This window comes from Xanthomonas fragariae, from assembly GCF_900183975.1.
Lineage (GTDB): Bacteria > Pseudomonadota > Gammaproteobacteria > Xanthomonadales > Xanthomonadaceae > Xanthomonas > Xanthomonas fragariae.
Genome location: NZ_LT853882.1, coordinates 3,615,961 through 3,672,810 on the forward strand (window position 1 = coordinate 3,615,961; position 56,850 = coordinate 3,672,810).

48 protein-coding genes, 14 pseudogenes and 1 other annotated feature (1 of these 63 only partly in view) are annotated in these 56,850 nt (G+C 62.3%); of the genes and pseudogenes, 16 read left to right on the plus strand and 46 right to left on the minus strand.

Going from position 1 to position 56,850, the window contains the following annotated elements; all coding sequences use genetic code 11:
• The first annotated feature begins 5 nt into the window (after positions 1–5).
• The 3 genes from PD885_RS16785 to PD885_RS16795 all read left to right on the plus strand — a co-directional run bounded on the left by PD885_RS16785 (position 6) and on the right by PD885_RS16795 (position 1,121).
• Positions 6–458 (plus strand): hypothetical protein, encoded by a 453-nt coding sequence (locus PD885_RS16785; RefSeq protein ID WP_231892746.1) that lies wholly within the window; start codon positions 6–8, stop codon positions 456–458.
• A complete protein-coding gene (locus PD885_RS16790) occupies positions 455–658 on the plus strand; it encodes a hypothetical protein (RefSeq protein WP_002804825.1) in 204 nt (67 codons plus the stop codon). Before PD885_RS16785 ends, PD885_RS16790 begins: the two co-directional genes overlap by 4 nt.
• Before the next feature lie 106 nt (positions 659–764).
• Entirely contained in the window at positions 765–1,121 is a 357-nt protein-coding gene (locus PD885_RS16795) for a hypothetical protein (RefSeq protein ID WP_088057005.1), read from the plus strand.
• A 424-nt stretch (positions 1,122–1,545) separates the two neighbouring features.
• On the opposite strand, the gene PD885_RS16800 is transcribed toward PD885_RS16795, so the two are convergent.
• A complete protein-coding gene (locus PD885_RS16800; protein ID WP_002801519.1) occupies positions 1,546–2,352 on the minus strand; it encodes an IS5 family transposase in 807 nt (268 codons plus the stop codon).
• A gap of 196 nt (positions 2,353–2,548) precedes the next feature.
• On the opposite strand from PD885_RS16800, the gene PD885_RS16805 reads away from it, so the two are divergent.
• Together PD885_RS16805 and PD885_RS16810 are read left to right on the plus strand one after the other, a co-directional pair.
• Positions 2,549–3,493, plus strand: a complete 945-nt coding sequence (locus PD885_RS16805; RefSeq protein ID WP_145954041.1) for a 3'-5' exonuclease — start codon at positions 2,549–2,551, stop codon at positions 3,491–3,493.
• Between the two features lie 242 nt (positions 3,494–3,735).
• A pseudogene (locus PD885_RS16810) lies at positions 3,736–4,898 on the plus strand (IS5 family transposase); the annotation flags it as partial.
• Positions 4,899–4,979: 81 nt separating this feature from the next.
• Here PD885_RS16810 and PD885_RS16815 read toward each other — a convergent pair.
• Positions 4,980–5,567, minus strand: coding sequence for a DUF924 family protein (locus PD885_RS16815; RefSeq protein ID WP_323193886.1), 588 nt, complete (start codon positions 5,565–5,567; stop codon positions 4,980–4,982).
• Between the two features lie 43 nt (positions 5,568–5,610).
• Here PD885_RS16815 and PD885_RS16820 point away from each other — a divergent pair.
• Together PD885_RS16820 and PD885_RS16825 are read left to right on the plus strand one after the other, a co-directional pair.
• A pseudogene (locus PD885_RS16820) lies at positions 5,611–5,893 on the plus strand (amidohydrolase); the annotation flags it as partial.
• A 61-nt stretch (positions 5,894–5,954) separates the two neighbouring features.
• Positions 5,955–6,298, plus strand: a pseudogene (locus PD885_RS16825) (transposase); the annotation flags it as partial.
• A 208-nt stretch (positions 6,299–6,506) separates the two neighbouring features.
• Here the strand turns inward: PD885_RS16825 and PD885_RS16830 are convergent.
• Positions 6,507–7,322: a GH12 family glycosyl hydrolase domain-containing protein gene (locus PD885_RS16830; RefSeq protein ID WP_002804815.1), complete on the minus strand. Its 816-nt coding sequence runs from the start codon at positions 7,320–7,322 to the stop codon at positions 6,507–6,509.
• 265 nt (positions 7,323–7,587) lie between these two features.
• Between PD885_RS16830 and PD885_RS16835 the strand changes: the two are divergent.
• Positions 7,588–7,826, plus strand: a pseudogene (locus tag PD885_RS16835) (DegV family protein); the annotation flags it as partial.
• 65 nt (positions 7,827–7,891) lie between these two features.
• Entirely contained in the window at positions 7,892–8,230 is a 339-nt protein-coding gene (locus tag PD885_RS16840) for a hypothetical protein (protein WP_002804813.1), read from the plus strand.
• A 107-nt stretch (positions 8,231–8,337) separates the two neighbouring features.
• Here the strand turns inward: PD885_RS16840 and fghA are convergent, their stop codons facing one another.
• From fghA to PD885_RS22200, 7 genes and pseudogenes are all read right to left on the minus strand, one after another.
• Entirely contained in the window at positions 8,338–9,168 is an 831-nt protein-coding gene (fghA, locus tag PD885_RS16845) for an S-formylglutathione hydrolase (protein WP_002804812.1), read from the minus strand.
• 57 nt (positions 9,169–9,225) lie between these two features.
• Entirely contained in the window at positions 9,226–9,339 is a 114-nt protein-coding gene (locus PD885_RS22195; RefSeq protein WP_002804811.1) for a hypothetical protein, read from the minus strand.
• Positions 9,340–9,363: 24 nt separating this feature from the next.
• A pseudogene (locus PD885_RS22820) lies at positions 9,364–9,477 on the minus strand (S-(hydroxymethyl)glutathione synthase); the annotation flags it as partial.
• Between the two features lie 72 nt (positions 9,478–9,549).
• The gene (locus PD885_RS16855) at positions 9,550–10,659 is read right to left on the minus strand and encodes an S-(hydroxymethyl)glutathione dehydrogenase/class III alcohol dehydrogenase (protein ID WP_002804810.1); all 1,110 of its coding nucleotides are present in this window, start codon (positions 10,657–10,659) and stop codon (positions 9,550–9,552) included.
• Between the two features lie 66 nt (positions 10,660–10,725).
• Positions 10,726–11,001 carry a metal/formaldehyde-sensitive transcriptional repressor gene (locus PD885_RS16860; protein ID WP_002804809.1) on the minus strand — a complete coding sequence of 92 codons (276 nt, stop codon included), beginning with the start codon at positions 10,999–11,001 and terminating at the stop codon, positions 10,726–10,728.
• Between the two features lie 299 nt (positions 11,002–11,300).
• The gene (locus PD885_RS16865) at positions 11,301–13,799 is read right to left on the minus strand and encodes a PAS domain S-box protein (protein ID WP_231895754.1); all 2,499 of its coding nucleotides are present in this window, start codon (positions 13,797–13,799) and stop codon (positions 11,301–11,303) included.
• 36 nt (positions 13,800–13,835) lie between these two features.
• On the minus strand, positions 13,836–14,879 hold the full coding sequence (locus PD885_RS22200) for a PAS domain S-box protein (RefSeq protein WP_231895755.1): 1,044 nt from the start codon (positions 14,877–14,879) through the stop codon (positions 13,836–13,838).
• A 213-nt stretch (positions 14,880–15,092) separates the two neighbouring features.
• Here PD885_RS22200 and PD885_RS22825 point away from each other — a divergent pair.
• Together PD885_RS22825 and PD885_RS16870 are read left to right on the plus strand one after the other, a co-directional pair.
• Positions 15,093–15,155, plus strand: a pseudogene (locus PD885_RS22825) (hypothetical protein); the annotation flags it as partial.
• Positions 15,156–15,183: 28 nt separating this feature from the next.
• A pseudogene (locus tag PD885_RS16870) lies at positions 15,184–15,577 on the plus strand (IS30 family transposase); the annotation flags it as partial.
• A 106-nt stretch (positions 15,578–15,683) separates the two neighbouring features.
• Here the strand turns inward: PD885_RS16870 and nagA are convergent.
• Genes nagA through PD885_RS16895 form a run of 5 tightly spaced genes read right to left on the minus strand, consistent with a single transcriptional unit; the run spans position 15,684 to position 21,027 of the window.
• Positions 15,684–16,838, minus strand: coding sequence for an N-acetylglucosamine-6-phosphate deacetylase (gene nagA / locus PD885_RS16875; protein WP_002804799.1), 1,155 nt, complete (start codon positions 16,836–16,838; stop codon positions 15,684–15,686).
• Positions 16,839–16,840: 2 nt separating this feature from the next.
• Complete coding sequence (locus PD885_RS16880) at positions 16,841–17,869, minus strand: SIS domain-containing protein (protein WP_002804798.1); 1,029 nt, start codon at positions 17,867–17,869, stop codon at positions 16,841–16,843.
• 5 nt (positions 17,870–17,874) lie between these two features.
• Positions 17,875–18,942 (minus strand): LacI family DNA-binding transcriptional regulator, encoded by a 1,068-nt coding sequence (locus PD885_RS16885; RefSeq protein WP_002804797.1) that lies wholly within the window; start codon positions 18,940–18,942, stop codon positions 17,875–17,877.
• Between the two features lie 40 nt (positions 18,943–18,982).
• Positions 18,983–20,260: a sugar MFS transporter gene (locus tag PD885_RS16890; protein WP_002804796.1), complete on the minus strand. Its 1,278-nt coding sequence runs from the start codon at positions 20,258–20,260 to the stop codon at positions 18,983–18,985.
• Positions 20,261–20,304: 44 nt separating this feature from the next.
• Positions 20,305–21,027, minus strand: a complete 723-nt coding sequence (locus tag PD885_RS16895) for a GntR family transcriptional regulator (protein ID WP_162138781.1) — start codon at positions 21,025–21,027, stop codon at positions 20,305–20,307.
• Positions 21,028–21,754: 727 nt separating this feature from the next.
• Between PD885_RS16895 and PD885_RS16900 the strand changes: the two are divergent.
• Positions 21,755–22,287 (plus strand): annotated as a pseudogene (locus tag PD885_RS16900) (transposase); the annotation flags it as partial.
• Positions 22,033–22,149, plus strand: a sequence feature (AL1L pseudoknot). Its footprint overlaps the pseudogene before it by 117 nt.
• Positions 22,288–22,304: 17 nt before the next feature.
• Here the strand turns inward: PD885_RS16900 and PD885_RS16905 are convergent.
• Positions 22,305–22,595, minus strand: coding sequence for a hypothetical protein (locus PD885_RS16905; protein ID WP_231895641.1), 291 nt, complete (start codon positions 22,593–22,595; stop codon positions 22,305–22,307).
• On the opposite strand from PD885_RS16905, the pseudogene PD885_RS16910 reads away from it, so the two are divergent.
• Positions 22,594–23,561 (plus strand): annotated as a pseudogene (locus PD885_RS16910) (IS3 family transposase). The gene PD885_RS16905 and the pseudogene PD885_RS16910 sit on opposite strands and share 2 nt — an antisense overlap.
• A 562-nt stretch (positions 23,562–24,123) precedes the next feature.
• Here the strand turns inward: PD885_RS16910 and gspN are convergent.
• From gspN to PD885_RS16935, 5 genes and pseudogenes are all read right to left on the minus strand, one after another.
• Positions 24,124–24,840, minus strand: a complete 717-nt coding sequence (gene gspN, locus PD885_RS16915) for a type II secretion system protein N (protein ID WP_002804791.1) — start codon at positions 24,838–24,840, stop codon at positions 24,124–24,126.
• A gap of 554 nt (positions 24,841–25,394) precedes the next feature.
• Positions 25,395–26,201, minus strand: coding sequence for an IS5 family transposase (locus PD885_RS16925; protein WP_002802516.1), 807 nt, complete (start codon positions 26,199–26,201; stop codon positions 25,395–25,397).
• A gap of 150 nt (positions 26,202–26,351) precedes the next feature.
• Positions 26,352–26,534 carry a hypothetical protein gene (locus PD885_RS21600; RefSeq protein ID WP_088062049.1) on the minus strand — a complete coding sequence of 61 codons (183 nt, stop codon included), beginning with the start codon at positions 26,532–26,534 and terminating at the stop codon, positions 26,352–26,354.
• 61 nt (positions 26,535–26,595) lie between these two features.
• A pseudogene (locus tag PD885_RS16930) lies at positions 26,596–27,006 on the minus strand (VanZ family protein); the annotation flags it as partial.
• Entirely contained in the window at positions 26,994–28,247 is a 1,254-nt protein-coding gene (locus PD885_RS16935) for a class I SAM-dependent methyltransferase (protein ID WP_172402156.1), read from the minus strand. The gene PD885_RS16935 and the pseudogene PD885_RS16930, both read right to left, overlap by 13 nt.
• On the opposite strand from PD885_RS16935, the gene PD885_RS16940 reads away from it, so the two are divergent.
• Positions 28,246–28,983 (plus strand): pteridine reductase, encoded by a 738-nt coding sequence (locus PD885_RS16940; protein WP_002804785.1) that lies wholly within the window; start codon positions 28,246–28,248, stop codon positions 28,981–28,983. The genes PD885_RS16935 and PD885_RS16940 overlap by 2 nt on opposite strands.
• A 187-nt stretch (positions 28,984–29,170) precedes the next feature.
• Here PD885_RS16940 and folK read toward each other — a convergent pair whose 3' ends face one another.
• From folK to PD885_RS16965, 5 genes are all read right to left on the minus strand, one after another.
• Complete coding sequence (gene folK / locus PD885_RS16945; protein ID WP_002804772.1) at positions 29,171–29,689, minus strand: 2-amino-4-hydroxy-6-hydroxymethyldihydropteridine diphosphokinase; 519 nt, start codon at positions 29,687–29,689, stop codon at positions 29,171–29,173.
• 91 nt (positions 29,690–29,780) lie between these two features.
• Positions 29,781–31,283 carry an ATP-binding response regulator gene (locus tag PD885_RS16950; protein WP_002804770.1) on the minus strand — a complete coding sequence of 501 codons (1,503 nt, stop codon included), beginning with the start codon at positions 31,281–31,283 and terminating at the stop codon, positions 29,781–29,783.
• Between the two features lie 3 nt (positions 31,284–31,286).
• Positions 31,287–31,727 carry a response regulator gene (locus tag PD885_RS16955; RefSeq protein ID WP_002804768.1) on the minus strand — a complete coding sequence of 147 codons (441 nt, stop codon included), beginning with the start codon at positions 31,725–31,727 and terminating at the stop codon, positions 31,287–31,289.
• The gene (locus PD885_RS16960) at positions 31,724–33,535 is read right to left on the minus strand and encodes a sensor histidine kinase (RefSeq protein ID WP_002804766.1); all 1,812 of its coding nucleotides are present in this window, start codon (positions 33,533–33,535) and stop codon (positions 31,724–31,726) included. Before PD885_RS16960 ends, PD885_RS16955 begins: the two co-directional genes overlap by 4 nt.
• 287 nt (positions 33,536–33,822) lie before the next feature.
• Positions 33,823–34,194 (minus strand): BON domain-containing protein, encoded by a 372-nt coding sequence (locus tag PD885_RS16965; RefSeq protein ID WP_002804764.1) that lies wholly within the window; start codon positions 34,192–34,194, stop codon positions 33,823–33,825.
• Positions 34,195–34,345: 151 nt separating this feature from the next.
• Between PD885_RS16965 and PD885_RS16970 the strand changes: the two genes are divergently transcribed.
• On the plus strand, positions 34,346–35,404 hold the full coding sequence (locus tag PD885_RS16970) for an oxidoreductase (protein ID WP_002804758.1): 1,059 nt from the start codon (positions 34,346–34,348) through the stop codon (positions 35,402–35,404).
• Between the two features lie 207 nt (positions 35,405–35,611).
• Here the strand turns inward: PD885_RS16970 and gnd are convergent, their stop codons facing one another.
• The 16 genes and pseudogenes from gnd to PD885_RS17050 form a co-directional block, all read right to left on the minus strand.
• Positions 35,612–36,553, minus strand: coding sequence for a phosphogluconate dehydrogenase (NAD(+)-dependent, decarboxylating) (gnd, locus tag PD885_RS16975; RefSeq protein ID WP_002804756.1), 942 nt, complete (start codon positions 36,551–36,553; stop codon positions 35,612–35,614).
• Between the two features lie 20 nt (positions 36,554–36,573).
• Positions 36,574–37,978, minus strand: a pseudogene (locus PD885_RS16980) (hypothetical protein).
• A 97-nt stretch (positions 37,979–38,075) separates the two neighbouring features.
• A complete protein-coding gene (locus PD885_RS16985) occupies positions 38,076–38,456 on the minus strand; it encodes a glycine zipper 2TM domain-containing protein (protein ID WP_002804751.1) in 381 nt (126 codons plus the stop codon).
• 125 nt (positions 38,457–38,581) lie between these two features.
• Positions 38,582–39,307 carry a DUF2242 domain-containing protein gene (locus PD885_RS16990; RefSeq protein WP_088057006.1) on the minus strand — a complete coding sequence of 242 codons (726 nt, stop codon included), beginning with the start codon at positions 39,305–39,307 and terminating at the stop codon, positions 38,582–38,584.
• Between the two features lie 80 nt (positions 39,308–39,387).
• A pseudogene (locus PD885_RS16995) lies at positions 39,388–40,291 on the minus strand (TRM11 family methyltransferase); the annotation flags it as partial.
• Positions 40,288–40,794: pseudogene (locus tag PD885_RS17000) on the minus strand (hypothetical protein); the annotation flags it as partial. The pseudogenes PD885_RS17000 and PD885_RS16995, both read right to left, overlap by 4 nt.
• A gap of 75 nt (positions 40,795–40,869) precedes the next feature.
• Positions 40,870–42,273 carry a nicotinate phosphoribosyltransferase gene (locus PD885_RS17005; protein WP_088057007.1) on the minus strand — a complete coding sequence of 468 codons (1,404 nt, stop codon included), beginning with the start codon at positions 42,271–42,273 and terminating at the stop codon, positions 40,870–40,872.
• 90 nt (positions 42,274–42,363) lie between these two features.
• A pseudogene (locus tag PD885_RS17010) lies at positions 42,364–42,837 on the minus strand (NUDIX domain-containing protein); the annotation flags it as partial.
• A gap of 206 nt (positions 42,838–43,043) precedes the next feature.
• Complete coding sequence (locus PD885_RS17015; protein ID WP_172402157.1) at positions 43,044–45,203, minus strand: carboxy terminal-processing peptidase; 2,160 nt, start codon at positions 45,201–45,203, stop codon at positions 43,044–43,046.
• Positions 45,204–45,559: 356 nt separating this feature from the next.
• Complete coding sequence (locus PD885_RS17020) at positions 45,560–45,904, minus strand: hypothetical protein (protein ID WP_231895642.1); 345 nt, start codon at positions 45,902–45,904, stop codon at positions 45,560–45,562.
• 24 nt (positions 45,905–45,928) lie between these two features.
• Complete coding sequence (locus PD885_RS17025) at positions 45,929–46,129, minus strand: hypothetical protein (protein ID WP_088057008.1); 201 nt, start codon at positions 46,127–46,129, stop codon at positions 45,929–45,931.
• Between the two features lie 25 nt (positions 46,130–46,154).
• Positions 46,155–46,679 (minus strand): hypothetical protein, encoded by a 525-nt coding sequence (locus tag PD885_RS22205; protein WP_002804743.1) that lies wholly within the window; start codon positions 46,677–46,679, stop codon positions 46,155–46,157.
• Between the two features lie 54 nt (positions 46,680–46,733).
• Positions 46,734–47,195, minus strand: a complete 462-nt coding sequence (locus tag PD885_RS21025; RefSeq protein WP_134656630.1) for a hypothetical protein — start codon at positions 47,193–47,195, stop codon at positions 46,734–46,736.
• A gap of 837 nt (positions 47,196–48,032) precedes the next feature.
• Positions 48,033–49,070: a lipoyl synthase gene (gene lipA / locus PD885_RS17040; RefSeq protein ID WP_002804741.1), complete on the minus strand. Its 1,038-nt coding sequence runs from the start codon at positions 49,068–49,070 to the stop codon at positions 48,033–48,035.
• A gap of 12 nt (positions 49,071–49,082) precedes the next feature.
• Positions 49,083–49,781, minus strand: coding sequence for a lipoyl(octanoyl) transferase LipB (gene lipB / locus PD885_RS17045; protein WP_002804740.1), 699 nt, complete (start codon positions 49,779–49,781; stop codon positions 49,083–49,085).
• Positions 49,769–50,047: a YbeD family protein gene (locus PD885_RS17050; RefSeq protein ID WP_002804739.1), complete on the minus strand. Its 279-nt coding sequence runs from the start codon at positions 50,045–50,047 to the stop codon at positions 49,769–49,771. Before PD885_RS17050 ends, lipB begins: the two co-directional genes overlap by 13 nt.
• A 253-nt stretch (positions 50,048–50,300) precedes the next feature.
• Here PD885_RS17050 and PD885_RS17055 point away from each other — a divergent pair, with 253 nt between their 5' ends.
• A complete protein-coding gene (locus tag PD885_RS17055) occupies positions 50,301–51,362 on the plus strand; it encodes a lipid A deacylase LpxR family protein (RefSeq protein ID WP_002804738.1) in 1,062 nt (353 codons plus the stop codon).
• A gap of 133 nt (positions 51,363–51,495) precedes the next feature.
• On the opposite strand, the gene PD885_RS17060 is transcribed toward PD885_RS17055, so the two are convergent.
• The 4 genes from PD885_RS17060 to PD885_RS17075 form a co-directional block, all read right to left on the minus strand.
• Positions 51,496–52,698 (minus strand): D-alanyl-D-alanine carboxypeptidase family protein, encoded by a 1,203-nt coding sequence (locus PD885_RS17060; RefSeq protein ID WP_088057009.1) that lies wholly within the window; start codon positions 52,696–52,698, stop codon positions 51,496–51,498.
• A gap of 261 nt (positions 52,699–52,959) precedes the next feature.
• Positions 52,960–54,372, minus strand: a complete 1,413-nt coding sequence (locus tag PD885_RS17065) for a septal ring lytic transglycosylase RlpA family protein (RefSeq protein WP_088057010.1) — start codon at positions 54,370–54,372, stop codon at positions 52,960–52,962.
• Positions 54,369–55,508 carry a lytic murein transglycosylase B gene (gene mltB / locus PD885_RS17070; RefSeq protein WP_040762403.1) on the minus strand — a complete coding sequence of 380 codons (1,140 nt, stop codon included), beginning with the start codon at positions 55,506–55,508 and terminating at the stop codon, positions 54,369–54,371. The genes PD885_RS17065 and mltB overlap by 4 nt, the downstream gene beginning before the upstream one ends.
• A gap of 398 nt (positions 55,509–55,906) precedes the next feature.
• Positions 55,907–56,850, minus strand: the 3' portion of a protein-coding gene (locus PD885_RS17075; RefSeq protein ID WP_002804733.1) for a glycoside hydrolase family 28 protein. It continues 454 nt past the right edge of the window; the window shows 944 of its 1,398 coding nt (coding positions 455–1,398); its start codon lies off the right edge, out of view; the stop codon is at positions 55,907–55,909.

The following is a 56,850-nucleotide window of genomic DNA, read 5'->3' on the forward strand; positions in this document are numbered from 1 at the left end:
AATTGATGAGAAAAATCATGGAACGATGCCCAACCCAGCCATCCTGGTTCGCCTACTACAAGGAAAACATGGAGGCCCTAGGCCTCGCCGCGCCGGGCCTCTACGGCTCCGGCACTGCGATTGTGGGGAGTATCAGCGCCATGCTCACCTTGGCAGAGAAGATGGGGCCCAAAGTGACGGTGCTTGAACTCGTCAAGGCCGGCACCAAGGTGGAACTCGCCACGACGATCGGCGCGCTGGGCGCTTCCTGGTATCTGGGCGCCGCGGTAGGCAGCGCCGCGGTGGCCGCGGGCCGGACCCTGTCCTGCGGCACCAGCCTGGTCGACGTCCTGGCCTACTCCAGCCGCAATGGTCTGAGCAGCGACCGCGTCCGCAGCATCCTGATTGCCCACCCTGAGATCTACGATTACAAGCGCCCGGGTCGTCGTTACTACGCTTCCCTGGCAGCCGCAGCATGAGCGGCAAGGCGAAGGACGGAGCGCTGTTGTTGATTGTGGGCCTGATGGTCTCGGCGATCGCCTGGGCAGCCTCCCACTACATGGGTGAGGCTGCGATCTGGGTCTGGTCGGGCCTAATGATCTTCGGCCTCATCCTGCACAGTTTCGAGAAGCGCCGGAAGGCTGCTAAGGGTCCGCCCAGTGATCAGGTAGGTCACTGAGCGATCGCGCGGCGAAGTTACTGCAATCGAGGCTGCCAGCCCCCGACACTGCGGCGCTGGGATCGCAAAGGTTGAACATGCTGAAACACTCATTCAGGACACCGCGATGCCCACAGTCGTCCCCGTCTACTTCGGATCCCCCGCAGCCGCGCAGCTTGCCGATGACCTGCGCGAGCATGGCGTGGTCGCCGTGGACACCATGCGCACTGCGGCGCGCCAGCGCGCCGCCGAAGTTGAGCGGGAGTTGGGGCTGCCATCGGTTTTAGAGGACGAAGGCGAGTTCCTGCTGCACCTCTCGTGCGTAGTCGAGCCGGCGATGGAGATCGGCTCCATTGACTATTACGTCTACCCGCGCGCCTTTGAGCGGGACGCCATGGATGCCCGGAGAATGGTCGAGGCTGCTATGCGGCAGTGGCACTCTGCAGGTGAGCCCAGCCGCTTCGCGGCCAAGCTCAATATTTGAAACAACCGGCGTGGGCCTCACAGAGCGCTGGGCACCCCTCTGATAGCGGAAATCCAATATATCAGCCACGCCGGACCTGGAGTCTGCGGTCGTCCACTCCCGCGGCGAACGGTGCAGACCTACATCCCGATCCTGGCAAAGTCGCGCAACAGATCGCGTTTGTCTAGAACTCGACCGATGGCACTGCTCATTTCTCCGAGACGGTCGCAAGAGCGGGGGAGCAATGATTTCGCCCGCTATGTGTAAGGGCTATGATGCGCGGGTGCGACTTCCAAAAAAGGATATATGTACGAAAAGCCAACCAACTGGACACTCATCGGCGACGGAACCGGACACCGCCGCCAAATGAACTGAATGCGAGCGCCAGAAGCGCTGGACAGCGCAGCCAGTATTCACTTCCCGGACTTGGCCGCCTTAGAGCGTGTTATGAACTTTGAAAGAGGGTGGCTGCATTTCCAAGCATCAGGATCGTGAAGACGACGAAGTGCAAACCGGCCAAGGTTTCCGGCAATCGCTCGTAGTCGCGTGCCAGCCGTCTGAAACGATTGGCCCATCCGAAGCTGCGCTCGACAACCCAACGGCGCGGCAGCAAGACAAAGCCTTTTTTCGCTTCTTGCAGCTTGATCACGTGCAACTCAATGCCTTCTTCCGTGGCCGCCTGCGCCGGTTCTTGACCGGTGTAGCCCTGATCAACAAAGGCGATCTTGACCGTTTCACCGGTCACGTGTTGTACCTCTTGTGCCAACGATCGGACTTGCGCGCGCTCCTGCTCATTAGCCGGCGTCACCTGGACAGCGAGCAGATGTCCAAGCGTATCGACGGCCATGTGTACCTTGCTGCCTTTCTTGCGTTTATAGCCATCGTATCCAGCACGCGGCCCGCTTTCGCAGGTGGACTGCAGCGTGCGAGCATCGAAAATGACCGCGCTCGGCTGGCCTTTTTTCCCTTGCGCCACACGCAAGAGTGAGCGCAGATCACTGACCATGGCCTCAAAGCAGCCCGCTTGCAGCCAGCGCTGTGTTTGCTGATACACCGCTTCCCAGGGCGGAAAATCGTTGGGAAGCAATCGCCATGGTGCGCCGGCGCGCGCGATCCACCGCAGTGCGTTGAACATCGCGCGTAGCTCATACTTGCGCTGCGGTGCCTGCACGTCCATCAGCGTCAAATAGGGAGCCGCAAAGGCCCATTCTTCGTCGGAAATATCGGTGGAATAAGGCTTACGAGGCTTCATCCGTATACGTTAGCGTGACAAGGGCAAAGTTCATAACACGCTCTAAACACCGCCATGGTTCAACTGGCGATCTGTCCCCTGTAGAGTTTGAAGGCGCTACGCGCAACGAGGTCGTGAGTGTCTACGGAACCCTGGACGTATCAAATCCGCCCACGATTAAATTGGCTTTCAGAAAATTAATGTTCAGGAGGATTCGATGTTTGAGGTACTGCGAAAGCTGTTTCGACGCTCGGCGACAACGCCCATTGCTGTAGCCACCACTCCGGCCACCCCAACGTTATCCTCAACTCCCGCTGCTTTACCAGCGACGAACTCAGTTCCCCCTATCTTCGTGGACACTGAAACCACAGGTTTGAATCAGGATGGCAGGGATGAAATTTTGGAAATTGCAATTGTCAATGCCGACGGCACCATCTTGCTTAACACACTGGTGCGTCCGGCGCGAAATACCGCTTGGCCAGAAGCTCAGGCCATTCATGGGATCAGCCCGCAGGATGTGATCAGTGCTCCCAGTTGGAGCGAATTATTGCCAAAGATCGCTTCGATCTGCGCCGGTAAAACGGTCGTATTCTACAACGCCCCCTTTGATACGAGCTTCTTCCCTACTGGCTTTTTCCCACATGTAGACTGTGCCATGCGTAGTTATAGCGAAGTTCATCCTGGCCATAGCGGCTGGGTGAAGCTCTCGGATGCCGCTGCGGAATCGGGACATGCATCAACAACAGGGGCGTTCCACCGCGCGCTTGAGGACGCTCTCGCCTGCCGCCACATCTGGCTATTCGGTATTCCGGTTCTGAAAAAAACCTATCCACCACTGACCAATCCGCGAATCAGTGCCGAACTGGCCTTGGAAGCGGGTGGCCGCATACCCCTGGTGTTTAAAACGCTATTCATAGATCAACTTCGGTTTGTAGCCATCAATGACGTCTGCGTACTCTGGACTAAAGATGACCGCGAGGAGATCAATGTCTATCGCCGAGGCACCCTGGGAGGCAGGGGAAAGATTGCAGCCCTGTCCAAAGCGGACAATCCGGAAATAGCCAAGTCTCTAGCGACAGGCTGGAAAATCGAGATGGGGCTAAGAGAGCGCAGTAACGATGTACTGACGTTCGAGGTCTCCATTTATCGACCAGTCTATTGAAACCACAGCAAAAAGTAGGCTCTGTGGGCGGTACTAGGGATTCCGCCGAATGGGGAGATCCGCAACCGGGATGAGGTAATCATCCTTGCACCTCGGGCGCTTAGCCAGTTTTTGGCCCTGGACGTAATGAGTCGCCCCTGAAAAACCCCAACCACCCAACGACCGCAAGGCCTTGATGTCTGCACCGGCGTGCCAGAACTACCAGTGTTCGCTACGCTGAAGGCTGGTTTCTTGTTCCGCCCATGCGTACACGCCGTCCTGCTGCCGAAGACATGCCTGCCGACGAGTTGTTTCGTTCGCGGCTGGAGAACCAGATCGATCTGCGTCATCCGCTGGCGCGGCTGAGCCAACAGATGCCGTGGACGGCGTTGGAGCAAGCACTTTCATCGCGCTTGCCGGCCACCCAGGCCGGTGGCGGTCGGCCGGCATTGCCGGTGCGGCTGATTGCCGGTTTGCTCTACCTCAAACACGCCTACGACCTGTCCGATGAAACGGTGTGCGAGCGTTGGCTGGAGAATCCGTACTGGCAGTTCTTCACTGGCGAGGTCGTGTTCCAGACGCGTTTGCCGTGCGATGCCAGCGCGCTGACGCGCTGGCGGTAGCGCCTGGGTGAGGCCGGGATGGAAGAGCTGTTGGCGCACACCATCAACGCCGCGCATGCGATGCAGGCGGTGGACGCACGCGAGTTGTCGCGGGTGATCGTGGACACCACGGTGCAGGAAAAGGCGATCGCCTATCCGACCGACAGCCGTTTGCTGGAGGTGGCACGCAAGAAGCTGGTGTTACTGGCCAAGCGGCACAGCATCGGATTGCGGCAGAGCTACGCGCGGCAAGGCCCGGCCCTGAGCCGCAAGGCAGGTCGGTATGCGCATGCGTGCCAGTTCAAGCGGATGCGGCGCGTCCTGCGACGTCAACGCACAGTGCTGGGACGGCTCGTGCGCGACATCCAACGCAAACTCGATCAGGTAAACACCGGCGTGCGCGAGCGCATCGCTGTCTGGCTGGAACGTGCGCAACGGCTGTACACGCAGCGTCCGAAGGACAAACAAAAACTCTACGCATTGCATGCCCCGGAAGTGGAATGCATCGGCAAGGGCAAGGCGCGTCAAGCGTACGAATTCGGCGTCAAGGTCGGCATTGCGGTCACCGCCTGCAAGGGATTGGTCGTGGGTGCGCGCAGCTTCCCGGGCAACCCGTACGACGGCGATACCTTGGCCGAGCAGCTGGAGCAGACACGCGGGTTGCTGCAGGATGTGAGCGTAGAACCGACGGTGGCGATTTGCGTCGCTGCAGGCTGAAAGGTGCACAAGGCGATGCGCTGCACGTGCTCGGCTGCGCGGCCGGCTACAACCTGCGCTGGCTGCTGCGCTGGATCGCGTTTTTGCGTGCCTGGATGCGGGCGATGGGATGGTCATCCTTGAGCGCCGTGCCGCTGTCACCGACGGCACTTGGCGCTTGGCGCTTGAAGGGGATTTTTCAGGGACGACTAACCAGCAAATCCACCTTCATCGAGAAACTGCTGTTCCTCGCCAGTGGTCTCGCGGCCCAGCACTGCATTGCGATGCGGAAAGCGTCCGAAGCGCTGGATGATGCGCCGATGCTCTACGGCCCAGTGCGTGGTGTCTGCCTCGTCCAGCGCGGTGATCAGCTGCACCGCGCGCGTCTGCTCGTCCAATGTTTCGGCGTGCTCGAACGGCAAGTAGAAAAACAATCGCAATTGTGCGGACACCTGCTGATCGAAGCCGCTGGCGACTGCCTGCTTGGCATAGCGCAACGCCAAGCCGTCGGTGGCATACGCGTGCGCGCTGCCACGGAAGGCATTGCGCGGAAATTGATCGAGCAGGATCAACAGGGCAAGCGCATCTTCGGCACGTTCCATCCAGTGCGCGTATTCGCCGCGTGCGGCGGCGAAATGCTGTTCGCCGAAATGCTGACGAAAGTTAGCGTCGAATGCATCGTTGTGCGTGAACCAGCGGGCGGACCCGGCCAGCTCCCAGAAAGCCAATACCACATCGGCCTGTTTGTTGCGCTCTGATTTGGCAATCATCGACGTTTCCCCTGACAAATACGGCATAGCATGCACCGCCGAATGTGATGAGGCTGCTGGCATGGGCCGCCTAGCACCCGGTCCGGTGTTGGTCCAGCACGCTACGGCTCAACGGTACCGGCCAGCGGCTTGACGATGCCGACGTGTTGCTGCACGACGGCAAGGTAGCCGCGGTCGGTCGCGCACTCGAAACGCCAGCGGATGTGCGCCGCATCGGCGGCACTGGCAAGTGGGTGAGTCCCGGCATCATCGACGCGCACTCGTATCCGGGCGTGTATCCCAGCCCCGGCGTCAGTGCGCACAGCGATGGCAACGAAATGACCGCGCCGGTAAAACCGAAGGTGTGGGCCGAGAAGGCGGCTTCAACTCTGGATCGCAACACCAACGTTTGTGAAGTGATCAAGGCGACCTGACATGAGCGACTTCACCACGAATGTGGAGTTGCTCAGGTCAACCAGCCGGCTGGACCTGTCAGAACGAGACCGTCTGCATGCCTTGTATGAAAGCGGCATGTCGATGCATGCCATCGCCAGTGCATTGGAGCGCGCGCGCAGCACGATCAGCCGCGAACTGCGCCGCAATCAGCACGCTCGGCAATATCTGCCAGATTATGCGCAGCGCATCAGTGAGCGACGGCGCGCGCAGGCCAGCCAGCGTCCACACATCGACGCTGAGGCATCGCCCAGATGGAGGTCTTGCTGAATGAGGACTTCAGTCCGGAACAGATTGCCGGTCGCGCCGGATTGGCCAGTCACGAATGAATCTATCGACACATTGATGCCGACAACGGTAAGCAGTTCGCCAATCATCTGCTCATTAACCTCTTGGAGTGGCTGACAAGCTTTCGCGAGTGAGTAACAGGCCGTCGCGAGCGATGCAGGAATCGGCGTGTTCGTTTTGCTGCACGCTGATTTCGAACACCGCCCGCACCAGCCTTTCAGCTAAGCGGCAGGTGGAGCGCCATGCTTACTGCGCATCCAGCGTGGCGCTCACCTTTACCCAGCCATTGCCGCGTACCACTTCGAAGCCGGCTTCGGCCGCGTGCAGATACATGCTGTTGTTGTAGCGGCCATCCTTGGACCGATTGGCCTGCAACCAGTTGAGGAAAGGCTTGGCATCCACGTTGAGGCTGCCGCTGGTCTTGAGCGTGGCCTGGCCGGCAGTGCCGGTCGGGATGAAGGTGTAGACGTAGTAGCCGGCACCGGAATTGAGGCCTTCCCATAAATCGAAGGTTCGCCCGCTGGCGTTGATCACTTTGCTCGCAGTCAGCGTGCCGATCGGCCAGGAATTGTGGTCGCCCCAGATCATCACTTCCAGCTGCGGGTTACCCTTGGCCGCATCCCGGCGGAAGAAGATGTCGTGGGCAAAATCGCCGGCCAGGTTGGTGCCGCCTGCGCTGTAGCTGAACTTGAGCGGGATCTTGCTCAGCGAAGAAATCTGCCGCGGAAACAGCGTGTCGCTGGTCGAGTTCCAGTCGTAATGCCAGCCACGCACGATCGCCGGATAGCCGTAAAGGTTGTAGTCGGCGAAATTGAAGGTGACGGTCAACTCCGGCGTGCTACCAGTGCCGAAGGTGCCCTGGATGATGTTGTCGGGATCATTGAAATTGTTCACCCACGCGTAGTGGTTGCCGAAGATCTTATAAGGCCCGGCCAGCGCCGCCGGTGCGGCTGCCACCAGACTGACTGCCAGCGCTGCTTTCCACCAGCGCGATGCGCGCCGCCGTGTGGTGGGCGCCTGCACGCCGGTCTGAATGAGGTTGCTGGATTGGCTGTTGTGCATATTGACTCTCCGTGTGGTTCAGCGCGGCGGCACCGGTGCGGTGTCGTCGAGATCCGCTTTGCAGCGGTCGCGTCGGACCCTAGCAGGGGCGTTGCGACAGGAGCTATAGCGATTCCGACAGGCCTGCCAGCGGTGCGCAATAGCGGGCGCCACCTTGCAAGGCAAGCGTGCGCCCGTCCTCAATTGGTGACCGTTATCGGCGTTTGGCGGCATGTACCATTCAGAAATGCAAGGGCGCGAGGTAAGGGGATGGGGCATAGCCACAAGCGTAGGGATGATCGGCGCCGCGCCAGACAGCGTAGCGGATATCGAACCAGCGCTGCGCGCCTACCGCAACGTCACCGAGCGGTGGCCAGGCTCATGGGCTTCGAGCCGCCGGCCGAAACGCTGTCCGGCTTTAACGTGCGCAAGATTGGCGAGGGCGTGATGACGCCCACCATATGCGTGGACCACGGCGGCGAGCTTGCCGAGTTGCATGCCCTGCCCGGCTACACTGCTTTGCAGACGGAGCTCTCACCGCCGCTGTACTAACGTGCCGGCGTCATCCACATCCACCAGAGTCTTCGCCCATGCCTGTCAACTATTCGATCAGCCTGCCCGACCCCAAGCTCGCCCGCGGCGGCGAGCCGAGCGTGAGCTTCAGCGCCCACGGTGCCGACGCCTTTGCCGAACAGTTGCAGGCCGCCCTGCGTGATCCGTCCTGGTTCGATCGCTGGCGCCAGTTGCAGGCCAACCCGGACGCAGTCGACCCGAGGCTGGGAGTGACCGATCCGTCGGCCACGGTGACCGGTAAGCAGGGCGACCTACGTATCGATCTGGTTGCCATCACCAGCATTCCTGGCGAGCTGCTCAAGCAGCGCATGCAGGTGCTGGCCGGACATCATTGGGAATTGCGCGACGTGCATTGAATCCTGCCGCCGCCGCGCGCGCCGCGCGGCGGCACGTCTGCTACTGCACCCTGCACCCTGCACCCTGCACTCAGTCCTACGCATTTCAACGACGCACTCAACCAAGATCAACCACGCAATGCGGCAGCGTGATGCGCAATGTGCTCGCCGATAAAACTGGCGATGAAGTAATAACTGTGGTCATAACCTGGCTGCAGTCGCGCAGTGATCGGGTAACCAGCGGCCTTCGCCGCATCTTCGAACAACCAGGTTTTCAGCTGGTTTTCAAGAAATTCGTCAGCGTCGCCCTGATCGATCAACAGTGGCAAGCGCTCCTGCGCCTGTGTGATCAGCGCATTGGCATCGTAGGCTTTCCACGTTGCACGATCCGGCCCCAGATACTGGCCAAACGCTTTCTCACCCCATGGCACTTGGCTGGGCGCGAGAATCGGCGAGAACGCCGAGACGCTGCGATAGCGTCCCGGATTCTTCAAGGCGATGATCAAGGCGCCATGCCCACCCATCGAATGGCCGCTGATCGCCCGCGTACCGGTGGTGGCGAAATGGGCTTCGATCAACGCCGGTAATTCTTTCACCACATAGTCGTACATGCGGTAATGCGCCGCCCACGGCTGTTCGGTGGCGTCCACGTAGAAGCCAGCGCCCTTGCCGATGTCGTTGCCGTCCGCATCGGCCACATCGTCGCCACGCGGGCTGGTGTCGGGCGCAACAAGAATCACGCCATGCTCGGCCGCATAGCGCTGCGCACCGGCCTTGCTGATGAAGTTCTGTTCGGTGCAGGTCAGGCCGCTGAGCCAGTACAGCACCGGCAACCGGCCATCGGCCGCTTGCGGCGGCAGATACACACCCACCTGCATGCTGCAGTTCAAGGTCTGCGACTGATGCCGGTAGACATCTTGCCAGCCGCCGAAACAAGCGCGGTGTTCGATACGTTCCATGAGATTCCTTCGATATAACCTGCGGCAGACAGTGCATGCCGGCCGTAGGGTTGGCGATCAGTGCAGCAGGCCCTTCTTGCGCTCTGCATTGGTAGCCAGTGCGTCCATCAATCCCGGCGACAGGCAGTCGTGCAGGATCGGGCCTAACGCGTTGATGCGCGCGCATGCCATCCATCTGCTCCGGCGGCGTGTCGGTACCGTCATTTTGTCGCTGGCGCAGTGACATTCAAGGGCTCCCCCTTGAAAACTTTTTGCACCTCCACGCGCAACACCGCTGTCTACCGAAGGATGTATCGACACGCTTGTCATCATGCCCCTCCCGGAGGATCGATCGGGTACCGCGTGCGCGGGAGCGGCCGCGCGCCGAGCCCGGCCGTACGGTCAGAAATGAATCACGGTGCGGATCGACTTGCCTTCGTGCATTAGGTGGAAGGCTTCGTTGATCTCTTCCAGTGGCATCGTGTGGGTGATGAACGGATCGAGATCGATCTCGCCCTGCATCGATTGCTCCACCATGCTTGGCAATTGTGTACGTCCTTTGACGCCACCAAAGGCCGACCCGCGCCACACCCGGCCGGTCACCAGCTGGAACGGCCGGGTGCTGATCTCCTGGCCTGCACCGGCCACGCCAATGATGACGCTCTCGCCCCAGCCCTTGTGGCAACACTCCAACGCCGAACGCATCACGTTGACGTTGCCGATGCACTCGAAGCTGAAATCCACGCCGCCGTCGGTCAACTCGACGATGACTTCCTGGATCGGCTTGTCGTCATCCTTCGGGTTGATGCAATCGGTGGCGCCCATGCTGCGGGCCAGATCGAACTTGCCCGGGTTGGTGTCGATGGCCAGGATGCGCCCGGCCCTGGCCTGCACCGCGCCCTGGATCACCGCCAAGCCAATGCCGCCCAGGCCGAACACCGCCACGCTATCGCCCGGCTTGACCTTGGCGGTGTTGTGCACGGCGCCAATGCCGGTGGTGACGCCGCAACCGAGCAGGCAGACCTTTTCCAGCGGCGCTGCCGGGTTCACAACGGCCAGCGAAATCTCCGGCACAACGGTGTATTCGCTGAAGGTGCTGCAGCCCATGTAGTGGTAGATCGGCTCGCCGTCGTAAGAAAAGCGCGTGGTGCCGTCGGGCATCAACCCCTTGCCCTGGGTAGCACGCACGGCTTGGCACAGATTGGTCTTGCCGGACAGACAGAATTTGCACTTGCGACATTCGGCGGTGTACAGCGGAATCACGTGGTCGCCGACCTTGACGCTGGTCACGCCATCGCCGATTTCTTCGACGATGCCGCCACCCTCATGGCCCAGCACGGACGGGAAAATGCCTTCCGGATCGTCGCCGGACAGCGTAAAAGCATCGGTGTGGCACACGCCAGTGTGGGTGATGCGGACCAGCACTTCGCCAGCCTTGGGCGGTGCGACGTCGATCTCGACAATTTCCAGCGGCTTGCCGGGTCCGAACGCGACTGCTGCACGGGATTTCATTTGATGGCGCTCCTGACGATGCGGTTCAAGGACGGGCACGGCATGCGCCGACGACCCGGTGGGAGTTCATTTGAGGTAGGAACGTACCAAGCCAAGCAACGCCTGCACCCGTTCGGCGCGTTGGGCATCGGAGGCGGCGGCATGCCCGAGGTCTTCTCGGATATGCGCCTCAAGCACCTGCGACATCAGCCCATTGACAGCCCCCCGGATCGCGGCGATCTGCTGCAAGACAGGTGCACAGTCTGCGCCCGCCTCCAGTGCACGCTCAAGCGCATCGCACTGCCCGCGCAGGCGACGCACGCGCGCTAGCGCTCGCTTTTTCTCCTGCGGCGAATGCGGCATGACGGCTCCGGCCAGATACTGGGGGGCAGTATATGGATTCAAACGGAAAAAGCGATGGGCGAGGTTGCCGGATGCAGCACCGGTTGGTTGTGCAGGGCAATGAGATGCGTATGCGTGCAGCGCGTGAGGACAAACCTGGCGAGCGGGTAACCTGCCTCACTGGGAACGCCGACATCCCGATGTTGGAGATCGCCGAATCGCAGGCCCGGCCCCCGCCGACGACCTTGCTACAGGTGACGCCGCGCTACAGTGGCGTTGCGAATCGGGGCAGCGGCTTCAGGGAAACCAAGCAACCACGTCTACCCATCATCCTCATCCATACGCATGCTTTCCGACACCGGCAGTTCGATCGTGCAGCGCACGCCGTCCGGCCCCAGCACATAGGTGGTGTCGGCCTGCAACTGATACGGCAGCGCGCGTTCGATCAACTCGCGGCCATAACCCGAGCCTTGCGGGGTGACCCCAGGCGTCGGCATCGACACGCCGGTCTCGTTCCATTCGATGCGCAAGCGCGTTCTGTTGCTGGTGCGCAGCAGGCACCAACGTACCTGTAGTCGGCCGTTGGGTTGTGCCAGCGCACCGTATTTGTTGGCGTTGGTCGCCAGCTCATGCAAAGCCAGCGCAAAGGTCTGCACGGTGCTGGAGCGCAGCCGCACGCCACTGGGTCCATCCAGCACCACCCGATCGCCGCGACCCTGCGCATCGATCGCACCCATGGCCGAAAGCTCGACGTCAATCAACTCATCGAACAGGATGCGATCTCCCTCGTTCAAACGCGATAGCAGCCCCTGCACACGTGCCAATGCGTCCAGGCGGTCGTTGTAGATCAACGCCAACTCAGCGATATTTTTGCTGCTGCGTTGCGTGCGATTGAAGACAACGCGTACCACGCCCATCAAGTTGCGCGTGCGATGTTGCAGCTCGGCCAGCAGCACCTGCTGGCGATCTTCCCATTGCCGGCGCCGGGTAACGTTCTGTCCGATCTTGAGATAGCCCAGCGGCTCGTCGCTGCCATCGCGCAGCGGCCGTGTTGCGTCTTCGATAAACACGCGGCGGCCGCTCTTGCATTGATGCCAGCGGATATTCGATGCAACCCCGGTGTAGCGCGCTTGTTCAAGCTCGCGTTGCGGTACTCCCGTCAGGCGGTCTTCGGCAACGAATGTCATCGCCACGTCCTGACCCACTGCTTCTTCAGCGGTCCAGCCGAACACCGCTTCGGCACCCGGCGGCCAGGTCTGGATGTGCCCGGTCGTGTCGGTGGTAAAGATCGCGTAGTCGAGCGCGTTCTCCAGAATCAGGTGATGGCGCTCTTCGTTGTCGAGCAGCGCGCTCTGTGCACGTGCCCGTTCCACCGAGACCCAGGTGCGCTCGGCGGTTTCTTCGACCAGCCGGATCTCCCCGGCAGTCCAATCGCGCGCAGTGCGCTGATTGACGACAAAGGTGGCAGCCAACTGTCCTTGCCTGATCAGCGGCACCACGATCAGCGCGCCGATCTCGTTGCCAAGATAGGTCGCACGCTGGTCGTCTGGCAGCGCCAGATCAGCGGCAGTGTCGCGTACCACCCAGGTGCGTGCGTCGATCAACCAGGGCATCGGCCAGTCGGACAGCGCAACGCGGCGCGCGTGACTGGTTTCGCCGGGTTGATGCCAGTCGCGCTCGACTACGTATTGTTTTGCGTCGTCATCCACTTCCACGTAATAGGCGCGACCGGCATTCAAATGCTCGCCCAGCACACGCGCGGCTTTGCCCTGGATCGCTAACGGGTCGGCCAGCGGCCGTAACGCGTCGGAGAGTTTCAACAGGAACGCATTGCGAGTTTGCACTTCGTGCAGTGCCGCTTCGGCCAATTTGCGATCGGTGACATCAAGTACGAATTCGAAACCGGTGCCATCGGGCAACAGCTTGGAAGCAAATAGCGCCCAGCGTTGTCTTCCGTCCTTGCACAGATACTCACGTTCGTACGGTGTGGTGCCGCCCTTGGTCTTGAGTTCGTGGAAAGCGTGCGCAGACAATGCGCTCGATCCGGGCGGGGTCAGTTTCTGCCAGGTCAAGGCGCCTGCTTCGACATCCGCGCGGCTGTAACCGGTCATCTTCAAGAACGCATCGTTGGCATCGGTCATGCGACCGTCCATATTGAAGTAGGTTGCGCCAACGGTTTCGATGGTCAGCGCCGTGCGGAAACGCTCTTCGCTGGCACGCAGCTGTTCTTCGGCATGTTTTCTGTCGGTGATATCGCGAAAGTACACCGACATGCCGCCATCGCTGGTGGGATAAATGCTGATGTCGGCCCAATGCCCGCGTACCGGCGATGCCGCATCCACGCGCACCATCTGCCGCGTCTGCGCTGCCTGCAGATGCGCCTGATGCACCGCAGAGCCCAGCGTGTCGGGAAATTCATCCCACAGCACCTTGCCAAGCAAGTCTTTGCGCGGACGCGCCCACAGCGCTTCGGCCTGACGATTGATATAGGTAAAGCGCCACTGCGCATCCACACCGTAGAACGCATCGGAAATACTTTCCAGAATCTCGCGGTTACGCTCGGCCAGCCGCCACAGCTCCGATTGCACGCGCCGTTGTTCGGTCACCTCCTGCACGACAGTCAGCCCGCCGATCACCTTGTCGCCATCGCGTAACGCAACAGCGGTGACCCGCTGCCAGCGCTCTGTCTCGCCGTCGAGATGAAGAAAATCCATCGACAAGCTCACGTCCTCGCCCCGCAACGTGCGCGCGCCGGGGAAGTCCTGTTGCGCTACCGGCCGACCCTGCTGATCGAAGCCTTTCCACCGCCCGCCATGCACTTGGTCGTGCGACGGAATGCGCTCGCCGAGCTGATCTTACAGCTGCGGATTTTTATAGGTGAAGCGGCCCTCCAGATCGAACAAGCCCACCCCAAGGGGAACCTGATCGAGCACGTACGCCAGCCGCGCCTCGCTGTTACGCAGGCGCTCTTCGGCCTGTCTGCGTGCGGTGATGTCGACCGCCGTGCCCGACCATTCGGTAATGCGGCCATCTGCATCCAGCGCCGGCACCGCCTTGGTCGCAAGCCAGGCGATGGTGCCGTCTGCGCGGCGCACGCGATGCTCCAACACAATCGCGCTTTTGCTGTGGATGCCTGCGTCGATGTTGCGCTGCACCAGGCTTCGATCCTCTTCAGGAATGTAATCCATGATCCAGGAACGATTTGGGCTGACCGTATCGGCCAGAAACTCCTTCCCGGTCAGCGCTTGCATTTCGCCCCAGTCCGGGCTCATCCGATAATGTACTTCGGAACTCGCCAACGACAGCGCCACAAGCCGCGATTCGCTGGTGCGCAACGCACGCTCGGCGCGTTGGCGCTCGACATAGTCGGCAGCTGTCCATGCCAGCAGTTCCAGCAGCCTCAGCGCGTGCTCCGCCGGCTGATACGGCACGGTGAATTGGGTCCCCAGCAACCCCAACAAGACGCCGGCACGATTGAACAGCGGAGTGAATTGAGCAGCGCAAATACCACTACACAGCGCCGCCTCGCCATCCGGTGTGCCCTTGAGCGGGATAAAGTTGTCGACATCTTCGATCACCAACTGGCGCCGTTCGCGGCGCACGGTATCGCAAATCGCTTGAAATTGGTCCTCCAAGAACTGCTGCACGAACGGACTGCGTTCGTCGTGCCCGCGATACACCCGCAACTCCATGCCGCAGCTGTGCTCATCGACCAGCTGCAGGCAGCCGCACTCGGTGCGCGCAAATGCGCAAGCAAGCGCGGTGATTTCCTCCAGCGCGACACGCGAATCGACCTGCGCCGCCAGCTTTACCTGCAGCGCATGCAGCCGGCGCATGCCGTCCAATTCCTCGCTCAATGTGGCGGCGTTCTCCAGGCGTTCGCCAGGCGAATTCTTCATTTTGACCGGGTCTTTGCTGCGCAGACCATTGTCGATATCTCGCAATGAGTGAGCGACAACAGTGCGTGATAGGTAGCGAAGAGGTTGTCAGCAGCGTGCTCGACACACGCGTTAACAGCGGTGGCGGCTTCAACACTGGATCGCACCACCAACGGTTGTGACGTGGTCCAGGCAACCTGACCTGAGCGACTTCACCGCCAAGTGGAGTTGCTCATGTCATCCAGCCGCCTGGACCTTTCAGAAAGATACCGTCTGCATGCGTTGTACGAAACCGGCATGTCGATGCGTGCCATCGCCAGTGCATTGGAGCGCGCGCCCAGCACACGATCAGCCGCGAACTGCAACGCAATGCAACGCAACCAGCACGCTCGGCAGTCATGGAAAGGCCGTGGTGGTCAGCATGACCGAACCTCGCAGTCGCCTGCATCTGCTGGCCTACTCGCCTGACGGCACCGCCTGAGAACGTGCGCAACGCCATCGTCCAGCGGCTGGGCGGCCTACGCGCTGGGCGGCCTACGCCAGGCAGTGCACACCCTCACCGCCGACAACGGTAAGGAGTTCGCCAATCAAAGGAGTTCGCCGATCATCGGCTCATTGCTGCTTGCTTGCAGAGCGATTTCTATTTTGCAGATCCGTTTTGCGTAAGGCAGCGTGGCAGCAACGCTATCGCGCGCGCTAAACGTAGCGAGCAATGGCCATGAGATACAGACCGCGCGCAGCAACCGCAGCGGCCGGATAGAGCATGCGCCGGTACGCAGCAACCACTCCGGCGTGGCGGAAGCGTAGCCGGTCTGACAGATGCCCTTACTCGCGCTGGCCAGCCACCCAGGTAGCCAGCACTCGGATATCGGCATCCACCAGCACCAGATCGGCTTGATAGCTGGGTGCAATGCGACCGAGGCGCTCTCCCAGGCCGATGCATTGCGCAGGATACGTGGACGCCATGCGCGCGGCTTCGGCCAGATCAACACCCAGACACTGCACGCTATTGCGTACGGCGGTGGCCATGTCCAATGCGGAACCGGCAAGTGCGCCGTCGGCATTGCGCACTACTCCGTCAACGGCAGTGATCGTCTCTCCGTAAAGATCGAAGCTGGGGCTGTCTGCGCCGACCATCGGCATGGCGTCGGTCACCAGCAACAGCTTGCCGCGCGGCTTGGCTGCCAACGCCACACGCAGGCTGGCCGGATGCGCGTGCACGCCATCGACAATGATCCCGCACCACACATTGGGATCTTCCAGCGCAGCGCCCACAGCATTGGGCTCACGCCCGGCCAGTTGCGACATTGCGTTGTAAAGATGGGTAAAGCCGCTGACGCCGGCAGCAATACCATCGTGCGCCTGCTCATACGTGGCGGCAGTGTGGCCGGCAAACACAATCGCGCCGCCAGCAACGAAGGCGCGAATATCGTCTAGCGGCACGCGCTCCGGCGCAAGGGTGATCAAGGTGACGCCATTGTCCAGCGAGGTATCGACCGCAATCTCGTGCGCGTCCGGCAAACGGAACTTGCGCGCGTCGTGCGTGCCCTTGCGGGCGGGGCTCAGATACGGGCCTTCCAGATGGATGCCGAGCACGCCGGGCACGCCTTGTGCGATGGCCTGGCGCGTGGCGTCGATGGCTTCGGCCATCACCTCGGCGGTGTCGCTGATCAGTGTGGGCAACAGGCCGGTGGTGCCGAAGCGGCGATGCGCGGCAGCGATCGTGGCCAATGCCTGTGGGTGGCGTGCGTTATTGAACAACACGCCGCCACCGCCATTGACCTGGATGTCGATAAAGCCCGGCAACAAGGTGGCGCCGCCCAGATCCAGGCGTGCGTGCGCCTGCGCAACGCGTGCATCCTCGGCTGGCACGATCGCCTGGATCTGCCTTCCAGCCAGCAGCACGACCAAACCATCCTGCACTCCATCGTCGGTGAGCACGCGTGCATTGCACAACGCTTGAATCGGGGAAGCATCCATGTTCAAACCGTTTCCGTGACCTTGTTCAAATGCGGGGGCAAATCGGGATTATTTCCACGCTGCAGCGCCAATGCATTGATCGCGCGATAGAAGCTTTGCACGGTCAGCAGCGGTGCGATAGCCGGATGTGCGGCATCGGCAAGCGGCAAATCGCCATCGGGGGCGGCCAGCCATACCTGCGCGCCACGGGCGCGGAATTCGGCAGCGAGTGAGCGTGTGCCGGCGCCGGTTTCGTCGGGCTGCGCAAACACCAGCACCGGGAAGCCCGGCCCCACCAGCGCCATCGGGCCGTGTTTGACCTCGGCCGAGCTGTAGGCTTCGGCATGCAGGCCGCAGGTTTCCTTGAATTTCAATGCTGCTTCCTGCGCAGCGCCCAGGCCCAGACCGCGACCGAGCACGAACAGATTGTGCGCCGGCACCAGTCCTGCGGTGAGAGCGGACCAATCGGCCTGCCAGGCGTTGCGCAACTGCTGCGGCAACGCATCGACCGCAGCGAGCAAGGCCGGGTCGTTCTTCCACACGGCGCCCAAGTGCAATACAGCAGCCAGCGAGGCGAGATAGCTCTTGGTGGCGGCGACGCTTTTTTCCGGGCCTGCGCCTAGCGGGATCACCACCTCGGCCAGTTGCGCCAGCGGCGAATCTTCCACGTTGACCAGTGCGACCACGCGCGCGCCGGCAGCTTTCGCGGCTTCGGCATTGCGCAACAGGTCCGGGCTCTTGCCCGATTGCGAAATCACAATGTACAGCGCACCACGCAGCTGCAGCGGCGATGCGTAGACCGAGCCCACCGACGGCGATGCCGACGCGGTGACGATGCCGAGCTGGGTTTCGAACAGATACTTGGCATACGTCGCTGCATGATCGGAACTGCCGCGCGCGCAGGTCACCACGAACGGGGGCGGCGTATCGCGCAGCGACTGCGCAAGCGCAGCGATGGTGTCTGCGTTGCGCGCGAACTGGGCAGCGACCACGTCTGCGGTCTGCGCCGCCTCGCGGAACATCAAGGTCTCGGTTTCGGTGGGAAGGCTCATCGGGCTCAGGTGGATTCGGGGGAAAGGGATTGGACGGTTGGCGGTTGCGCTGGTGCAGTGGAACCGCGCACCACCAACTGCGGCACGAAACCGCGGTTCTGCAATTGCGCGGGCTGATCGTCGTAGGCATCGCTGCGCAGCTGGCTGATCAGCAAACGCGCGGCATGCCGTGCGATGTCTTCGGTGGCCTGCTTGGCGGTGGTCAATGCCGGCCACGACTGCCGCGAAAACGGGCTGTCTTCGAAACCGGCAATCGACAACTGATACGGCACGTTCATGCCGGTGGATTTGGCCGCGGCCAATACGCCTGCGGCGATTTCATCGTTACTGCCGAAGATGGCGGTGGGCGGTTCGCGCAACGACAACAAGCGGCGCGCGCCACGGAACCCATCGTCGAAGGTGTAATCGCCTGGAATCACCAGATGCTTGTTCAGGGCGATGCCGTAATCCTTCAGCGCAGCTTCGTAGCCGGCGTAGCGCTCGCCGCTGGAGCGATGCTGCGGGCCGCCCCACAAAAAGCCGATGCGTTGGTGGCCAAGCTGGATCAGATGCTCGGTAATCTCGTACGCCGCGTCGCGGTCGTCGATATACACGCACGGGCCATCGCCGGGATCGTCGGTGGCCGCGATGATGCGCACGCTTTTGATGCCGCGCGCGGCCAGGCCCGCCAATAACTGCGGACGCTCGGACATCGGCGCGGTCAGCACCACGCCGGCCAGACGCGAGCGCTGCATCCACTCGGCGAGCTCTTCGGCCAGCAATGGCGAGGTGGAATCGCAGGGATGAATCTGCAGGCCAAAGCCGGTTTCGCGGCATGCGGCCAGCACGCCGTTCTGTATGCCGATGATGTGATACGGATTGGGGTTGTCGTACACCAGACCGATCACGAACGGCGTGCCGCTGCGCAGATTGCGCGCGGACGGATCGGGCTCGTAGTCGAGATCGGCGATCACACGCAGCACGCGCGCGCGCGTGGCCTGCATCACCGATGGCTCGTTGTTGATCACGCGCGACACGGTCTTCAGCGAGACCTTTGCACGCTCGGCGACGTCTTTGATGGTGGGCCTGCGCATGGGTGCACCTTGTTCGTCGGAACGCGTCATGCGGCGTCGCTCACTTGGCTTGGGCCGGCAGGCCCAGGCGGTGACCGCGCAGCGAATAGAACAGGATGTACAGATAGCACGGCACCATCAGCGCAGCGAACACGATCTGGAAGTCGTAATGCTGTTTGAGAATGGCGAACGCCTGCGGAATGATCGCGCCGCCAGCAATGCCCATGACCAACAATGCAGAGCCGATTTCGGTAAAGCGGCCGAGCCCGCGAATGGCCAGCGGAAAGATCGCCGGCCACATCATTGCGTTGGCAAATCCGAGCGCGGCCACCAAGCCCACCGACACATAGCCGTGGGTGAACAACGCCCCCAGCGAGAACAGCACACCGAGCACGGCCGACACGCTTAGATAACGTGCCTGCGAGATGACACGCGGAATCAACACCAAGCCGGCGATGTAGCCGAGCAGCATCGCACCCAGCGTGTAGGAGGTGAAGATCTTGGTGCTGTCCAACGGCAGATCGAAGCCGTGGCCATAGGTGCCAATCGCATCGCCAGCCATCACTTCCACGCCCACATAGACGAACAGGCACAACACGCCCAACCACAGATGTGGAAACTGGAAGATGCTGGATTTCTGCACGCCGGTAGCGCTACCGGGCGTGGCGTTGGCCTCGGAGGCTTTCAGTTCCGGCAGTGGCGAGAACAGCACGCCAATCGCCAGCAACAGCAGCACGCCGGACATCACCAGATACGGCGCGTGGATTTGGGCGGCAAACGCATTGAGCAACTGCAGCTTGGTCGCGGCATCGGCACTGGCCACCTGCGCGGACAGATCGCCGATACCGTGCAGCACCAGCGAGCCGATCAGAATCGGCGCCAGGATGCCGGCGATCTTGTTGCAGATGCCCATCAGCGCGATGCGTCGCGCTGCACTTTCGATCGGGCCAAGGATGCTGATGTAGGGATTGATCGCAGTCTGCAGCAGCGCCAGGCCGCTACCGATCACGAACAAGCCACCCAACGCGCCCGGGTACCAACGCTGGGTGGCAAACTGGCCGAACCCCGCTGCGCCCGCTGCCATCATCACCAGGCTCAGCGCCAGGCCTTTTTTCATGCCAGTGCGCTTGAGGATCCACGACGAGGGCAGTGCCAGAAAAAAATACGACAGGTAGAACACCATCAACACCAGGAACGCATTGACCTCGCTGAGGTCGAACGCCAGCCGCACGAAAGTGATCAACGGCCCGTTGATCCAGGTGAAAAAGCCGATGATGAAGAACAGCACGCCGACGATGGCGATCGAGACAACGAGATTTGCGGGCCTGGGAGTAGTCATGGATGGCTGGCTCTTGAGTTGTCGGTGGGGGACGCCGCGTTGGATCAGCGGCGCAGTTCGGCGACGAAATCGTAGAAATCGTTATGGCAATAGGTGTCGGTCAATTCGATCGCGCTGCCATCGCGCGCGTAGCCAACGCGCACCACATGCAGGATCGCCTCGCCGGTCTTCATGCGCAGGTGTTCGGCCAGCCGGGCCGGCAGATTGATCGCGCGGAAATACTGCAGCGCGCGCACCACCGGCGTGCCCTGCGCGTCCAGATAGCTGTAGAGCGAATCGCCGATCTGCTGCGGGTCGGCGACGATACGTTGCGGCAGCACGGCGTGTTCGTATGCCATGACGCGGTCATCGGCGCTGCGCAAGCGCGTGAGCGAGGCCACCGCCGCATCCGGCGAGAGACCGAGCCGCAGGATTTCTTCGCCATGCGCCGGGCGCAGGCGGCGCTCCAGCCAGCACGTGCCCGGCTCGTAGCCCTTGATGCGCAAAGTCTCGCTGAAACTGGTCAGGCCGCTGAGCTGGTGCTGGATCTGTGTGGTGACGAAGGTGCCAGCGCCCTGCCGGCGCGACACCAGGCCTTGTTCGACCAGCATATCCACGGCCTGACGCAGGGTCACCCGCGAGATCTGCAGCCGCTCGCACAGCTGGCGCTCGGCCGGCAGCGCTTCGCCGGCCTTCCACTGACCGCTGCGGATGGCGTCGGTCAGCTTGCCGGCCAGTTGCAGATACAGCGGGGTTGGCGCGGACGCGTCCAGGTGCAGCTCGTCCAATCGCGTGTCGGCATCTGCCTTGGCCTTGTCCATCCGTTGCTCTCGCCCGCCTGAATTCGATAGGTCCAATATAGTACCAATCGACAACTGGACACCAGCCCTGTGCTGCAGTGGCTTGCGATGAACGGCTTTAGGGCTGGATATGCGATGCCGCGCGGCACCGAGTGGTACTAGCCGAGGTGAGCAGGCGCGCCGGGGCGCGGCCCGCCGTTGAGGACGTTTGCCAGGTCGCACTGCCTGGGGCGTTAGCGTTCAGCGCAAGCTGGCGCTTGTTGACGGATCAGACCAATTCAGCGGCTGATGGAGACCAGGCGCTGTTGTCTGATTGCGGCGCCCCACGGACCCTGCGGGGCGAGTGGCTGGTCCGTACGGCGACAGCCAGTGGTCGCGTGCTGGCCTTGCCGAGGATTGGCAGCGATTCATGTAAAAAACAGCCAAAAGTGAGCTAACTCGCTGTCAAAAAAGGTTTTCTACACGAATCCCTGCCGACCCTCGACAAGGAAAGTGGCATCAAGGACGATCCGAACGAGTGGTGCCGAGAAAGTAACGAACCTGCCTACATCTTGAGCCTGCTCAAGCGCGTGATCCGCGTCAGCATGGAGACGGTCAAGGTCGTCGGGGGCCTGCCTTCGATTCAGTGATGTCAGTATTCATCGGAGCAAGGCTGCATAGATAGCTGAATCGCCCCGGGATTTGCGGAGGCTCAATCATCTGAGAGGATTGAGCCATGAACAAGTCGAAGAAGTTCTCACCAGAGGTGCGAGAGCGAGCGGTACGGATGGTGCAGGAGCACCGGGGCGAGTACCCCTCGTTGTGGGCGTCGATCGAGTCGATCGCCCCCAAAATCGGCTGCGTGCCACAAACGCTGTTGGAGTGGGTCAAGCAGTCGGAAGTGGACGCGGGAGCGCGGCCCGGCGTGAGCACGGCTGAGGCACAGCGAATCAAGGATCTGGAACGGGAGGTCAAGGAACTGCGCCGGGCCAACGAGATCCTCAAGGTGGCCAGCGCGTTTTTCGCCCAGGCGGAGCTCGACCGCCGGGTGAAGTGATGTATGCGATGGTGGAAGCGCACCGGAGCAGGTTCGGTGTCGAGCCGATCTGCGAGATGCTGCAGATTGCCCCGCCGGCCTATCGCCGACATGCCGCACGCCGTCGTGATCGGTCATTGCTCAGTGCCAGGGCGCATCGCGATGCCGAGCTGGCGCCGAAGATCGAGATGGTCTGGCGTCAGAACCAGCAGGTCTACGGCGAGGAGGAAATCCCTCTGATCGATGAGTTCTATCGTTGCTCGCGTGGTTTTGCCTGCCGGTATTGACGTTCATCTCCTTGCCGCAGGCCAGTTGGGTCAACGTTGACGCAAATTCGGTCGGCGCACACGATGGCGTCGGAAGCGTAAAACGCCTGCACGACAGGCACCGCGTTTTCATAGCGCTGGAGTTCGTCCTTTGTGGCGGCGAGTTCACGACGGTAGTAGCCCAAAACGGCCCAGCCGACGAGAAGAACCTGATACGCCCAGGGTTTCCTAGACATCTCAAGGCCATGGAACATGGTCAATTCGGAGGTGTCCATGAGCAGCAAGCGGTATACGGATGAATTCAAGATCGAGGCGGTCCGGCAAGTGACCGATCGTGGTTTCAAGGTGGCAGAAGTCGCGGAGCGACTGGGTGTCACCACGCACAGCCTCTACGCCTGGCTGCGCAAGTTCGGCAAGCCTGGCGTGGTGCAGCGCGCCGAGGTGGACCAGAGCGCCGAGGTTCGGCGGCTGAAGGCAGAGTTGCGTCGAGTGACCGAGGAGCGCGACATCCTAAAAAAGGCCGCCGCGTACTTTGCCAAGGGGTAAGGGCAAAGTACGCCTTCATGCAAGCCCACTGTGGGGAATTCAGGGTGTGTGCGATGTGTCGGGTATTGCGGGTCAACCGGTCGGGCTATTACGCCTGGTTGTGCTCGCCCAACAGTGAGCGCGCCAAGGAAGATGAGCGCTTGCTTGGACTGATCAAGCACCACTGGCTGGCCAGCGGCAGTGTCTATGGGCATCGCAAGATCACCAGGGATCTGCGCGATCTGGGTGAGCGTTGCAGTCGCCATCGGGTGCATCGGCTGATGCGCACCGAGGGACTGCGTGCCCAGGTGGGCTATGGTCGCAAACCGCGCTTCCATGGAGGAATGCAGTGCAAGGCGGCGGCCAACCTGCTTGACCGACAGTTCGACGTGACTGAGCCGGACACAGCCTGGGCGAGCGATTTCACCTTCATCCGCACGCATGAAGGCTGGATGTACCTGGCTGTTGTGATCGATCTGTTTTCCCGGCAGGTCGTCGGCTGGGCGATGCGCGATCGGGCCGACACCGAGTTGGTCGTGCAGGCCTTGTTGTCTGCGGTGTGGCGGCGCGAACCCAACGCTGGTTGCAAGGACGCCGCTCGCGCCGAGGTATTCGACTACATCGAGATGTTCTACAACCCCAACCGCCGCCACGGTTCAACTGGCGACCTGTCCCCTGTAGAGTTTGAACGGCGCTACGCGCAACGAGGGTCTTGAGGGTCTACGGAACCCTGGGCGTATCACCTGTCGCCCTTCGCGTGACTAGGAGTCTAGCCAAAGATGGACTCTGGTCCTACTTTCCTGCGGTAGGGATATTCCTACGCAGTCGTCAGAAACCCACCCGGCGGCAGTGAGGTGGAGCGAATTGCTGGTGTCTCGGACTGGGGACGATGGCCTGCACCCACTTCGCCCCCAGCACGGCGGAAGGCGCCACCAGTGCAGGCGAGCCATAAAAGGCGCGCCTGCCCATCTCAAGGCGGGACTTAGCGTTTCATCGTGGATAAGTCGCCGGTGGTTGGCTATAGCGCCGTGCCGCTGTCACCGACGGCATTTGGCGCTTGAAGGGGATTTTTCAGGGACGACTGATTGCCTGTGGCGCAGCAGCGCCAAGGCCGGCGCGGGCAAGTTCGGACCACTGCGACCTCTGCAACCGGCTTAACGTGCTTTATTTTCCGTTTTCTGAGATGACCCCAAATTGTTCTTATGCAGCAGTAACTTAGGTCATTTTTGGCTGTTTTTTTACACGAATCCCTGCCGACCCTCTTGCCAACTGCGGGGGCTACAACCGGCCCTGATCGAGTCGCACCAGCCAGCGTTCTGGCATCCGGGTGAAGCCGAGCAGTTGCAGGCCGAGCTGCAAGGCCGTGTCGTTACCCGGTTCCACCTGGGTGCGCCACTGCCAGTGGCCATCGCGCTGCAGGCGTAGCTCAGCGCTGAGTTGCACGCCTTCGGGCATGCCGCCGTCGGGCGTGAGCGCCAGCATCAGTGCGTGGTCCACGCATTGCGAGTGGCCACGCAACCGTAGTGGCAGCAGCCCTGCCGCTTCGCCGCCCTGGTTAGGCAACACCTGCACTGCCACCCCGCCGCCGACCTGCACGCAGCGCATAGTGTCGAAAATCGCACGCACATCGCGCAGGTGGATCGACAGATCCATCAACGTCACTCCGCCAGGTTTGCGCAGCAGCAGCCGACCGTGGGCCTGCTCCACGCCGTGGCGTGCGCCCTGCAGTGCCACCAACTGTGCGGTGGCCGAGGTCAGCTGCACCTGCCGTTCTTCACGCAACAGCGGCCAAAAACGCAAGCGCACGCCGACATCGCCCACCTCCATCGTATTCCAGGTCACCCCACGCAGGGTGCCGTTCCAGATCGAGCCCCTTACTTCAAGCGCAGAGAACGCACGCGTGTCGGCAGGTAACACCAGGCGCAGCGGCAGCGTGGCGATCACGCCGATCGCACACAGCACCGCTGCGGGCAATAGCCAGCGCAGTGCCCTCACGGTGCGACACCTGCGAATGCACAGCGCACCTGCAATTGGCCGTCGTGACGGGTAACGTTGAGGCCGCTCGGTGCCAGATCGTAGCGCTAACGCAATTGCTCGAATCAGGCGAGCAAGGTGACGCTGGCGACTGCATCGAGTTGCAGTTCAAGCCCACCGGTGGGACCACGGCCTTGGTTGGTGATGGCGATGCCGGCCTCGCGTGTACGCTGCATGATGGCTGCGAGCGCAACCTCTGCCCACTGCCACTGCACGGTTGCGCTGCACGCCGCGCGCATCCAGCAATGTTTCTGCGGCAATGTCGTCGCGTGCCTGTGCGCTGCTGCGCCAATGCCGCGAAGGCACCACCACTGCGTACCAGGCGACGACAGCAGCCACCGCGGCCAGCATGGCCTTCAGCATGATCCGCGCGCGCGGCGCGCGCGTCTGCCACCAGGCATGCATGCGCTGCTGCTGGTTGCTCATCGCGGCAGCTCCAATTCCAACGGGGTACGCACTCCATCGTCCGACGTTTGACTTGTGCCCTGCCGCAGCTGCCAACCGGCTAGAGCGTGTTATGAACTTTGAAAGAGGGTGGCTGCATTTCCAAGCATCAGGATCGTGAAGACGACGAAGTGCAAACCGGCCAAGGTTTCCGGCAATCGCTCGTAGTCGCGTGCCAGCCGTCTGAAACGATTGGCCCATCCGAAGCTGCGCTCGACAACCCAACGGCGCGGCAGCAAGACAAAGCCTTTTTTCGCTTCTTGCAGCTTGATCACTTGCAACTCAATGCCTTCTTCCGTGGCCGCCTGCGCCGGTTCTTGACCGGTGTAGCCCTGATCAACAAAGGCGATCTTGACCGTTTCACCGGTCACGTGTTGTACCTCTTGTGCCAACGATCGGACTTGCGCGCGCTCCTGCTCATTAGCCGGCGTCACCTGGACAGCGAGCAGATGTCCAAGCGTATCGACGGCCATGTGTACCTTGCTGCCTTTCTTGCGTTTATAGCCATCGTATCCAGCACGCGGCCCGCTTTCGCAGGTGGACTGCAGCGTGCGAGCATCGAAAATGACCGCGCTCGGCTGGCCTTTTTTCCCTTGCGCCACACGCAAGAGTGAGCGCAGATCACTGACCATGGCCTCAAAGCAGCCCGCTTGCAGCCAGCGCTGTGTTTGCTGATACACCGCTTCCCAGGGCGGAAAATCGTTGGGAAGCAATCGCCATGGTGCGCCGGCGCGCGCGATCCACCGCAGTGCGTTGAACATCGCGCGTAGCTCATACTTGCGCTGCGGTGCCTGCACGTCCATCAGCGTCAAATAGGGAGCCGCAAAGGCCCATTCTTCGTCGGAAATATCGGTGGAATAAGGCTTACGAGGCTTCATCCGTATACGTTAGCGTGACAAGGGCAAAGTTCATAACACGCTCTAGGCACTATCGGCATCGGCAATCAGCACATGCACTGCCTGTGTATCGGCAGCCAGATGCTCGGCCAGCTGCAGACGCACGGCTGCCATCGATTGCGCACTGCTGCGTCACGGCAAGCTCATCCAGCGCTGATGCACATCCATGCCCGGTACCACCAACACACTGCACGCGGAGGGTTCATGCAGCGCGCTGCCTGTGCCCCGCGCCAACACACGTCCTTGCGCATCCACGCGCACGGCGGTGGCCTCGCCTGCTGCATCGGCCGGCGGCAACACCAAAGTGGTACGCATTCGTCGGGACTGCATTGGCGTGCCACCCGCCGCCACAGCACGCGCCGGAACAAAGCAATGAGCGTCGACCAAACAAGCGCTGATCCACCCGCAACATCACCAAACGTAATGGCGTCCGCGCCAGGCATAACCCGGCCAGGATACCCAAGGTATCGGCGAGCGCATCGTAAGGATCGGCACTGCGATTGGTGGTCAGCGCACCCTGCGCAATTTCGATGCCGATGCCCAACAACACCAACCCGAGCGCAGCAAAAAGCAGCGCGCGGCGCGTGGCGAACAACTGCACCGCACCCCAGCACAACAACGCGAAGCTGAGGAAGTGTTCTGCCTTGTCGCTGTTGGATGGCAGTTCCGGAAACTCCGGCGGCGGGCCCATGCACACCGCAATCAGCACCACCATCGCGGCGATCCACAAGCCCACCCACAACCGCGGCCGATAAAACGGCCGCAGCACCGACCTCACAGCCGCCACGTGAGGTCGCCGGCTAGGAAGGCAGGCGAGAAATCGACATCGCGCGAGAAGCCCATCACCTGGAATCGCTCGCCCATTTCGCTGGGTAAGGTCAGCCGCTTGGTTTGTTCGCGCAGGCGCATGCGCCCCACTTCGTCGGTGCGCGTCTCGGCCTGCGCCAACAACCCATCCAATCCATTTTCCAGCAGGAAGCTCGCCTGCGTGCAGTAACCGGCCAACTCGAAACCTGCACCGGTGCCGGCCTCGGCCAATGCGGTGAAATCCACCGACGCGGTCAGATCCTGCAAGCCGGGCCAGCGATACAGGTCCTCGTGCATGCGATGGCGATAGAACGCACGCAAGGTGCCGTCCTGGCGCTGCGCACGATAGAACTCGCCGCGTGGGTAACCGTAATCGATGAACAACATCGCACCGCGCTTCAAACCGCCAGCGACTGCCTGAATCCAGTACGGCAGCTGCGGCAGCAACTCGGAACGGTAGCCATCGGCAAACGGCCGCTCCAGATAGCGCTCCAGGTGACGCACCGCTGCGCTGAGCAATGCATCGGCAGGCTGCTCGCCGCGCGCAAATCGCTGCTGCGCATCCAGCACCACGGTTTCCTCATACACCTCACCGTCGCGCAGTGCGAAGCGCGGCGTGGGCAGCGCATCGATGACTTCGTTGGCGAACAACACACCATCCCAATCATCCGGGAACGGGCCATCCAGCCACTCCACCAGATCCAATACCGGCGGGATCAAGCTGCGCCCCAGGCGCTCGCGCTGACGTTCGCGCAAATCGGCGCTGGGCTCTAGAATCGCGTAACGCTCGGGCAGCGCATCCAGTTCCAGCAGGCGCTTCAGTGTCACTTCGGCAAATGCGCCGCTGCCACCGCCGACGTCGAGCATGCGTGCGCCTGGGCCAAGTTGCTGCAACACCGGTGCCAACGCACCGGAGACGGTCGCTGCGAACAACGGCCCAAGCTCCGGTGACGTAACGAAGTCACCGGCTTCGCCGAACTTGCTGGAACCGGCGCTGTAATAGCCCAGGCCCGGCGCATACAGCGCCAGCTCCATGAAACGCGAGAACGCAATCGCACCGCCGGCGGCCTGAATTTCGGCGCGCAGATGCGCGGCCAGCCGATCGCTGTGCGCCAGGGCGTCCGGATCGGGAATGGGAAGGTCGGCGTGCATGCGGGCACCGGTTGCGGGGACAATGCACAGGATAGCCGAGCCCTTTGCAACGCCAAGCGAGTACGCCATGACAGACAGGTCCAAGGTGGTGTTGATCACCGGTGCAGGCCGCCGCATCGGCGCGCAGATCGCCACCACGCTGCACGCAGCCGGCTATCGCGTCGCCTTGCATGCGCACCGCTCCGGCGACGCACTGGGCGCACGCGTCACCGAGCTGTGCATGCAACGCGCAGGTAGCGCGCAGGCCTTCCACGCCGACTTGCGCCTGACGCATGCGCCCGCACAACTGGTTGCCGACTGCATCGCTGCATTCGGCCGCCTGGATGGCGTGGTCAACAATGCTTCGGCGTTCTATCCCACTGCACTGGGCAAGGCCACTCCGGCGCAGTGGGACGAGCTATTCGCGGTCAACGCGCGCGCTCCGTTCTTCATCGCCCAGGCCGCCGCCGCGCAGCTGCGCCAGCAGCGCGGCGCCATCGTCAACCTTACCGACCTGCATGCGCAGCAACCGATGCGCAATCATCCACTGTACGGTGCATCCAAGAGTGCGCTGGAAATGCTGACCCGCTCGCTCGCGCTGGAGCTGGCACCGGGCGTGCGCGTCAACGCAGTAGCGCCTGGCGCGATCCTGTGGCCGGAAGAAGGCAAGCCGCCCGATGCCAAGCAGGCGCTGCTCGCACGCACGCCCCTGGCACGCATCGGCACGCCCGAAGAGATCGCCGAGGCAGTGCGTTGGTTGTTGGACGAGGCCAGCTTCGTCACCGGCCATACCTTGCACGTGGATGGCGGGCGCCAGCTCAGTTAAGCGGTCGTCAGACGGACTGCGCTCAGCGTCGGGCGGCCGTGGCCGGCGCTGTTTGTGGGCGGCTGCAGCTCGACCATGACACACTCGGCCGCTGCGGTGCTGAGCGCGCGCCAGCACGCACCGGGCGACTGCTCGCGCTATGTCAGCCACGCGTTGGGCGCACTGCGGAACCGGGCGAATTTCGGAACTACGCTACTGCGCCATCCGCCGCCGCACGAGCCGCGTCCAATTCCACCGCCGTAAATGCGCCGCCATACTGCGGATGCGCCTGCCACAACGCGGCAAGTGTCTGGCCGCTCAGCGGATCGATAAAATCCGGCGCGATATCGGCCAGCGGCTTCAGCACGAAGGCGTGCTTGAGCTCGGGCCGCGGGATGCGTAGATGCCCAGGGCCTTCGATGATGCAATCGCCGAAGAACACCACATCCACATCCAGGGTGCGGTCGCTGAAACGCGGGCCGCTGCGATCGCGCCCATGCGCATCTTCCAGTGCATGTAACCAATGATCGAGCGCGTGCAGATCCAGATCGGTGTCGAGCCTCACCGCGTTATTGACGAAGTCCGGCCCGTCGAATCCCACCGCCGGCATGCAATACGCAGGGGAGACGTCAAGCGGGCCAAAGCGCGCGCGCAAGGCAGCGACGGCCGAGCGCAGGTAGTGGGTCGGTCGGACATTGCTGCCGAGGCCGAGAAGCACGGTAATCATGCGTTATTCGCTCATGCGGCCGGCGTCAGCGTCAACTGTTGCAATCGTGCGGTACTTGAACATGCACGGCGGCAGCGCGCGAAATCCTATCTCAGGCCACTTCGAGCGCGTGCGAGACCGCGCGGAACACGCGGCACATTTCCAGCGGTTTGCGCAGCACATGCACCGGGATATCCGGCGGAAAGTGCACACGTTGCAGCGGTGCGCCGACGTCTTCCAGCACGATCGCCGGGCCCTGGTAGCCCAGTTCCTGCATGCTCAACAGCACGCTGACCGCCGATAGCAGGATGATGTCGCTATCGATGATCACCAGATGCGGCATGGCGTGCTGCTGCACCAGATGCAGCGCCGCGGCGCCGTCGGTGGCCAGCTGCGGCTTATAGCCCTGGCTCGATAGCGCATTGCCCAGCAGCGACAAGCGCGTGGCTTCGCCATCCACCAGCAGAATGCGCTGCCCATGGCCCAGGGCAAGCGGCAGTTCGGTCTCGGCAACCGCAACCGACGTCGCATGCATCGGCACGATCACGTCGAAGCGCGTGCCCTCGCCCAGGCGGCTATCGACCGCAATGCTGCCGCCGTAGCTTTCCACGATGCGCTTGCACGAAATCAACCCCAGGCCGGTGCCGTCGGCTTTGGTGGTGAAGAAGGGGCTGAATAGACGTGCGCGCGTGTCATCGCTCATGCCCACGCCGGTGTCGGCCACGCTCATGCGCACGCGCGTGCCGGCGTGGCGATCGGCCGACAGGATCAAGGTGCCGCCGCCCGGCATCGCCTGGATCGCATTCAAGCCCAGGTTGAGTAGGCACTGCTGCAGTTCGGTGTAATTGGCCTCGATGGTCAGATCCGAGGCGATCGTGTCCACCTGCAAGCGCACGCCGTAGGGCAGGCTGCTCTTGAGCAGCATCTGCACCGCCTGGAACAAATTCGCGATCGACACCTGCTCGCGCGGCTTGTTGGAACCGCGCACGAACGACAGCATCGACTCGGCCATCTCATGCCCGCGCCGGCCGCACTCGGCCACCACGTTGGCAAGCTGACGCAGTTGCGGGTCGTCGGTGCGCCCGGCCAGCAGATCGGGCACGATCAACAACGGCTGCAGGATGTTGCGCAAGTCATGACTCAAACCGGCCGCCAGCATCGCCAGGCTTTCCAGCCGCTGTGCGCGCATCAGCTCGCTCTCGACGCGCTGACGTTCCAGGTCGGCACGCGCTTCGCGAATCGCGCGGATCACCGCGCTCGGCAGCCGCGTCGGGTTGTGCTTGATGATGTAGTCGTTGGCGCCGTCCTGCAGCGCCTTGACCGCGGTCTCCTCACCCATGGTGCCGGAGACGAAGATGAAGGGCGTGGCGCCGTTCTGACGCACCACACGCAGCGCCTGATGGCCGGAAAACCCTGGCATGCTCAGATCCGACAGCACGATGTCAGGCTGAAACGCATCCAGCGCGCTGCGCAGCGACGGCTCGCTGTCTACACGCTCGAATGCCGCATCGATGCCGGCATCGAGCAACTGATCGGATAACAGCTCGGCGTCTTCCGGTGAATCTTCCACCAGAAGAATCTTCAGCTGCTCCGGTTTGTCCCCCTCATGCGACATGGCTCAGTCTAGCTCCGGTGCCTGATTGATGACCGCCCAGAACGTGCCGAGCGTCTTGACGGCATTGAAGAACTGATCGACATCCACCGGCTTGACCACGTAGGCATTCACGCCCAGGTCCCAGCTGCGGGCCAGGTCGCTCTCTTCGCGCGAGGACGACAGGATCACCACCGGCAAGCGCTTGAGCGTCTCATCGCTACGCACCTGCTTGAGCACTTCCAACCCATCCAGGCGCGGCATCTTGATGTCCAGCAGCAACACCGCCGGCAGACCCTCCTCGCGGTCGGCGAACATGCCACGGCGCAGCAGATAGTCCATGGTTTCCACGCCGTCTTCGACATGCACGATGGGATTGGCCAGGCGAGCTTCGCGCAAGGCATCGACGGCCATTTCCGCATCGGCCGGGCTGTCTTCTGCCAGAAGAATGGTACGGATGGCGGTCATGCACTGAACTCTTGGTTGGGCGCTTCAAGCGCAGGGGGAAGCACGAAATAAAATGTGGCACCTTCGTCGACGACGCTTTCGGCCCAGACCCGGCCACCGTGACGTGTCAGCACGCGCCGCACGCTGGCCAGCCCGATACCGGTGCCAGCGTATTCGCTGGCCTTGTGCAAACGTTGGAACACGCCGAACAATTTTGCGCTGTATTCCATATCGAAGCCGGCGCCGTTATCGCGCACGCTGAATTGATGGCCGCCGTCGGGCATCGGCGCGTAACCGACTTCGATTCTGGCCACCTTACGCTTGGCGCTGTATTTGACTGCATTGCCGAGCAGATTCATCCACAACTGGCGCATCATGTTTTCGTCGGCCACCAACACCGGCAGCGGCGCGATACGCCAGTCCACGCGGTGACCGGTGTTCTCGCTCTGCACGTTGGAATCCAGAATCGCGCGCGTTTCGGCGACCAACGATTGCATGTCTACCGCCTGCAGGCGCAGCGCACTGCGCCCCAAGCGCGAATACACCAGCAAATCGTCGATCAGCGACGCCATGCGCCGCGCCGAGCTGCTGATCACTTCCATGTAATGGCGCGATTTCTCGTCGGCCGCATCGCCCAGATGGCGCGCCAGCTTGTCGGAGAATCCGGCCACATGGCGCAGCGGTGCGCGCAGATCGTGCGAGACCGAATAGCTGAAAGCTTCCAGCTCGCGGTTGACCTCCGACACCTGCTCCATCTTGCCCTCCATCTGCCGGTTGAGCTCCTGGATGCGCAGCTGCGAAGCCTTCTGCAGGCTGATGTCGCTCACCGTCATCAACACCACGTCCTCGTCGCTGGTATCGGGCAACGGCATGCGCCGCGCGTTGATCAACATGGTGCGCAGCGCGCCATCGGCGCTGCGCTGCTCGTGTTCGTAGTCCCATAGCTCACGGTCGCGCAGCAACACATCGACCAGCCGCTGATGGATCTGCGGGTCGCGCCACACGCCCTCGCCCACATCCTCAAGTGCCATCAATTCATTGCCGCGCTCTTCCAGACCATACAGTTCGGCGAACGCAGGGTTGTGCAGCACGATGCGCTGAGCGGCATTGAGCAACACGATCGGCTCGCGCACGGTCTGCAGCACCGAGCTGGCGCGCCCATTGGCACGCAGATATTCCTGTTCGGCCGCCAGCCGGCGACGGATCTGCCGCTGCAGCAACCAGACCACAGTGCCCAGCAACAGCAACTGCACCGCCAGCGTCGCCCAGCTCAGCACCCCGTAATGCATGCGATCGGTTTCTACGCGCGCATTGCGCAGATCCAGCAAGTGACTTTCAGCGCCCTGCAACTCATCGATCAACAAACAGATCGGGTTGTTCAAAGTCATGTCGTTGATCAGCGCGCGAGTCTGTTCCGGCGCCGTGGTAACGGCGATGCGATCGGCCAGCAACAGACGGCGTTCGATGGTGCTCTGGATACGCCCCAAGCGCACTTGCTGCGCAGGGTTGTCTTTGGTCAGTTCGATCAATCGCTGCACCGCGGCCAGCGACTCGCGTCGCCCGCGTCGCATGCGTTCCAACAGTGACGGGCGCTCCACCCCGTGCGAGCGCATCAGCGCGGCCGATTCAGTATCGCGCATCGCCGCTTCCAGGCGCTGGGCGGTTTCCTGTACTTCCTGGCTATGCGACACCAACACCGCGGCCCGATTGGCGTTGCGCGCCACCTGCTGCAGCAGCAACAACGGCACCACCACAATCAGGAACACGGCAACTGCCAATAAAGGCAGGCGCCAGCGATCCCACTTGTCTGCTTGGACCGTCGTTTGCATTGCCAGGTCTGTATCCGCTCGCTGCGAGGTCCCAGGGACAAGCCGACATTATCTCCGATCAGGCCCATGGCTAAATTAATGATTCAGACTAATCACGACACCCCGCAACATAGCTGAATAGGCATATTGCCAGTGCAATCACCATGAAACCGGCGAGCGCACGCCGCCCGCTATCGGCGTATTGCGCTGGTTTTTCAGAAAGAAAAAAGGCGCACTCCGTAGAGTGCGCCTTGGTGGTCGCGCCCGCCGCCTCGCCTCGGCGGGCCCGGCATCCGCAGCGGCTGCGCTTATTCCTTCGCAGCGGTGACCTTCAAGCCAATCGACTTGACGCTCTTGACGCCTTCGATGCCCTTGGCCACAGCCACGGCCTTGTCGTGCTCGGCCTGGGTAGCAACCGCACCGGTCAGCGTTACGATGCCGTTCTTGGTTTCGACCTTCACGTCGGTACCCGACACGTTGTCGGTGGCCAGCAGATCAGCCTTGACTTTGGTGGTGATCCAGGTGTCGGTAACAGGCTTCTTGGACTTGTTGATGCTGGCAGCGTGATCCTTGTGAGCGCTGCTTTCCTGCGGCACGGCAAATGCTTGCGACGCGCCTAGCGTCAGACCGAGCGCCAAAGCCAGAGCCAGCAACTTGCTTGCATGTGTCACGTTCTTCATCGATAAGTACCTCCTGTTGAATGTGGATGAAGTTTGCGGTGGCGCTCGTCGAGCAGACGTGACCGTTGCATTCAGAAATTGTGAACCCTGCGCACACAGGTGGGTGCAATACCATGCAAGCCTCCTCCGTCGTTGCGATGACCCGTTTTAGATGCCTAAACCGTTTAATCTGGTCGTCGTCGGCTATGGCTATGTCGGCCGTACCTTCCATGCACCGCTGATCGCGAGCACCCCTGGTTTGCAGTTGCACTGCGTGGTGTCGTCCAAGCCACAACAGGCGCAGGCCGACTTCCCCGATCTGACTGTCCTTGCCGACCTCGACAGCGCATTGGCCGACCCGGCGCTCGATGCGGTGGTACTGGCCACGCCCAACCAGACCCACGCACCGTTGGCACTGCGGGCGCTGGCTGCCGGCAAGCATGTGTTGGTGGATAAACCCTTCGCATTGGATGCCGCACAGGCACGCGCGATGGTGGATGCAGCGGAGGCCGCCGGGCGCATTGTCAGCGTGTTCCAGAACCGCCGCTGGGACGCGGATTTTCTCACCGTACGCCGCTTGATCGACGAAGGCCAATTGGGCGAGGTGGTGGAATTCCATTCGCACTTCGACCGGTATCGCCCGCAAGTACGCGATCGCTGGCGCGAAAGCGATCTCCCCGGCGCCGGGCTCTGGTACGACCTGGGTCCGCACCTGCTCGATCAGGCACTGCAATTATTCGGCGCGCCGCAGGCGATCGGCGCGGATTTGCAGCGTCAGCGCAGCCAGGCTCGCAGCGACGATTATTTCCACGTCACCCTGCACTACCCGCGGCTGCGCGTGATCCTGCATGCGGGGTCGCTGGTCGCCGATAGCAGTCTGCGCTTTGCCGTGCACGGCACACGCGGCAGCTATCTCAAGCACGGGCTGGACACCCAGGAAGACCAACTGCGCGCCGGACGTCGCCCAGGCACGGTCGGCTGGGGTGTCGACCCGTTGCCGGGCACGCTGACCCGCGTGGACGATGAAGGTCGCGTGCACGCCCACCAACCCGACAACCAGCCGGGCGACTATCGGCAGTGCTATGCGGCTTTTCGCGATGCATTGGCGGGCACCAGCGCGGCACCGGTCAGTGGCGCAGACGCCGTGCAACTGATGCAATTGTTGGAGCTGGCGCAACGCAGTGCGGCGTCGGGCCAGATGCAGTGGCTCGCTGGTGCACGCGAGGCGTAGCGCGTAGGGATAATAATCGCGCTGCCATGCGCGCGTGACCGGCGATCGCCTCTGCATGCAGGACTGCCGCCGCTCATGCGCCGCGGTTCTTGCACGCGGCACACGGCCACTGTCGATTTCGATAGCGACCTTGCGTTCACCACTCTTGATGCCACCACCACAGTGCGCGCCGCTAAGCAGGCGCGCACTGCCGTCGCGCTGGATCGCTTATGCGTCCTTGCTGCCGATCGTCGGTGGTACCGATGTCGTGGTCATCACTGCATGCCCACCGAACTGGTTGCGCATTGCAGCCAGCAGTTTGTCGGTGAACGAATCCTTGTCGCGCGAACGCAGCCGTTCCATCAGCGACAGCGTGATGATCGGTGCAGGGACTTCCAGATCGATGGCCTCGGCTACCGTCCAGCGGCCTTCGCCTGAATCGGCCACGAACGGCGCAATGCCAGCCATGGTCGGGTTGTGCGCAAGCGCGTCGGCAGTGAGGTCCAGCAGCCAGGAGCGCACCACGCTGCCATCGCGCCAGATCTCGGCGACCTGTTGCAGATCCAGCGCAAAATCGGTCTTGTGCTGCATCAATGCGAAGCCTTCGGCGTAAGCCTGCATCATTCCGTACTCGATACCGTTGTGGACCATCTTGGTGAAGTGGCCGGCACCGCTCGGGCCAACCCGACCCCAGCCCTTATCCGGCGCGGGCGCCAAGGTGGCCAGGATCGGATGCAACGTGGTCACCGCCGCCTCGTCGCCGCCTACCATCAAGCTGTAGCCTTCCTGCATGCCCCAGATGCCACCGCTGGTTCCGCAATCGACGAAGGAGATACCGCTGGCCTGCAACAGCGTGGCGCGGCGTTGCGAATCCTTGTAATACGAATTGCCGCCATCGATGACGATGTCGCCCGCTTCCAACAATCGCAGCAGTTGCGCCAAGGTGTCATCAACGATCTTGCCGGCCGGCACCATCAGCCACACCACCCGCGGACTCGGCAGCGCAGACACCAGCGACGCCAGCGCATCAGCGGTGACAATGCCCTTGACCTGCGCGCCACTGCGCGCGCTCGCGCCTGGATCGTAGCCATGCACGCGATGCCCACCGTTGACTAACCGCTCGGCCATATTGGCCCCCATGCGGCCCAACCCCACCATACCCAGTTCCATAATCGCTCCTCATGATCTGATCAGTGCAGGGTGCCACGCCGGGCGTACGCCGGCGTCGCGGAAATTTCCGATGGGTTGTTTCGTCGCGGTGCTGGCGCTGCACTGCTTCAGCTGCCAATCGATCCATCGCCAGTACAAGGTGGTGCGCAGATTGTGCAAGGTCAGCTCGATGGCATACGGCGTGCGCGGGTTACGGTCGAGCAAGCGTGCCACGTGATAGCCGATCGGCTTGATACCCTTGGGATGCACGTACACCAAAAAACCTTGGTAAAACGGGTCATCCAGCAGCGTCTGCAGTTCTTGCAGCCGTGCTTGGTGCTGCCGGTCGAGCGTGGCGCGCAACTGCGCATCGCGTTCGTAGAGCAGGCGCTCGAAGCGGCGCTTGCCTGACCTGCGCAGATTCTTGGCCAATTCCCAGATCCGACGGTTGAGCGCATCGTAATGCGCAAAACCACCGTGCTGCGCCAGCGCCTGTGCTGCCGCATCGCTGACATCCACCACCACAAAGTTTTCCGCCTGATTGTGGATGTCATCCAGAAACGACTTGTTGAACACATGCGCGATGAAGCCCGGCGCACCGACAAATGCCTGCCGCCCCAACTGCGCGGTCTTGACCGCTTTGCCGTCGGCAAAGAATTCGCCGGCATGCGCACCGAGCACAATGCTGTCGGTGTCGTGCAAGGTCAAAAACGTGCCGATCGACAACTCGCCGGGCGTAAACACCTGATCGAATCCGGCATCGCCATATAACTCGCGCTGCGTGGCGAGCTGGGCCACCTGTCGGCCCACGCCGCACTCTGAGCGCACCTGGCCGCGATAGAACGCATCCAGTGCCTGCGCATTGCTGCGGTGTGGTTGATAGCCGCGTCCGAAGCTGCGAAAGCTGCTCCAGCCCTGCGCGGCTGCGCCGCGCCAGCCAAACCCGATCCAGCCTAGCTGCAGCGCCGAAAAACGGTAGTGCGCGTTGTTCTGCAACTGCGTCGCCGCACGCCGCGTGGCGGCGCCGACCTCGAACGCGTACGCGCAATATGTGGCGGAATCGTCCAGCAAGGCCTTGAGCGATGCGCCACGCTGTTGCGTATCCCAGCTGGCCGGCAGTATCAGTTGCAGATCCCCGGCTGCCTGCGCCTGCGCAAGCGAACCACGCGTACATGGCTCGCCACGCTGGATCGCCGGTGCGCTGACGGCTGCGCTGTGGATCTTCCAGCCAAGCCGCCGAAGCAATGCTTCTACGCAGTCCGCACTCGCTGCATTGGCGGACTCACTCGGTGCGGCGCCAGCGACCTGCAACACCTGCGTGCCGAGCAACGCGGCTGTGCACAACAGCGCGGTAAAACGGCCTGGCCGCGCGCGCCGCACGGGCGCGCACGCACGATATGCGGTGCTTGCCAACAGCGGCGCCCAGTGCGTCCGGAATGAACTCATCGATGCAGTGCGCAGTGGATCGGCGGCATGGCTCCTGCAGCCTCAGATGTAGAAAGCCCCGGCATGGCCGGGGCTCGTCGCATTCAACCCTACGAACTCAGCGACGTTCGCAGACGCGCTCGACCTGACGATTCCCGTTGGCTTGCTGGCGGTTGCCCTGGATGGTGCGGCCTGCCGCGCCACCAGCGACTGCACCGGCGACGGTTGCAAGTTTCTTGCCATTGCCGCCACCGACCTGGTTGCCGAGCAAACCGCCGATGGCAGCGCCGGCAAGAGTGCCGCCGATGCGATTCGGGTCGGTCGAATTCTTTTGCACTTCGACATTGCGGCAGCGAACGCGCGTGCCATCAGAGAACTTGCGGCCTTCGTCTGCTTCCGAATAGCGATGGTGATGCGAATGGTTCTGGGCCTGCGCGAAGGTGCTCGTCGCCATCAGACCGATCAGGGAAATACTCAGCAGGGAATTGCGCGTCGTCATCGTTGGTCTCCATCGTTCTCGGCCGCTCGGCGAGTCGTGGCTGCACTCTGGTCGCTGGATCGAGAACAGAACGTGAAGCGCTCAGCCCTCTATTCAGGCTTTGGAGCGAAGCGTGAACCACGCCATCACCGCTGCGTGGCGGGTTCGCTCTGCGGCACATTGGTAGACGCTGGCGGCGGGTACTGCGCTTCGACCGGCAACGGCGCCACTGGAGGCTGTGCGATGGTGCTCGACCCGGCTGCAGGCGCGGCAGCGGGTGCAGCCGCTGGCGTGGTCGCTGCCGGGTGCGCTGTGGCCGGCGCAGGTGCAGGCGCCGCTTCGGTCACCCTGGGCAGATACGAATTCAGGCGTTCGAAGAAGCGCTTGTAGAAGGCCGCATCCTGCACCGTGGTGCTCGACACGCGCACCAGCGAGTCGCCGCTGCTGCCGACCGGCAACGACAACGAGCCCAGCACGCCCACGCCGACGCTGGCCGAGGTCGTGCTCTTCTTCAATGCGTAGCGATCCTGCAGCGCGCTGACGAACACCTGCGCCTTGCCGCCATCTTGCGTGGCGCAGGAAATGCGCAGATTGAGCTGCTCGCTCTGGTCGGCCTCTTTGAGCTGAAAGTTCTTGCTGCCCTCCACGGCAGCGGCGTCCGCGCGCGTTACCGCATAGCCTTGGCTCAACAACACCCGCCGTGCGGCCTCGCAGGCTTGCGGCGAACTGGCCACCACGCTGCGCGAATAGGTGTCATCGGAATTGAACGACTCGCGCATCAGCATCGTGTCGCCCTTGCTGCCACCGCAGCCGGCCAAGGTTGCCAGCGCGCCGAGCAGCGCACCGCGCGCGATCAGGGAAGAACAAGACATGGGAAAGATTCCGGCATCCAAAACCGGCCAAAGCATAGCCGCAACCCATGTGCGCGCGGCGTCGCGTTGCCGGATCGAAGCAACGGCGGTTCATCCGCTGGCAATTGCAGGCCACCTGCAGGCAGCTTCCATCGGCGCCGATGCGCTCGGCGCGCAGATAGCGGTGCGCGCGCACCAGAGCCAGCGCGACCGGTGCGTCGCACGGCTCGCCCCACAAGCGAAGCGCGAAGCCCTGGGCCTGCACGGCCTGCAAACAACAGATCTGCCTGCGCACGGCACTACCGCAAGATCAGCGCGTAGTCGTGACTGCGACTACTCTGGGTGAGCGCATGCGCCTGCGCAGCGTTTGGCCGCTGTCAGCGCCGTACGCGCTCCTCGCGCAGCGTAAACAGGCTGCCCAGAATCCGGCCCAGGCTCCATGCCTGCGGCATCACGTGCCCACCGACCACGACCGTTTTCCGCCGTCGCCACGCCAATGCCAATTGGCCGCAATCGCTTTCGCAAAGCATGCAACACCGCACGCATGCCGGACAGATAACTGGCGGCATCGGCACTGTTATACAGCTGCCTGGGCACTGCCTCCCCACGCCACTGACATCCGAAATACGGCACGTTGGTCAGATCCAGAGCGTTCGTCTTGGCAGGCAGGCGTGGGGTCAGCAGGCTGCCGACTACCACCGGCGCCTCCAAGCCATGTCGCTGCAGGCGCGTGCGTGCCAACGATGCACGCGCGGGATCGATTCCATGCCATGCGCATGCGGCTTTCCACTTCAGCGGCCAGCAAGGCGCTGCCGATGCCGCAGAACGGGTCGAACAACACCTCGCCCGGCAGACTGAAGTGGCGCACGGATGGCGGCATCTGCTTGACCCACTTACAGTCGCGTCCGTTTAACGGGTCGGCCGTGCGCAGGTGGTCGTGCAGTGCCCAGGCCGAGTCGTCGTCCGGGGTCGGCGTCCACAACCGCGCTGATCGAGCTCATCCAACGACTGGACCAACGGGGCTGCTGCATGCAATCGGCCGGCCAGCTCTCCACGCCAATGCGGTGCTGCTCGACATAGCGCCAGGTGCCATTGCTGCGATACGCATCGTCCAGGCGCGACAGCTCGCGAAAGATCACCTGCGTGACGCCACAGTTGCGCGCCCAATCGATGGACTGCGCCACCGCATCGGCCATGCCTACACCATCACATTGCACGATGCAGACCAGCCGCACCGGCAGGCGTGCTGCACTGAGTAGTGCGCTGTGTACGAAAATCCCGGCATCGGCGATCGGCTCATCCGGACGAAACCGCATGATTGCCTCGTTGCAGTCCTGCAGTGGATGGCGGCGCGATAACTCAATCCACGACAACCCAAACGCGACCAAAGCATCGATCGACCGCGTTCCCTGCACACGCGCAAACCCGGCACCATTGCTTTAGAGCACGCGCTGCTCGACAGGCGGGCCGTTAGCCGTGGTCGACAAGGTGCGCAGCAATGCCTGCAACCCGTCCGGAGGATCGCGGGCATCACCAACACCTCGTCGCTGGGTGCGTACATGTTGGTGCCTGCGCGCCGACCATCAACGGCGCGCAGCGTCGGCGCGCGCACGCACCTGCTGCAATGTCCACTGCTGCTGCATTGCGCCGTTTTCCCACACCGTCACCAACGCATCTTCGCTATCGGCATGTGTCGCCACTTCGTCCAACAGCGCGCTGCGATAACTTCCATCGCGACGGTCGCGCACCAAGGTCAGGCGACCGCGCTTGCTCTGCTTGCCCTGATCGGTGATCGGGTCCTTGTAGACGTCGATCCATTGCCCGTCCACACGCACCGCCGAGCACTTCAGCGCGAATTTCTGCGTGTCGCGGTCCACCTTCTGCAGCAAGGCACCGCCCATGCCGAAGGCGACATTGTCGGCCGCATAACCAGCAGCGGTGACGCGTTCCAGGATCGCGCGCAGCGATTGCGGATTGATGCCATCGCCCTGGATCACGCGCACATGGTTGAGCACTTTGTAGCCCTTGCCATTGACCTGATGCCCGAACGCCTCATCGAGCAGCAATAAACATTGCTCGAGTACATCCACCGGCTCGCCCGAGTCCGGCCGGATCACCACCGTCGCGCCGGAGGCGATCACTTCCTCGCGCAGGGTGCTACCCCAATGCTCGCGGATGGCGCGATAGATGTCGTAGCTGTCCGACACCACCGCCACGATCGATCCCGGGCGCGCGAACTGCGTCAGCATGTTGCGATACGCATCCACCTCACGTTCGCGCCCCCAACTGGTGATGGTGCTGTGTTCGGCGGCAGGAATCGAATACCCCGCCAACGGTGTGTGGTAATGCGCACGTGCCAGCAATAACGCCGACAGGGTATCGGTGCCGAGAAAGTTCACCAGATGCGCGGCACCACCCAACGCGGCAGAGCCAAGACTGGAGACCCCACGCGCGCCGAAATCGTGCAGCTTGAACGGCAGCTGCCCTTCCGGATCGTCGCTGGTGCGCTGCAGGTAATCGCGCACGATTTGCTTCACCTGCCAGCTCACCGTGGCCACCGTCACCGGATACCACACGCGCAACAACAGCGTTTCCAGATACGACGGCACCCAGAACGCCTTGGCATCGGTGGACTCGATCGTCATCAACACATTGTGCGTGGGCACCAACGCACCTTCGGGCACCGCGCGGATGCGGATCGGCAACTGCCCACCGAGACGATCGACGATATCGCGCCAGCCTGCTTCGTTGAACGGTTCGCCGTGAGCGGCCAACAGTTCTTTCGCATCGTCGATATCGGCGTGCCTCACCGGCCGGTTGATCGCCTCTTTCAGGATCGATTGCAGGCCGAAGAACACGGTCTGGTCGTACACGCCGCCACGTGATTCGACATAGAAGAACGCCGCATCGGTACCCGGCGGATACTGCAACCAGTGGCTGGCCTTGTAGCTGTCGGTGTTGAGCAGCAGGTTATCGAGGTAATGCATGACGGAAACTCCTTCGCGTCGAATGAACCAGCAGTCTGTCCGCCGGTGGGAGGTCACGGTTCCAAGCCACTCAAAATTGCGCGTTGTCGCTCAGCCGCGCCCAAGGAAAAATTCAAGCAGATGCAGATGGCCTCCACACCAGCGCGGGCCCGAATCCAGTGCACCTTGTGGCCATTATCGCCGCCGCGCAGCGCAGGCAATTCACCGGCCGGACATTCAACGTGGAAGGCAGGCGTGATGGTGCGCCCCCACAGGCTGCGCTCGGGATGATCGAATACATGGCGACCGCCCGACGCGCCCTTGAGCACCGGCACAGCCACCTTGAGCCGGGTTTCCTCGCGCAACTCGCGCAGGCAGCCATCCAGCGCCTTCGTCCTGGACATAAAGCCGCCGGGCAATGCCCACAATCCCTTGCCCGGCTCGGCTCCGCTCGGCGCGACGACGCAGCAGCGGTACGTGCCCCGAATGCACAACTACCGCGTCAGTGGTGACGAAGGTCGGCCGATACGGCGCGTCTTTCCACGCCGCGCGGTACCGCTCGATGAAAGTCAAAGCGACAACAACGTTCGGTCCGTAGATGAGGTAGTCGTCCGCAAAATTAGGTAACGGTTTCTGATCGCAAACACGCGCTGAGGTTGCCCAGGCTTTCTTGACGCACCATGGCGGCAACCTACAAAAAGCAACCGCTGCATACCCGCTCCCGAGAAATACCGCCATAAAAAAACGCCACCGACTGCGGTGGCGTTTTTATCCAAACCATCAACCAGCGGTCAGTCAGCCCAACGTCCCGGCGCAGTGGACTGCGGCAACACCTGCACCGACAACGGCTGATCCTGCGACAGCAGGCCCAATGCGTCTGCCAGAATCGCGGCCGACTCGTGCAGTAACGGATCCGGACGCTTTTCAGCGGCCTTTTCGCGGGCAGCGTCCTTGACGATGTCGCGCTCGTTGCCGGTCAGGCCGTCGTCGCTGTCTTCGGCAAGCGGATCCAGCGGCAGACCCAACTGCTTGCGTATCTGCTGACGGTCCTTGCGCTGCTGGTCCTGCTTCTGACGCTCGGCCACGCGCTCGGCTTCGTTCAACGAAATGTACTTCTTGGCCTTCTCGTCGCGGAACTGCTTGACGTCCTCTTCCCACCACTGAAATTCCTTGTCGGTGGCAATGCGCGCGGTATGCAGGCTCTGCAACTTGGGCAGCAGCGGCGCGAAGTTACCGTACTGCGTGTGCGGGGCAGCCGCGATGCGGGTCCACGGCAGTGCGTTGTCGTATGTGCTTTCACCGAATTCGGTGGCATCCACGCTGGCCGGGAATGCGATGTCCGGCACGACACCCTTGTGCTGGGTGCTGGAGCCGCTGACGCGGAAGAACTGCGCGATCGTCAGCTTGACCTGCCCATAACGCTGACCCTCAGCGGCCGGCCAACGGTCCAGATCAACAATGTTCTGCACGGTGCCCTTGCCGAAGCTGGTTTCACCGATCACCAACCCGCGACCGTAATCCTGGATGGCGCCGGCAAAGATCTCGGAGGCCGACGCCGAACCTCGATTGATCAGCACGCCCAACGGACCATCCCAGGCGACTTTGGGGTTGCTGTCGCCGTTGACGGTGACGCGGCCACCGGACTCGCGCACCTGCACCACCGGCCCCTGCTCGATGAACAGGCCGGTGAGCTCGATCGCTTCATCCAGCGAGCCGCCCCCGTTGTTACGCAGATCCAGCACCACGCCATCGACCTTGTCTGTCTTGAAGCCGGCCAGCAGCTTGGCGACGTCGCGCGTTGCCGAGGCGTAATCGGTCGAATTGCGACGACGACCTTCGAAATCCTGATAGAAGCCCGGCAGCTTGATGATGCCGAGGCGGCGTTCCGGCTCGCTGCCCTTGGCCGGCAGCGTGATGGTCTCGCCCTTGGCGGCCTGCTCGGCCAGACGCACCTTCTGTCGGGTCAGAATCACGGTGCGGTGCTTGCCATCGATGCCCAACTCGGCCGGGACGTACTCCAGGCGCACCTGGGTGTCCTTGCTGCCGCGGATCTTGGCCACCACATCGTCGATGCGCCAGCCGATCACATCCTCGATCGCGCCATTCTTGGCTTGGCCCACGCCGACGATGCGGTCGCCCGGCTTGAGCGTGCCATCCACCGCCGCCGGACCACCCGGGATCACCTCGCGGATCACCACCATGTCGTCCTGCTTCTGCAACTGCGCGCCAATGCCTTCCAGCGACAACGACATCTGCTGATTGAAGGTCTCGGCGGTGCGCGGAGTGAAGTAATCGGTGTGCGGATCAACCGCATTGGTATAGGCGTTGACGAAGAACTGAAACACGTCCTCGCCCTTGAGCTGTTTGACCGAATCGGCCAATGCGACGTAACGCTTGTCCAGGGTCTTGCGGATGTCCTCGGGCTTCTTGCCGGCCAGCTTCAGACGCAACCAGTCGTTCATCACCGACTGGCGCCACAGCACGTCCAGTTGCTTGTCGTCGGCCGCCCACGGCACATCCTTGCGGTCATACTCGAACTTGTCGCTGCCCGTGAAATCGAAGTCCTGCTTGAGCAGGTCGCGCGCGAACTTGACGCGCTGATCGACGCGCTTCTTGTAGGCCGAAAAGATCTGAAACGCCGGCTCCAGATTACCGCCGCGCAGCGCGTCGCCCAACCCGGCCTGCAGCGGTGCGAAGCCGTCGATATCGGCCTGGGTAAAGAACTGCTTACCGCCATCCAGCGTTTCCAGATAACGCTTGAACACGTCCTTGGACATCGCCTCGTCCAGCGTACGCGGACGATAGGCATAGCGGCTATCGGAGAGCAGGCCGTAGACCAGCTTGGTCGCCGTTGCCTGATCGGGCGTGGCGGCTGCCGGCAACGCCGTATCGGCGCGAGCGAGCAATGCCACCGGAGTGGTCAACACCAGCGCCAGCAGGCCGGCCTTCATGGACGCAGAAACGTTGTAGGTCATCGAATGGCTCTCGGCACAGGGCCGATGAAAGGAAGGCAGTGAGCGGGTCAGACAGCATGACAGTGCCGAAAGTTGCTGGCGTTGTCATCCGCTGGCTGAATCAGCCTAGCGCCGGGCCTGTAGTAGATTGTGAACGAGACCGTACCTGCAGGGACACTAACCTGCCTATTGCAGCCTACGTCTGGGGCGTCGCCTCCCGCAAAGCCGGCGACCCGGCGCAGTTCGAGTCAGCCCTAGCAGTAAATTTGCTGATCTTCGTGGAGCTTTCACCGAAAGTTCGCATCCCGCTGTCGGAGAAAGACATCCATCGGATAAAGATACAGAGTGAGGCCTCACTGCGACGGGGATCTTGGCTTGGCCTGTCGATACTGGCGCTTGTTGCCGACACGCTTTCCATTCGGATCGTCGTTTGAGCAGATACGCCCATCGCAAACGACCGAATCGGAGGCATAGAACGCCTGCACGATGGGCACGGCATTTTCATAGCGTTGCAATTCTTCTTGCGTGGATACTAGCTCGCGCCGGTAATACCCCAGCACCGCCCAGCCAACGAGAAGCACCAGCAGTAGAATCGCGCCTGCGGCACCGAACCACATCCATACCGTCTTGTTCGCCTTTTGCAGTTGCGCAGACGTGGCCGATACGTCGCGGTCGTACTGCGCAGCAGTCGGGGCCACCGCATTCTTGGCTTCTTTGGCGATCTACGCACTGGCATCACCGACGATGCCATCAACGCGACGGTGTACTTGTGTCACTTCGCTTTGGAGCGCCAGCATCCGCTGATCGAAGGCAGCTTGCATGCGCGCTTCGCGTTGCTCGAATTTTGCCATCAGCGCCGATTGCAGCTTGAGCGTGTTTTGCAGAGAAGACAGCAGTTGCGATATCTGGTGCTCGCTGGACATGAATGGCCTTCAGTGATGGTGGGAGTCAGCGTGTCATCACCGGGCCCTGCACTTGGCGAGCCAGCTCTTGCTGCTGAAGTTCCTGCCGTTGCTCGAAGGCAACCAGGTCGCGGCCAAGTTGTTCATACGCCTGCACTGGCGACGATTGTTGGATATGCGCGTTTGCCTGAGAGATAGCGGCCTCATCGTCAGAAAAAATTGCAGCAGCCAGCCGGTCGAGGTCCGCATCGCCGTTACGGAAAGCCTGCTTTCCGTGCTGAATACGGTCTGGTTGAGCGGTGTCGTTGCTTTCGAAAAAACCTGAGCGGGATATGCCCTTCTCATTAGGATCAATCGGGACAACCGGCTTACCCGAGTGGGGAGGCTTGATCTTGCGATCATCGTCGTCACGCCACTGCTTGCCGTCGAACGAATAGCCGCTTCGGTTAGAGGCTAGGCCAACGTCCTGATACAGGTTTTCGCCGAAATCAGGCGCGTCTACCTGTTTCCCGTCCTTGTCTAGCGGCAGCGATGGGTTTATGTGTGCCGCTTTCAACAAAAGGCCCGTCACGCCGTTACTGTTGTTGTACAGCGGCGAATATTCAAGCTTGGCATCGTTAATTTGCTACCCCGCCGTCAGTGCAGAACTCAGCTTCTTTTCAAGCTCTTGATCTGTTCCTTTCCATACGACAGCTCGCTCGTGCTTCTCACCTGGAAGCGGCCAGTCCGGAGGGATCGCATCCTGGACATCAATCTTACCCTGCGCATCCTTACGGATCGCTGGATCATTAGGATCGGCTTTTTCCACAGGTATCGGACGGTCACTGCCGTCCGGTTGCAGTTGATAGGCAGCTTTGTAGGAAGGAACGTAAGGGGCGGTATCAAAATGTATACTGCCGAAGGTGTCGGAACCCAGCAGCGTGGATCCTGCAAAATTTGCAAGATCGTTACCTTCCGCTCTCAGGCTAGGCCCGCCGCGCAAGACGGTTTGACTGCCATCGGATCGTTCGAAAAGCAGATAGGTATGCCGCTGGTCGATACCGACCGGACTTGCTCCCACGATGATTTTGGCCTGCTCTTCTGGCATTGCTTGCTCCTCAAGGATCTGCTGGCGAACGCGATGCTCGGAAGCTGCTGACCGTCGCTCCATCTTTTGAATCCAGCACTACCAACCAATTGACGGGTGCCGTCGATGTAACCAGTCTCTGCTCTGGCGGGAGGGGGGGCGGGGCTTGATAGAGGCAAGACACCGACAATCGCACGCCTTGCGACTGCGGCATTGCCTCATGGCATTCAAATCCCTGCCCTTCAAGCGTCCGTGTCGCGTCCGAAATAGGTATGCCTGGGGCGATCCAACCCGCAAGCTGTGCCTTGGCCTCAGCGGTGGATTGCACTGGCCGGAAAGCTTCAGAGTGGGGCTCGTTGGAATCGTTCATAGCGGTACATCCTGTCGCAGCTGTTAGGGAGACTAGGAGAAGCAGCAAGGCGTAGACAGAGCCTGTAGTCGATCTGTGCATCATGGCCACCATGCGTATGCGAATGCTTGCCAGAAGAATAGGATGAAACGCTAAGCTCCGGTATTTAGCGCCGGATTCCAGGGAGCCCATGTGTGAAGGTGACGTCAAAACGTCTTCCCGAACCATACACCAAAGCGAACCGCACGCTGCGCCACGTCGTAGCCGTGCCGCCCTGATGCGATCAAGAATGACCTCCGCGAGCCGGATATATTGATTGCACAGGCTTGAGGGATTCCACAAGCAACGAAGTGAGGTGAATTTCGATGACCGGCTCATAGTCCATGGGCTTGGCGCACCGAGTCCTTCGATCCGCCAGGCCCTGCCTTCGTCGGGGATACCTTGATGGGCGGCATGCACTCGGACATCGCTCCATTCTGACCTAGCGACGTTCATTCCGATGGAGCGATTTATATTTCTGAGTCAGCGCTGGAATTCACAGCGACGCCGGCGCCGGCCGCCTGCTGATCGGCGTGGTACGACGAGCGCACCATCGGACCGGACGCGACATGGCTGAAGCCCAGTGCGTTGCCGTACTCCTCCAATGCCTTGTACTCATCCGGCGTCCAATAACGCATCACCGGATGGTGGTGCGGGGTCGGCTGCAGGTACTGACCGATGGTGATCATGTCTACCTCGTGCGCACGCAAGTCGCGCAAGGTGGCCTGCACCTGCTCCATCGTCTCGCCCAGGCCAAGCATGATGCCGGACTTGGTGGCGATCGACGGATGTTGCGCCTTGAAGCGCTGCAACAGCGTCAGCGACCACTGATAATCCGCACCGGGGCGCACGTTCGGGTACAGGTCCGGCACGGTTTCGATGTTGTGGTTGAACACGTCCGGCGGGCTCAGCGCCAGGATCGCCAGCGCGCGATCCATACGACCCTTGCCGCGGAAATCCGGGGTCAGGATCTCGATGCGGGTCTTGGGCGAGCTAACGCGAATCGCTGCAATGCAGTCAACGAAATGCTGCGCACCACCGTCGCGCAGATCATCGCGATCCACGCTGGTCACCACCACATACTTCAAGCCCATGTCTGCAACGGTCGTCGCCAGGCTCGTCGGCTCGCTGGCGTCCGGTGGCTTGGGCCGGCCGTGTGCCACGTCGCAGAACGAGCAGCGCCGCGTGCACACCTCGCCCAGAATCATGAAGGTGGCGGTGCCGTGGCTGAAACACTCGTGGATGTTCGGGCAGCTGGCTTCTTCGCACACCGTGACCAGGCGGTTTTCGCGCAGCTTGGCCTTGAGGTTCTGCACTGCGTTGCCGGAAGGGATCCGCACGCGAATCCACGACGGCTTGCGCAGCACCGGCGCATCGACGAACTGCACCGGCGAGCGATTGATCTTGTCGCCACCGATCTGCTTGACGCCGGTCTGCAGCGGCGCAGACGCGGCGGTATCGCCGGAGACGACCTGCAAGGAGATGGAACGGGCGGTAGGCTGGGTCATGGTAACGGGCGCTCAGGCCAGAAGCGAAAGGTCGGGCAACGTAGAAACAGGCTGCAACACGAGACCGAGCTGGCGCGCCAGCTGATCGAGCAGCACCGCCTTGACGGCGTCCATCCCGGAGGGGCCGCCCAAGTCTAGCACCGAGGTCACCTGCAGGCCCTCGTAGCCGCACGGGTTGATGCGGTGGAACGGCTCCAGGTCCATCGCCACGTTGAACGAAAGCCCGTGGAAACTACAGCCGCGCCGCACCCGGATGCCGAGCGCGGCGATCTTGGCCCCGCCCACGTAAACGCCGGGCGCTCCGTCGCGGCGCTCGGCGACGATGTTCCATTCGTCCAAGGTGTCGATCAGCGCTTGCTCGATCTTGCACACGTAATCGCCCACGCCAATCTTGAGCCGGCGCAGATCCAGCAGGGGATAAACCACCAACTGACCGGGGCCGTGATAGGTGACCTGACCGCCGCGATCAACCTGCAGCACCGGAATCTCGCCCGGCGCCAGTACGTGTTCGGGCCTGCCCGCCTGGCCGAGTGTAAACACTGGCGTGTGCTCTACCACCCATAGCTCGTCGGCGGTGTGCGCATCACGCGCATCGGTGAAACGCTGCATCGCACGCCACACCGGTGCGTACTCCTGCCGGCCGAGATCGCGTAGTTGTGCCGGCAGGATCGAGACGGCTCTAAGCGCTGGCTCGGCCGCTACAGCGTCCACTTCACTTCCGGGTGGTCGCGCAGGGCCTGATGTGCCGCGTCGAACTGCTCGCGGCTATCGGCGCGAAAGCCGATCTTGACCGAGACATATTTGCCGCTGGACGAATGCTTCCAGCTGATGCTTTCTTCCAGCAACTCCACGCCGGTAACGGTGAGCAGACGCGGAAGTTCGGTTTCCAGCCCGCGCTCGGCCGTGCCCATGGCGCTGAGCTCGAAGGTGCCGGGAAACTGAAAGCCGTGATCGGGGTGGTCGGTGCTGATTTCCATCTGCCCATTATCGGGTCGATGGTGGGTAAACCCAAGCTCTGCACAGCCAATTGATGAGATTGCCTGGGCCTTGATCATGTGGGGAATCCAAACTTTTCATAAAGTTACGCAGTTACATTGCTGGGTCAAATACATCTACGTGCGAATGGTGTTTTGCACAGAATGAGGCCGCTTCGGGACACTTCACGCGACGCAGCAGCGACCGCAGGCACCTTTGCTGAACACCGCCCCTCCTCAACTCTCCAGGCTTTCCATGCACCGACCGCGCGCGTTGTCTGCTGCCCTGCTGTTTTGTCTTTCCGGGCTGTCGATGCCGGCCCTGGCGGCTGACCAGTGCGATTCCGGCACACTGGGCCGCACCCCGACGGCGGTGAACTTCCGGGTCGATAACGACCTGTTCGGCGGTGAGGAGCAGGACCAAGGCTATTCCAATGGCGCGGTGCTAACGCTGGTGTCGCCCAACCTGGTCGATTACACCGACGACTCTTGCCTGCCGCGCACCGCGCGCTGGGTCAACAGTTATCTGGAACGCCTGCATCCGGGCGAGTTCGATCAGCAAAACATGGTGTTCTCGATCGGCCAGACAATCTTCACCCCCACCGACTCCACCCGTCGCGACGTGATCCCGGAGGATCGCCCGTATGCGGGCATCCTGCTGGCGAGCTTCGGTTACAACGCGCGCAACGAGGCGCATCTGCGCGCCACGCAGCTGCAGATCGGTGTGGTCGGCAAGTGGGCATTTGCGCAGCAAGCGCAGGACGCGATCCACGATGTGCTAGGCGATAAGAAATTCCAGGGCTGGGACAACCAGCTGCATAACGAGCCGCTGCTTAACTTGGTGCACGAACGTATGCGCCGCTGGCCGGCCGATGCCGCGGCCAACGCGGACGGCTTCGGCTGGGATTTCATTTCGCACTGGGGCGGCTCGGTCGGCAACATGGCCACGCATCTGAATGCCGGCGGCGAAGCCCGCTTCGGCTGGAAACTTCCGGACGACTTCGGCAGCACCCCGACCCGCCCGGCCGGCGAAAACACCGCACCCAGCCGGCTCGGACGCGCTAGCGGCTGGTCGGGTCATCTATTCGTGACCACCGATGCGCGCTGGGTGCTGCGCGACATCACTCTGGACGGCAACACCTTCCGCAATAGTCACAGCGTGGACAAGCGCCCATTCGTCGGCGACGTCGGTTACGGCCTGGCGGTGATGTACGGCCGCTGGAAGTTTGCCCTTGCCCGATACCACCGCACCCGCGAATTCGACACCCAGCGCGAGACGCCGGTGTATGGGAGCTTCACGATCAGTCGGTTGCTTTGAGGGCGGAGATTAGGGAGTTGGGATTGGTCAGAGCGGGGCTGCAACGTTTTGCTCTCGCTCTCGTTCTTGCCAATCCCAAATGCCGAATCTCGAATCCCCGCAAAAAAAAAGCCGGCTTTCGCCGGCATTTTTATTACGATTCCCACCACATCCAGAAGGCATCCCAGAGGCGCTTGAAGAATCCACCTTCTTCGACGGCGTTGAGCGCCACTAGCGGCGCCTGGGCGATGATATTGCCGTCCAGGCTGACCTTGACCGTACCGATTTGCTGACCCTGCTTGATCGGGGCCTGCAGGTTCTTGGCTACTTCCATGCTGGGCTTGAGGTCGTTGTAGCGGCCGCGCTGCAGGCTCACCAGCAGTGGTTGCGCCACACCGAGCTGCACTTCGTCCTGCTGCCCCTTCCACACCTTTTGCTTGGTCACGACCTTGTCGTGTGCATACAGACTATGGGTTTCGAAGAAGCGGAAGCCCCAATTGAGCAGTGCCAGGCTGTCGTCAGCGCGCTGCTTTTCGGAGGTGTCGCCCATGACCACCGCCACCAGACGCTGATCGCCGCGCTTGGCAGAGCTCAGCAGGCAGTAGCCGGCTTCGGAGGTATGGCCGGTCTTGATGCCATCCACCGCAGGGTCGCGCCACAGCAGCAGGTTGCGGTTGTTCTGCTTGATGGTACCAACCTGGAATTCCTTGATCTTGTTGTAGGCGTAGGTCTCCGGGTAATCGCGCACCATTGCACGGCCCAACATGGCCAGGTCGTAAGCGGTGGAGTGATGGCCTTCGGCGCCCAGGCCGTGCGCGTTGACGAAGTAGGAGTCCTTCATGCCGATCTTGCCGGCGTAGCTGTTCATCAGCGAGGCGAAGGCTCCTTCGCTGCCGGCCACATGCTCGGCCAAGGCGATTGCGGCATCGTTGCCGGACTGGATAGCCATGCCTTTTTCCATGTCTTCCAGACGTGCGGTCTGATTGACTGGAAAGCCGCTGTAGCTGCCGTCGGTGCCGGCGCCGCCTTCGCGCCAGGCGCGCTCGCTCATCATGACTTGGTCGTCGCGCTTGACTTTGCCGTTCTTGATCTCGGCCGCGACCACGTAGGACGTCATCACCTTGGTGATGCTGGCCGGGGCGAGCTGCTGATGAATGTTCTCACCGGCGAGCACTCGCCCAGTGGCGTAGTCCATCAGGATCCAGGACTTGGACACGGCCGGCGCGGGTGCGGGCGGAACCGGCACGACGGCCGGCGCAGCCGCCACGGCAGGAGCCGGCTGCGGCGCGGGTGTCTGGGCGCAGGCCAGGCCGAAGGCGAACGTGGCCACGGCAGCGGCGGCGAAGCGGAATTTCATTGAAGAACAACTCCTGACGGGCCCGAAGACTGGGCAATGTAAAATTGTAAGGCGCGAAGGCAATCAGGGCGACGCGTCATGAGGCCCGCGCTCTGCGCAGTTCAGCGATGGCGGCAGGGCGCGCGTCAACCGCGGCCAATCAAAGCGAGCAGCTTGTCGGTGCGCACACAAAGCGCGCCGTCACCAAAATGCTTTGAGAGTGCGTGCCGATTCCAGACACCGGCAATGTTCACCGGTGACTGGGCAGTCACTTGATCGTGCTTAATTGGCGACGATCTGTGGGCGGCCGAAACCAAGACCGGCAATGCGCTGGGCGATTTCCGAGGCATTGGCGTGGTCGCGTGCATTCACGCGCAACCGCCACAAGGTGCGGCCGCCGCTGACGATGTCGCTGACGCTGGCACCGGCGATACCGGCCGAGGCCAGCTGCGACAGTGCGCGATTGGCGTTTTCGCGGCTAGCGAAACTGGCGACCTGCAGCAGGATGTCGCCCAATGCGGCTTCGGCCACGCTTGGCGCCTTGGCAGGCACCGGCTCTGTTTTTAGCGAACGTGCGGGCGCGCTGGCCGGCGCTCTGACCACGGCAACGGCAACCGGCGTAGGCCATGCAGACGCAGCGGAAGGTGCCGGCGGCGCAGGCGATGTCGCTCGCGGCGTGGCAGCTGCTGGCTTGCCGGTGGCCACATGCACGCCGTGCGATTTCATCCAGGCATCGAAATTGTCGGCATTGCCGGGCTGGCGCGAATCGGCCACCCGGTAGCGCCACCGCTCGCCTGCAGCATTGACCGGCGCAGTGGCAGCCGATACTGCTGCAGGCCCGGCAACCGTAGCCGCCGACGTTGTCGCCACCGCCTGCGGCGGCACCGTGCGGGTGGGCAGGCGCTGCACCAGCCCATCGATCTGGCTGCCGTTTGCGGCCGGCTGCGCGGCCGCGACGGCCGTGTTGACTGGCGCCAGACCACTACGGCGCTTGGCCAGCAGATTGCCGTTGTCGGCTTCGGTCAGACCACGTACTTCGACGTTGCCGGTGCCCTTGCCGGTAATGCCCAGCTTGACCGCAGCGGCGTAGCTCAGATCGATCACGCGGCCATCGTGGAACGGGCCACGGTCGTTGACGCGCACCACCACCGAGTCGCCGGTGTCGGTATTGGTCACCAGCGCAAAGCTGGGCAGCGGCAAGGTCTTGTGGGCGGCGGTGAAGGCGTACATGTCGTAAACCTCCTTGTTGGAGGTCAGCCGGCCGTGGAACTTGCTGCCGTAGTAAGAAGCCGTGCCGCGTTCGACATAGCCGCCAGGGCCGTCCATCACCACATAGCGCTTGCCCAGCACTTCGTACGGTGAGCGATTGCCCAACGCCGAGCGCGGCTCGTTGGTGACCAGCGGCTCAGGGATGCAGGCCACGTTGGGCACGTGATCCGGCGTGGCGTCCTCGACGCCCGGTTTGTACAAGCCGCCAGCGGTGTAGTCGCCGCGCGTGGACGGGTCTTCCTTGGCTGCCGCATACGGCGAGGTCGACGGACATCCGGTGGCGCTCCCCTTGCCTTCGACCTTGATGCCCTTAGTCGCGCCGCTGGCATTGCTGCCGGCGCTCTTCTTCGGTGCACTGCTACAGGCCGCCAGGCCGAGCATCAGCGCCATCGGGATCAGCCACTTGGGGCCTGTCATGCTGTTCATGCCGGGGGTAACTCCTTGCCGGCGATGGCCTCGGACAGCTGAAACACGGCCATCGCGTACATCTTGGAACCGTTGTATCGGGTGATCGCGTAGAAATTCTGGAAGCCGAGCCAGTACTGCTTGCCGTTGGCGTCATCCAGTGTGATCGGGGTGGCGGTACTGCCGGCCACCACCGGCGCAATAGTGTGGTAGCCGCGCGCGGACAGGTCAGCCAGGGTGTACACCGGCGACCAATCGGTGGGGTTGAACTCCTCGCGCCCGGCCGCCAGCGTGGCCGGCACCGCAACCTCACCACCGCGCACCCAGCCGCCCTTCTTGACGAAGTAATTGGCGATCGAGGCAAATACGTCGTTGTGATCGGTGAACAAGTTGCGCTTGCCGTCGACATCGCCATCAACCGCGAACTGGCGGTAGCTAGACGGCATAAACTGCCCCATGCCCATCGCGCCGGCATAGCTGCCGATCAGCGTGGTGACGTCGAGTTGCTCTTCCTTGCCGAGCGCGAACAGCTGGCCGAGTTCGTCGCGAAAAAACAGCTCGCGGCGCACTTCGCGTTCGAGCTTGGCCGGGTCGCCGCTGCGCGGATAGCGGAACGCCAGCGTGTACAGCGCATCCAGCACGCGGTATTTGCCGGCGGTGCTGCCGTAGCTGGTTTCCACCCCGATGATGGCGACGATGACCTGCGCAGGCACGCCGGTGGCGGATTCAACCTTGCTCAGTTCGGCGCGGTGTTCTGCCAGGAACTTGCGGCCGCCGTCGATGCGCGCCTTGGTGATGAACATCGGCCGATATTCGTTCCACGGCTTGACCCGCTCGGCCGGGCGCGACATCGCAGTCACCAGGGCGTCCTTGAATTGCGCCTGCGCCAACACCGCTTCGATCCGGGCGGGGTCGATGCCGTATTTGGCGGCGGTGTCGCGCACGAAATTGGCGCGTGCGATCTCGAACGGTACCGGGGTCAGGTCGACCGGCGGCAGCGCGGGCGCTTCGGCAGCGGCGCTGACAGGCGCGACCGGCATGCTCGGCGGCTTGGCCGGAGGCGCGCTTGCGGTTGGCGGCGGGGACGGAGGGCTGGGCTGGGTCGCGCAGGCGACAAGGCCGAGGGTGAGCAGGCAGGTCAGAGTGCGTCTAATCATCTGCCGAGAGTAACAGAGATCAAATGAACTTCCAGCAATAAGACCATGAAACGCAACAACATTTAGCCAGCCGCTTTTGCGGCAGGGGATTCGCGAGTAGAAAGTTGGGATTCGTGAGCTGCCTAGCCACACGCAGAGTGCGCCGACGTCTGCTGGTGCCCGGCCGGCCTGGAGTCGCCGAGTGATTGATGCCAGAGCGCCGAGGACGCGGTGTATCTGGCGGCGATAACGTGGAGCCTGTGCTATCTGCAGCGGGAGAGCGGGTCCGGTTGGCTGGCCGTTCCCTTCCAGCCATGCCGGTCCAGCCATGCCGGTCCAGCCATGCCGGTCCAGCCATGCCGGTCCAGCCATGCCGGTCCAGCCATCAAGCGCGGCCGGGGGCGGCCGCGCTTGCTCGATCACAACGCCGGAAAGCTCGGCGCACCCGAGCAGACCGGAACGCTGCCGCTGAGTTGCACGTCCCGCGTGCTGACGTCGATACCGGTCGGCGTGAGCGCGCTGTTGCTCAGCCCGATTTGTGCATCGCTGGCAGTGACCGCCGTGTTGCCGGTCGCCACGTTGGCCAGCACCAGGTCCAGACGCGTCTGTGCGTCGTAACCCTTCAGAATCCAGCCCTTGCCGCCGACGCCATCTACGGCGCGCAGCCCGTTGACGACGATATCGCTAAAGCTCGGCTTGGTGCCGCTACCGCCGGAGGAATAAAACGGGTTGATCACCAACGGGCTGGTCACCCCGTACAGGCAGGTATTGCGATAGGTGACCATGCTGACCGGACCGCCCTTGGCGATGCTGGTTTTGATGCGCAGACCGTTGTTATCGGTGCTGCGATTGCCAGCGTCGTCAGTGGACACGATGACGTTGTTGTCGACCAGCACATTGCTGACGCCGGACATCACTTCGCTGCCGATCGAAATGCCGTGCGTGGCATAACACCGTGAGTTGCGCACGGTGATATTTGCTGACCTGGACGCGATGGTCTTGATCGCAACGCAATCGTCTCCGCTCATCACATCGCTGTCGTGGATGGTGGCGTTAAGCACGCTATCCAGATCCAGACCATCGGTGTTGGGGCTGGTCGCCGGCGACTTCACCCGCACACCCCAGATGGTCAGGCCATCGACGATATGCGCAAAGAAATGAAAGTACGCCGCGTTGATCAGATTGACGTTGTAGAGCGTAAATGCGCTTGAATTCTGCACCTTGATCAGATCCGGGCTGTTCTGCACCTGGTCGGAGGACTTGGCGTTTTCGCCAGACTCCCACCAGGTGGTGCTCTTACCGAGCATGGTCAGATCGCCGCGGCCGTCGATGGTGCCCTGATGCTCGCCACTGCGCACGCCCA

Excerpts from the sequence above, each read along its gene's own strand:
- PD885_RS16985 (WP_002804751.1), bottom strand. The coding sequence starts at position 38,456 with ATGACGACGCGCAATTCCCTGCTGAGTATTTCCCTGATCGGTCTGATG.
- PD885_RS16965 (WP_002804764.1), bottom strand. The coding sequence starts at position 34,194 with ATGAAGAACGTGACACATGCAAGCAAGTTGCTGGCTCTGGCTTTGGCG.
- nagA (WP_002804799.1), bottom strand. The coding sequence starts at position 16,838 with ATGGATGCTTCCCCGATTCAAGCGTTGTGCAATGCACGCGTGCTCACC.
- PD885_RS16840 (WP_002804813.1), top strand. The coding sequence starts at position 7,892 with ATGCCTGTCAACTATTCGATCAGCCTGCCCGACCCCAAGCTCGCCCGC.
- PD885_RS21025 (WP_134656630.1), bottom strand. The coding sequence starts at position 47,195 with ATGCCAGAAGAGCAGGCCAAAATCATCGTGGGAGCAAGTCCGGTCGGT.
- PD885_RS17025 (WP_088057008.1), bottom strand. The coding sequence starts at position 46,129 with ATGTCCAGCGAGCACCAGATATCGCAACTGCTGTCTTCTCTGCAAAAC.
- PD885_RS17065 (WP_088057010.1), bottom strand. The coding sequence starts at position 54,372 with ATGAACAGCATGACAGGCCCCAAGTGGCTGATCCCGATGGCGCTGATG.
- PD885_RS16885 (WP_002804797.1), bottom strand. The coding sequence starts at position 18,942 with ATGCGCAGGCCCACCATCAAAGACGTCGCCGAGCGTGCAAAGGTCTCG.
- PD885_RS17005 (WP_088057007.1), bottom strand. The coding sequence starts at position 42,273 with ATGCATTACCTCGATAACCTGCTGCTCAACACCGACAGCTACAAGGCC.
- PD885_RS16805 (WP_145954041.1), top strand. The coding sequence starts at position 2,549 with ATGTTTGAGGTACTGCGAAAGCTGTTTCGACGCTCGGCGACAACGCCC.
- PD885_RS16880 (WP_002804798.1), bottom strand. The coding sequence starts at position 17,869 with ATGAGCCTTCCCACCGAAACCGAGACCTTGATGTTCCGCGAGGCGGCG.
- PD885_RS16860 (WP_002804809.1), bottom strand. The coding sequence starts at position 11,001 with ATGCCGCATTCGCCGCAGGAGAAAAAGCGAGCGCTAGCGCGCGTGCGT.
- PD885_RS22200 (WP_231895755.1), bottom strand. The coding sequence starts at position 14,879 with ATGAAGAATTCGCCTGGCGAACGCCTGGAGAACGCCGCCACATTGAGC.
- PD885_RS17015 (WP_172402157.1), bottom strand. The coding sequence starts at position 45,203 with ATGAAGGCCGGCCTGCTGGCGCTGGTGTTGACCACTCCGGTGGCATTG.
- PD885_RS17055 (WP_002804738.1), top strand. The coding sequence starts at position 50,301 with ATGCACCGACCGCGCGCGTTGTCTGCTGCCCTGCTGTTTTGTCTTTCC.
- PD885_RS16940 (WP_002804785.1), top strand. The coding sequence starts at position 28,246 with ATGACAGACAGGTCCAAGGTGGTGTTGATCACCGGTGCAGGCCGCCGC.
- gnd (WP_002804756.1), bottom strand. The coding sequence starts at position 36,553 with ATGGAACTGGGTATGGTGGGGTTGGGCCGCATGGGGGCCAATATGGCC.
- PD885_RS16830 (WP_002804815.1), bottom strand. The coding sequence starts at position 7,322 with ATGCACAACAGCCAATCCAGCAACCTCATTCAGACCGGCGTGCAGGCG.
- PD885_RS16785 (WP_231892746.1), top strand. The coding sequence starts at position 6 with ATGAGAAAAATCATGGAACGATGCCCAACCCAGCCATCCTGGTTCGCC.
- PD885_RS16970 (WP_002804758.1), top strand. The coding sequence starts at position 34,346 with ATGCCTAAACCGTTTAATCTGGTCGTCGTCGGCTATGGCTATGTCGGC.
- PD885_RS16960 (WP_002804766.1), bottom strand. The coding sequence starts at position 33,535 with ATGCAAACGACGGTCCAAGCAGACAAGTGGGATCGCTGGCGCCTGCCT.
- PD885_RS17060 (WP_088057009.1), bottom strand. The coding sequence starts at position 52,698 with ATGAAATTCCGCTTCGCCGCCGCTGCCGTGGCCACGTTCGCCTTCGGC.
- PD885_RS16990 (WP_088057006.1), bottom strand. The coding sequence starts at position 39,307 with ATGTCTTGTTCTTCCCTGATCGCGCGCGGTGCGCTGCTCGGCGCGCTG.
- PD885_RS16955 (WP_002804768.1), bottom strand. The coding sequence starts at position 31,727 with ATGACCGCCATCCGTACCATTCTTCTGGCAGAAGACAGCCCGGCCGAT.
- PD885_RS16950 (WP_002804770.1), bottom strand. The coding sequence starts at position 31,283 with ATGTCGCATGAGGGGGACAAACCGGAGCAGCTGAAGATTCTTCTGGTG.
- PD885_RS16800 (WP_002801519.1), bottom strand. The coding sequence starts at position 2,352 with ATGAAGCCTCGTAAGCCTTATTCCACCGATATTTCCGACGAAGAATGG.
- PD885_RS16815 (WP_323193886.1), bottom strand. The coding sequence starts at position 5,567 with ATGCCGTATTTGTCAGGGGAAACGTCGATGATTGCCAAATCAGAGCGC.
- PD885_RS16905 (WP_231895641.1), bottom strand. The coding sequence starts at position 22,595 with ATGGACACCTCCGAATTGACCATGTTCCATGGCCTTGAGATGTCTAGG.
- mltB (WP_040762403.1), bottom strand. The coding sequence starts at position 55,508 with ATGATTAGACGCACTCTGACCTGCCTGCTCACCCTCGGCCTTGTCGCC.
- PD885_RS17050 (WP_002804739.1), bottom strand. The coding sequence starts at position 50,047 with ATGGAAATCAGCACCGACCACCCCGATCACGGCTTTCAGTTTCCCGGC.
- fghA (WP_002804812.1), bottom strand. The coding sequence starts at position 9,168 with ATGGAACGTATCGAACACCGCGCTTGTTTCGGCGGCTGGCAAGATGTC.
- PD885_RS16925 (WP_002802516.1), bottom strand. The coding sequence starts at position 26,201 with ATGAAGCCTCGTAAGCCTTATTCCACCGATATTTCCGACGAAGAATGG.
- PD885_RS16855 (WP_002804810.1), bottom strand. The coding sequence starts at position 10,659 with ATGAAATCCCGTGCAGCAGTCGCGTTCGGACCCGGCAAGCCGCTGGAA.
- PD885_RS16795 (WP_088057005.1), top strand. The coding sequence starts at position 765 with ATGCCCACAGTCGTCCCCGTCTACTTCGGATCCCCCGCAGCCGCGCAG.
- lipA (WP_002804741.1), bottom strand. The coding sequence starts at position 49,070 with ATGACCCAGCCTACCGCCCGTTCCATCTCCTTGCAGGTCGTCTCCGGC.
- PD885_RS22195 (WP_002804811.1), bottom strand. The coding sequence starts at position 9,339 with ATGGCATGCGCGCGCATCAACGCGTTAGGCCCGATCCTGCACGACTGC.
- PD885_RS21600 (WP_088062049.1), bottom strand. The coding sequence starts at position 26,534 with ATGCGTACCACTTTGGTGTTGCCGCCGGCCGATGCAGCAGGCGAGGCC.
- folK (WP_002804772.1), bottom strand. The coding sequence starts at position 29,689 with ATGATTACCGTGCTTCTCGGCCTCGGCAGCAATGTCCGACCGACCCAC.
- PD885_RS16890 (WP_002804796.1), bottom strand. The coding sequence starts at position 20,260 with ATGACTACTCCCAGGCCCGCAAATCTCGTTGTCTCGATCGCCATCGTC.
- PD885_RS16935 (WP_172402156.1), bottom strand. The coding sequence starts at position 28,247 with ATGGCGTACTCGCTTGGCGTTGCAAAGGGCTCGGCTATCCTGTGCATT.
- PD885_RS16790 (WP_002804825.1), top strand. The coding sequence starts at position 455 with ATGAGCGGCAAGGCGAAGGACGGAGCGCTGTTGTTGATTGTGGGCCTG.